Source organism: Nocardia aurantia, assembly GCF_009604425.1.
GTDB lineage: Bacteria > Actinomycetota > Actinomycetes > Mycobacteriales > Mycobacteriaceae > Nocardia > Nocardia aurantia.
Window position 1 is genome coordinate 398,697 of record NZ_WEGI01000009.1, and the last position, 43,747, is coordinate 442,443.

Below are 43,747 nucleotides of genomic sequence, written 5' to 3' on the forward strand. Positions count from 1 at the left end.
ACCGGCGAGGATCTCGATCGGCTGCGCCGCTGGTCGACCGTGCTCCGGGGCCGCGGCGCCTGCGGCACACTGGATGCGGCGACGAATGTCGCGGCGAGCCTGTTCGCCGAATTCCCGGACGAGGTGTCCGCGCACCTCGGCGGCAGGTGCCCCACCTGCGCCGCGCATCCGTACACCGCCGTCCGCCCGTTCGAAGTGGAAGCTGGGGAGCTGGTATGAAAGTCCGTCTGGATCGCACCCTCTGCGACGGGTTCGGGATCTGCGCGAAGCACGCCCCGGAGTATTTCCCGCTGGACGACTGGGGTTACGCCTCGATGGAACGCAACGGTGACGACGTCCCCGCGGCCGACCACGACGCCGTCCAGCGCGCCCTGCTCGACTGCCCGGTGCACGCCATCATCGAAATGAACAACGGCGCACAGTAATTCGCGGACGATCAGCGAGCGGACCGGAGCTCCCGCGGCATGCGGGTGGCGCCGGTCCGCTCGTGTCGCACGCCGGGCGCCGCTGCACTGGCCGAACCCTCCCACCTGCGTGGAGCCCGTGAAATCGGGCGCCGGAACCGGTAAGCTGAACAGGTGTTAAGCGCGCCGAACGGGACAGTCGAGCAGAATGTTCGCATGACCTCGACGCGCCGCATGGGTACCGAGCACTCCAAGACCCGTCACCAGCTGCTCGACATCGTGGAGCGGCTGATGCTGGAGGAGGGGTACGCCGCTGTCGGGATCCGCCGGGTGGCGCGGGAGGCGGGTGTCACCCCGCCGCTGGTGCACTACTATTTCCAGACCCTGGACGACATGTTCATCGCGGCGCTGGACCGCCGCGCCGAGCATCTGCAGGTCCGTCAGACGCAGATCCTGGAATCGGCGGACCATCCGCTGCGGGTGATGTGGGAGCTGGCCAATCAGCCCTCCGGCACCACGCTCACCAACGAGTTCGCGGCACTGGCCGCGCACCGTAAGAAGATTCGCTCGCATCTGGCCGACTACGCGCAGCGTTACCGCACGCTGCAGCTGTCGGTGCTGACCCGCTGCCTGGAGCAGCGCGGCCACAGCATGTACGGCATCGCGCCCGAGGCCGCGATCTTCCTGATGACCGCGATCTGCCAGGTGCGCATCCGGGAAGAGTCACTCGGCGTGACCACCGGCCACGCCGAGGCGCTCGCGCTCGTCGATCAGTTCATCGGGCGGCTCGAGGGCGACGGGCCCACGGCCGCCACCGCACCGGCCGCCGGCGTGGACGGCTGATCCGCCTGTCGAGAGGATGTGCGCGATGCGCGAATTGGCAGCCGAACTGAAGGCGTGGCATGCGGCGGGCCGCAGCTTCGCCGTGGCCACGATCGTGGACGTCACCGGGAGCGCGCCGCGGCCCGCCGGGGCCACCATGGCCGTCGGCGCCGACGGCACCGTGCTCGGCAGCCTGTCCGGCGGCTGCGTCGAGGGCGCGGTGTACGAATTGTGCCGCGAGGTCCTGGAATCCGGGCGGGCGGTGCGCGAGACGTTCGGCTACAGCGAATCCGACCCGTTCGCGGCCGGATTGACCTGTGGCGGTGCGCTGGACGTGTTCGTGCAGCGCATCACCGCCGACGACCACGCGGTGCTCGACGCGGTGCTGTACGGCCCGGAACCCGTTGCGCTGGTGCGTGATCTGGGCACGGGACGGCTGCTGGCGCTGGCCGGGGACGAGGTGATCGGCGGCCCGCTGCCCGCCGAGGTGGTCGCCGAGGCGGCGGCGATGCTGGACACCGGGGCCACCGGGCTGCGCGTGGTCGGCTGCGAACCCGCCGAGGTGACCGTCTTCGTCGAATCGTTCACTCCGCCACCACGAATGATCATCGTCGGCGCCATCGACTTCGCCGCCGCGGTCGCGAGCATCGGCCGCTTCCTCGGCTATCACGTGACCGTCTGCGATGCCCGGCCGGTGTTCGCCACGGCCGCTCGATTCCCGGACGCCGACGAGGTGGTCGTCGAATGGCCGAATCGCTATCTGGCACAGACCCGGATCGACTCCCGCACCGTCGTCTGCGTGCTCACCCACGACCCGAAGTTCGACATCCCGGTGCTGGAACTGGTGTTGCGGCTGCCGATCGCCTACGTCGGCGCGCTCGGCTCCCGCCGGGCCGACCGGGACCGCCGCGAGCATCTGCGCGCGGCGGGCCTCACCGATACCGAACTGGCCCGGCTGCATTCGCCGATCGGCCTGAACCTGGGCGGCCGTACCCCCGCGGAGACGGCGGTCGCGATCGCCGCCGAGATCGTCGCGCACCGCCGCGGCGGCACCACCCGGCCGCTGTCGGCGACCGACGACCCGATCCACGCGGTGCGCCCGGCCGTCTGACTTCAGGTGCGGGCGACGAGCAGATCCTCACCGCTGGACGGCCGCAGCCCGTCCGCGCGATCCGCGAAATAGCGGTCGCCCAGCGACTTTCCGGAGACGTGCCGGACCTCCGCGAACCCGGCCGACCGGGCCAGGTCCAGCATGTCGCCGGGGGCGTAGAAGCTGAGGAACGGGGTGCCCGCGGCCTGCGCGCCGCGCTGGGACATCTCCAGGCCCACGCGGTCGGCCTCGTCCACCAGCTCGGCCGGCAGCAGGAAGGTCATGACGACCGTGGAACCCGCTGCGAGCCCGGCGAGCCGGCCCAAGGTGGCGGCGGTGGCCTCCCGGGTGAGGTACATCGAGACCCCGGCCGAGGCCGCCACGGCCGGCCGGTCTGCGTCGAAACCGTTGGCGCGCAGCTTCTCCCACCAGTCCTCGCCGGCCTCGAAATCGACCGGGACCAAGCGCAGCCACGCCGGGACGCCGTAGCCGAGCTCGATCAGCCGATGCCGCTTCCAGGCCTGGGTGCCGGGCCGCTCGACCTCGAAGATCCGCAGCCGGGAACCGAGATCGGCCCGCCGCTCGGCGAAGGTGTCCAAACCCGCACCGAGCAGCAGATATTGGCCGACACCGGCATCCACCCGCTCGGCCACCAGGTCCTCGATGAACCGGGCCCGCGCCACGATCGACGCGCGGAATCCGGCGGTGCCCTGCGGATGCATGTCGCCGCGCTCGCGCCAGCCCGGCTCGGGATCGACCAGTCGCAGGCCGATGTCGTCGGCCAGGACCGGCGGAGCGGCGTCGACCTCCAGGTGCCGGGCCCGCCACAGGGCGACCCGGACGGCGGTGTTGTCCGGCGGTTCGGGTGGGGCGTCCGCCACGGTCCCCACCTCAGTTCTTCCCGGGAGCCTGGATGCTCCACAGCCGGCCGTCGGGGTCGCGGACCGTCATCTCGCGCGTCCCGAAATGGGTGTCCTCGAATTCGGTGACGACCTCGACCGCCGGGCCGGGCCGGAAGGCGTCCGCGTCGGCCACCTTCAGCACCAACTGTGCCTCGGCCGGCCGATCCTCGGGCACCTCGGCGACGAAGACGTACGGCCCCTCGGCGGCCCGCAGTTGCCCGGAGTTGTGATCGGTCTCGAAGTCGAGCCGGAAACCCAAGGCCTGGAAGAACTTCGCGGCCTTTCCCCAATTGTGCGTGGTGAGGAACACCGCCTCGATTCCGTCGGTGGTCATCCGTTCACTCCTCCTGCGTCGATGGCTGTCCGTGGGCCTCGAGATAGTCCCGCAGCGCCGCGGCGACCAGGGCCGACAGTGACGAGCCCGACTCGATGGCGTGGAACTTGACCTGCTTGATCAGCTCGACCGGCAGGTACACGTTGAACTGTTTGACGTTCTCGCCCACGCACCGATGCTAGCATGCTAGCAATCTAGCCGGGAAGGGTTCAGTTCTCCGGTCGACGGGCGAAGTGCACGGTCCTGGCGGTGAGCAGGTAGACGTCCGGACGCTGATCGATACCGGCCGGATCGGCGGGGTCCAGCAGCCGGTCCAGCGTGGCCAGATCGTCGGCCGCGAGCAGGTCGCCGAGCGAGTCGCGATGGCGTTGCAGATCCTGGCGCGCCCAGTGCCGCGGCGTCCCGGTCAGCGGTGCCGGGCGGTCCACCAGATAGCTGCGGCTGTGCGCGTCGATCAGGCCCGCGGTGCGCAGCATCTCCGGCCAATCCTCTACCACCGCAACAGATTCCGGTAGTTCCGCGCGCATCTGCTCGAATCGCTCGCCGACCAGCGCGTCGAGGCGGACCTGCAAGCCGGGCCGGCCGAAGCCGATGTCGCGCGGCAGGGTGCGCCGGGGCAGCCCGCCCTCGGCGACGGCCAGCACTCCGCCGGGCCGCAGCCGCGCCGCCAGGGCGGCCAGCGCGCCCACCTGATCGCCGACGTGGTGCATCACATGCGAGGTCCAGATCAGATCCGCCTCGGGCAGTTCGGCCAGATCCGCCGGGAAATTCCCCTGCCGGGTGACCAGCCGGACGCCGAGCCGCTCCGCCCGCTGCCGCGCGTACTCGAGCAACTCGGGGGTGCCGTCCACCGCGACGACCTCGGCCTGCGGGAACCGCTGGGCCAGCAGGCACGCCGCCACGCCCGGCCCGCTGCCGATGTCGAGCACGCGCTGCGGTTCGAGGTCGCCGAGATCGGCGAAGGCGCCGTCCAGGAAGGGCTGATACGCCTCGGCCTCGCCGACCAGGATCTCGGCCATCCCGGCCCAGTCGAAGTCGCCCGCGGGCGCGTGCTGATGCTGATGTCCGTGCTGGTGGGTGCCTTGGCTGTGCGTCATGCCACGACTGTGCGTGACGCCGTCGATTCTGGCAAATTTCGTTGCCGAATCGGCAAACCTTTCCCGGATCCGGTCAGGAGCGCAGGAGCGGAATCAACGGCGCGAATTTCGCCATGTTCGGCTCCAGCACGGTCAGATAGTTGATTCCGAACCGTTCCCGGCGCTCCCGCAGCCGATCGGCCATCTCCGCGTGGTCGCCCACCAGCAGCATCGGCACCTCCTCGACCCGCTCGAGCAGATCCGGCGGCAGATGTGCGGCCATCCGCTCGACCAGCTCCGGCCGTTCGCCCGGACCCGCCAGCGCCTGCAACAGCAGATTGAACTCGACCCGGTCCCGGCGTGCGCCCAGCAGGCCGCGCACATACTCCACCCGCCGGTCCAGGGCCTCCGGCCCGGCTCCGGTGAGATGCCCGCTGTCGTCGGTGCCGGCGCCGGTGAAGGCGATGACATCGGCGTGTTCGGCGGCCACCCGCAGCAGCCGGTCACCCCAGCCCGCGATGAGCAGCGGCGGCCCGCCCGGCCGGGTCGGCTGCGGCTCGTAGCCGTTGTCGCCGAACAACTTCCGGAACGTCGACACCGTCTCCGCCAGCTGTTCGACCCGCTGCCGGCCGGTCGGGAACGCGATCCCCGCCGCGTCGAACTCGGCCTTCACGTAACCCGCGCCGAGCCCGATCTCCACCCGCCCGTCGGTGAGCAGATCGACCGTGGCCACCTCGCGGGCCAGCAGGACCGGGTTGTAGAACGGCACGTTGAGCACGAACGAGTTCACCCGCACCCGCTCGGTGACCGCCGCGGCCAGCACCATCGCCGGGAACGGCGCGGGCAGCCCGAGATGGTCGGGCACCCCGATCACATCGAACCCGAGTTCCTCTGCCCGGCGGCACTTTTCGATCCATTCCGCACGCGAGCCGAGAGAGAGCATGTTGACGCCGAACCTGAAGTCGCTCATGGCTCCTGCCTACCACGTCCGGCGGAGCGGCGCCGTCAGGGGGCGATTGCGTGCCCGGTTCGCGCCCGGGCCCGCTCGGCGGCGACATCCCGGTAGCGGGCCGGTGAGAACTTCCCGGCGTATTCGGCGAACGCGGTCCGGCTGCGGCGCACCGGCAGTCGCATATCGGTCATCAGATCGTCGATGTGGTGCAGCAGATGCGGTCCGACGAAGAACCCCTCGCGGCGCGCCGGGAGCTCCCGCTCGACCCAGGCGTGCACCCGCGCGATCTCCGCGCGCATCGCCTCGGCTTCCGGCAGTTCCAGCTCGCCGCGGAAATGCTGCGACAGCCAGTGCGCCGAGATCTCCGAACTGAGCTGGCACGCGACCGACGACGCGTAGCCCACGAATCCGAGCCCGGGCACATCCGGCGGCAGGATGTGCCGGTAGAGGTGGAAACGCCCGTCGCGCAACACCTCCGCCGCCAGCTCCGGCGCCAGGAACGGCAGCTGCGTCCGCCAGCCGGTGCCGAACACCACCACATCCGCGCCGACCCGTTCACCGCCGCCGAGCCGGAGCTCGTGCGGGCCGGTGAACTCCGCGATCACGTCCCGCCGCAACGTGATTCGACCGGTCCGGACCGCCGCGAAGAATTCCGAGGCCATCCCGATGTTCTCGAATCCCACCGGCAGCGGGCGCGCCGGAACCATGATCGCGGGCACCCGCTGGGTGATGCGGAAGACATTCCCCATGGCCCACATCAACGCCGCCGGTAGCCATCGTCCCGGCCCGTGCAGCACGCGCTCGGCCTTCGAGAGCCGGTGGTACCGGAACAGCAGTTCGGTGGGCCGATTGATCAGCACCCGGTCACTGGGAACACCGCCGGGCAGGAACCGCGGCGCCATCCAATGTGGTTGCCGGAACACCAGCGTGCTTTCCCGGGCACGGTCGGCGGCCCAGGCGGCGCAGTCCAGCGCCGACTTCCCGGCGCCGACCACCACGACCCGCTGCCCGGTGAACAACTCCGGTGCGGTCGCCGCGCTCGAGTGCACGGCCGTCCCCTCGAACCGATCGGCTCCCGCGATCTCCGGGGCGTTCGGCACGGAGAACGTGCCCGCGCAGACGACGACGAAATCGCAAGCCACGCTGCCGTTCCCGTCCGGACCCCGGGTCTCCACGGTGAACCCGGTTCCGGCGCGGCCGACCCGCACCACCTCGGTGGACAGTCGTATCGCCGACTCCAGTCCGAATCGGCGGGCATACGAATCCAGGTAGCCGCGAATCTGTTCCGCGTCCGGGTAGTGGTTCGCCGCGGATTCGTACGGGTGGTCGGAGAACGCGTACGTCTCCCGGGAATTGTTGGCCCGCAGGCCCGGATAGGTCCGGGACGCGGCCCAGACGCCTCCGATCGTCTCCGCTCGCTCGAAGACGATCACCTCGAACCCGTCCTCGCGCAGCACCTTCGCGGTCGCCAGTCCCGCGATTCCCGCGCCGACCACGCCGACCCGTCGCCGTGATTCCGATTCGCCGTTTCCCGGCACCGTCATGATTGCCCCCTCCGAGCGATCAGGGCGTGGGCGCCCACAATCCGTCTGCGTCATCCGACCGCGATACACATCGATCCCCGGCGTGATGACCTTCAGATTGTCTTCCAGTTCCGCGATTCTCGTGAGCACTTCGGCGCGCACGTATCACCGCACCGGATCCAGTTCCACTCGCACGATCGCGCTGTCCGGCCACAACGTCTTCGTCCGGGTGCGCCGCAGCTTCTCCGAAAAGCTCAGTGCCCGATGGACGTTCACCACGCCAGGGATCTTGATCATCGGGATGACGTTCCACTGCCAGCCGTAGCGTTCGTGCAGCGCGCGGTTCGCGGTCTCCGCGTCGTCGCCGGTCAGGATCGCCGCGTGCCCGGTCACGGCGGCGGGGTTGCCGGCGACCCGGCCACGATGATCACACGGCCACAACTCGACCCGCGGGGACGCCGCGAGCCGCCGGGTCTTCGGCCCGATCTTGGTGCGGAACACGAGGGTGGTGTTGTCCAGCCGGAACCAGATCGGGGTATCCACGGCGGTGCCGTCGCGCCGATGGCTGCGCAGCAGTGCGTAGCGGGATCGGGCCAGCTCGGGGTAGAGGTTCGACATGCCGGTATTCAACGACTTCGAGCCGACTGGAAGTCAAGCCCGGTATCGGGCGATGATCGGGGGCATGACCGCAGCGTTGTCCATCGGTGAGGTCGCCGGGCTCTCGGGTGTCGCGGCGACCACACTGCGCTACTACGAGGATCGAGGGCTGCTGCGCCCGCCGGAACGGGTCGGCGGGCGCCGGCGCTACGACGAATCCGTGCTGATCCGGTTGCGGGCCATCGAGATCTGCAAGGCGTCCGGATTCGGGCTCGACGAGATCGCCACGCTGCTCGCGGACGAGACCCCCGGCCGCCCCGCGAGCCGGGAACTGGCGGCGGCGAAGCTGGCCGACATCGACGCGCGCATGGCTGTTCTCGCGCAGGCGCGGGCCCTCATCGAGTGGGGTCTGCGCTGTACCTGCCCCTCGCTCGAGGCTTGTACCTGCGGTGTCCATCCGCCGGTGGGAAGCCCGAATCCCCGGATAGTCGACTCCGTCCGTTAGCCTCCGATACCATAAGGGCCGGAACGACTCCCGCTGACGCACCGTTGCGATGTCGTTGGGGGTCCGCCTGGGTGGGTACGGCCGGATCGGGTAGTCCGGCGACGAGAGTCGTTACGCGGGAAGGACATCGACTGATGACGGTGCGGCGCATGGCAGCGGGGGTTGCGGCAGCGGCGGGGATCGCCGCGGCGGTGTGTGGCACGGAGCCGGCTCAGGCCGATCCGCTGCCGCAGTTGCCGCCTTTCGGTACCACCCTTTTCACGTTCGGTGACGCGAATTTCTGTGCGGGAGCGATCAGCGTGGCGCTGGAGGCCGCGCCGCGCGCCCCCGGTCACGTGCTCGCGCACGTGACGCCGACGGGATATCTGAACGGCCCCTGCGGTAATCACGTGTCGCTGGGCTGGCTCGGCTCCCAGGGCCTGCGGTCCGCGGATGTGTACGTGCACTCCGACGGACGGCCCGGCCGGACCGAGACCACGGACCTGTGGGTCGGTATGGGCGTCGCGAAGATCATGGCCGCGAGCTGGCCGATGCAGGGCAACTTCGCGGAGTGGTATCTGTACGTGCCGTAGTCAGCGGTTCGGTGTTGCGGGGAGCCATGATTCGCTCCATACCCGCCATCGATTCGAGGACCGGCAGGCGCGTCAGGGTGTTGCGAATCACGATGCCCGCGCGGGTCTTCGGCACCAGCAGGCGCAGATTGGGTCCGATCTGTTGTTTCCGGCGCACCGAGGGCCGTTGTGCGTGTTCGTATCGCGGGAACGCCCGCTCGTGATCGCCGTCGGCCGCGGCGAGTTCATCCGCGAGCCGGTAGGCGCCGGTCAGCGCGATTTCAGCGCCGCTGCCGGAAACCGGTGAGGCGCAATAGGCGGCGTCGCCGACCAGCACCACCCGCCCACTCGCCCACTCCGGCATATGGACCTGCGCGAGCGCGTCGAAGTACATCTCGTCATCGGCGAGCACGGATTCGAGCAACGACGCGACGTGCCAGGCCGGATCGTCGCCGAACCGCGCCGTGAGCGCGCGGCGCACGGCCGTGGGGTCACGGGGATCGAATTTCCCGCTCGGCCCGCGGAACGCGAGGTACGCCTTGGCCTGTGGATGCGCGCCCGATCGGTAGACACCCGCCATCGCGCCGGGAGTGTTGTATACGGTGACCCAGCGGTCCGGGCCCAGCGCCGCATCGGCGTCGCCGAAGGCGAAATAGTGATCCCGATGCCGCACGAAGCGCTGTTCCGGGCCGAAAGCCAGGCGGCGCACCGCCGAATGCAGCCCGTCGGCGCCGACCAACAGGTCGAACCTCCGCCGCCCGGCCCGCTCGAACTCGACGGTGACGCCGTCCGCGTCCTGCTCGAGCGCCGAGATCGACTCGCCGAACAGGTATTCCACCGTTCCGGCGTTGCGGTCGTGCAGCAGCCGGATCAGGTCGCCGCGCATGATCTCGACCTCGTCGCTGCCGATACGCTCCTTGATCCCCGCCATGTTCACCTCTCCGCGGATGCGGCCGCCGGCATCGACGAACCGCATCCCGAGCACGTCGGCGGCGGCCGCCCGGACCTGTGCCGTCAGCCCCATCCGCTCGATGACCTCGATGGCCCGCTCGCGAATGTCCACACCCTGGCCGCCGAGTCGCAGCCCCGCCGCGCGTTCGACGATCGTGGGCCGGAAGCCGTGCCGTGCAAGCCAATACGCGAGGGTTTGCCCGGCGATCCCGGCCCCCGAGATGAGTATCCGTTCGTTTCGCATGATCGCATCCTGTCTCAAAAAGAGTGACCACTGGTCAGTAGAACCACCATAGGTCGCTGACCAATGGTCAGTCAAGGGGTAGGATCGGCCCGTGATCGATGATTCCCGTGCGCGCATCCTGGCGGTGTCGCTCGAGCTGTTCGCCGAACGCGGCCATCACGCCGTCACCGTCCGGGAGATCGCCGACCGGGTCGGTCTGACGAAAACCGCTGTGCTCTATCACTTTCCGAGCAAGTCCGACATCGTCGCCGCGCTGGTCGAACCATTGCTGACCGAGAGCGAGGCGGTGGTGGCGGCCGCGGCGGACCTCGGTGATCCGGGGGAGCGGGCCTGGGCCGTGGTGGCGGGCCTGCTCGACGTATGGCTGAACCACCGCACGCTGCTGCGGATCCAGATGCGGGACCAGTCACTGGCCGCCGACGAGCGGACCTTCGAGCGCCTGCGCGATTTCGCGGTGTCGGTGCACGAGTCGATCGCCGGGCCGGGTGCGGACCTCACCGCCCGGGTCCGGGCCGCTCAGGTCTACGCGATGCTCAGCGATCCGGTGGTCCTCTTCGGTGATCAGCCCGCCGACCTGCTGCGCGCCGCGATCCTGGACGGTGCCGAGCGGCTGCTCGGCCGGTCCGGGCCGGTGCCGGCGGCACGCCCGGTCGCCGCGCCCGTCCCGCCGCGACCCGCGCGCCGCGGCCGCCCCGGCGTGCTGTCCGCCGAGATGATCGAATCCGCCCGGCGGATGCGCGACGCGGGTGAGGGTTCCGTCGACGAGATCGCGGCCCGGTTCGGGGTCTCCCGTGCCACGCTCTACCGGCATCTCACCGAGTCTCGATAACGCGGCGATTTATGAGACAGATTCCGAGACGTCGCGGGGGAGTGGGCCGAGCGCCCGGCGGGCCAGGTCCAGCCAGCGCAGCTGCTCGGATTCCGGGACGCCGTCGCTGGGGGCGGTGGTCAGCAGCAGGATCACATCGTCCACGGTGACGTCGGCATACAGTGCGCCGTTGCGGTGCGCCGCGGCGACCAGCCGTTCGACCACGGTACGGCCACGCTCCTGGACCCGGCGCAGCGAATCGGCCGCCGGGTCCGCGGCGGTGAAGCGCAGCAACCGCTCCTGGCGCACCTCGAGCACGATGTTCGCCAGCAGCGCGGTGATCTCGTCCTCGGGCCGGCTCGCGCCGTCCTCCACGCGATCTGCTGCGGCGGTGAGGGATTCGTCGATCGAGGTCGACAGGTCGTCCACGATCGCTTCCAGCAGAACGGCTTTCGAGGGGAAGTGCCGGTAGAGCGTGCCGACGGCGACACCGGCAGCCGCGGCGATCTCGTCCATCCCGACCTCAGGGCCCGTGGTGATCACGAGATCGCGCGCCGCCTCGACGATCGCTGTTCGATTGCGCTGCGCGTCCGCGCGGGGGCGCCTGTCGGTCATCCGGTCACCATACTTGCCTAGAACATGAACGGCTGGTTCACTTTTAAGGTGAACTGGGGGTTCATGTTAGGAGGGCACACGATGAGCACCTGGACCGAGGCCCATATTCCCGATCAACACGGCCGCGTCGCGGTCGTCACCGGTGCGAACACCGGGCTCGGATTCGAGACGGCCCGGGCGTTGGCCGAACACGGCGCCACCGTCGTACTGGCCTGCCGGAACGCGGACCGGGCCCGCGCCGCGGCAGCGCGCATCGAGGACAGCGTTCCGTCAGTGCGGGTTGACACCGAATCGCTGAATTTGGCCTCCCTCGAGTCGGTTCGCACGGCCGCCGCCGCGCTGCGCGATCGCTACGACCGCATCGATCTGCTGATCAACAACGCCGGGGTCACCGGCCTGAAGGGCGTCACCGAGGACGGCTTCGAGAATCAGTTCGGCATCAATCATCTCGGTCATTTCGCGTTCACCGGTCTGCTGCTGGATCGGGTGACGGCGGCGCCGGAGGGCCGCGTCGTCACCGTCAGTAGCCTCGGCCACCGCGCCGGTCGCATCGAGGCCGCCGACCCGGCCGCCCCGGGCGGAAACACCTACGGCAAGTCGAAACTCGCGAATCTGCTGTTCACCTACGCGCTGGACCGGCGGCTCGCCGGCACCGCCGCCCGGTCGCTGGCAGCCCATCCCGGCGGCGCGAACACCGAGGTGGCCCGCTACGCGCCCGCCCCGGTGCGCGCGCTCAACCGTGGGCTGACCGTGCTGCTGGGCCGCACACCGGCGATGGGTGCGCTGCCCACCCTGCGCGCGGCCACCGATCCCGGCGCCGCGGGCGGTGAATACTACGGTCCCGCAGGGCTTCTGGAGGTTCGCGGTTATCCGGTGGTGGTCGAGCCCGCCGAGCGGGCCCGCGACCGCGAGCGCCAGGAGCGGTTGTGGGCGGTCTCGGAGGAACTCACCGGCGTCCGCTACCCGGATCCGGCGGTTGCCGAACAGGTCGGCTGAGCGCCGGAAACCCCTGTCGCGCAACGTGAGACACCGGCCGCTCAGCGCGGCCGGTGCGGATCGTCCGCGGGCAGCCAGATTTCGGCGGATCCGAGACCGAGATCGTCCACCTCCCGGCAGATCGCCTGCGCGGCAGCCGAGACGGCGGGCCGATCGCCGTCCTTCCGCGTCACCAGTGACCAGGTCCATACCGGTTCCGGGGCGACGATCGGATGCCGGACGAGATCGGCCGGCAGCGCGGTCGTCTGCCCCTTCGGGCAGTTCAGCACCGGGCGGCGGAGATCGCGGACGTGGTCGAAGAAGGCCGGACCGGTGACGCCGCCGTCCGCGATGCGGACGATCGGCGCACCGGTGTCGCGAGCGAACTGCTCGGCGAACACATTCCACGACAACCAGGCCGTATCGTCGTCGTCGACCAGCACGGTGACCTCCCGGGCCGGGATCGGGCCGCCGCCGGGGGCGGCCGATACGGCGTAGAGCCGGTCCGCGCCGAGCAGCCGCGCGCACAGCCCGGAGCGGGCGAGATCGCCGGTGGGGATCCAGCACACCGCGAGGTCCAGGCTGCCGTCGGCGACCCGCGCGGCCTGCGTGTGGGAGGGTGCGACCCAGGTGTCGAGATGCAGTCGCGCCACCCCGGCCACCCGCTCGGCCAGCTCGGCGGGCAGCCAGTTCACGTAACCGAGCCGCACCGACTCCGAGCCCGCGAATCGTCCGGCGCGCCGGCGCAGTTCGTCGGCCCCGTCGAGCAGGGCCCGCGCGTCCGGCAGCAGGGCGGAACCGGCCGGGGTGAGCGCCACGCTGCGCCGATCCCGCACGAACAACGCCACGCCGAGGTCCCGTTCCAGTGCCTTGATCTGCTGCGACAGCGACGGGCCCGCGATCAGCAACCGCTTGGCCGCCCGGCCGAAATTGAGTTCCTCGGCGACGGCCACGAAATAACCGAGCTGGCGCAGCTCCATACTCCCGATGCTACGTGCGGTGGGAGGTTGCGCCTATCAGACGGGAGCATGCCGGTCGTGGCGGCCGCGCGACCGGCGACCACACGATGAGGCGTGATCCTCGTGAATTCGCCGGTCGAGCAGACGCGGCCGTGGGGGCTGGTCGGCCGGGCCGGCGCGGCCCTCGCCGCCGGTATGGGCGTCGGCCGCTTCGTCTACACGCCCATCCTGCCGCTGATGACCGCACACGCCGGTCTGACCCCGGCGGCGAGCGCCGGCCTGGCCACCGCCAACTACCTCGGCTATCTCCTGGGCGCGCTGATCGGTGTCGCGGCGCCCGGCGTGACCCGTTCGCGGCCGGTTTTCCGGGGTTCGCTGATCCTGCTGGTCGTGACCGTTGCCGCGATGCCGCTGACCCGGACCACCGCGGTGTGGCTGACGCTGCGGCTGCTCGCCGGGGTCGCCAGCGCGGTGATCTTCGTCGTCGCCGCCGGGGTGTTGCTGGATCGGCTGCGCGACCGGCACGCTCACCTGGCCGGCTGGGGGATCGGCGGAGTCGGGGCCGGGATCGCCGGGTCGGGACTGCTGGTGCTGCTGATGCGCTCGATCGGCGACTGGCGGGACGCGTGGTGGGCGGCGGCCGTATTGACCGCGCTGTTCACCGTGGCGGGCTGGTCCCTGCCGCTCGATCGTGGCGACGCGGCAACGCCGTCCAAACTGCGGCCGCCGTCGCATCGCTGGTTCGTGGCCCTGTTCACCAGCTACACGCTGGAGGGCGTCGGGTACATCATCGCGGGCACCTTCCTGGTGGCCGCGATCGATCAAGGCGCGCACGGCCCGCTCGGAACGGCGGCATGGGTGCTCGTCGGGGTGGCGGCGGCGCCGTCGGCGGCCCTGTGGACGTGGCTCGTCCGCCGCTGGTCACGGCCCACGCTGCTGTCGGCCGCGCTGGTGTTGCAGGCGGCGGGCATCGCGCTGCCCGCCGTGATCGGCGGCACCCTTGCCGCGGCCATCGCGGCGATCCTGTTCGGCGCCACGTTCCTCGGTGCCGCCACCCTGTCGCTCGCGGTCGGAGCCCACCTGAACTTCCCGCGTTCGGTGGCGCTGCTGACCGCGGGCTATTCGGTCGGCCAGATCCTCGGACCGCTCGTGGTCACCCCCCTGCTGCACCACGGCTATCAGTCTGCGCTGCTGCTCGGCGCGCTGATCGTCCTCGCCGCCGCGGTCGCCGCCGCGTTGCTGCGCGTCGGCTACCCGGATCATCTCGGTGGACCGAGCCGGTCGGCGCCACGGTGTGATCGCGCCGATACGTGATGCCCGGATCCGTCACCGGGGACTTCGACCCGAACCGAAAGACGTTTCAGGACAATCGGTCCCGCAGTCGGTCGACACCGTCGCCCTCGAGTTCGCCGAGCACGACGGGGCGTCCCACCATCGCCAGCGCGAGTGCCTCACCGGGGCCGCGGATCTCGGGACCGGTGCCCCGCGACCAGGGCACATCGGTCGCCACGAATCGCAGGCCCTCGATGATCCGCCACGGTCGGGCGAACGGATCGGGATGCGACAGGGTGAACAGCAACCGATCGGCGGGGACGGTGCGGGTACGGCCGAGCGGTCGCAGAATATCCTGATGGTGCACAACGGAATCGGCGAGGATCACGCCCGGAATCGTCGCGGACAGCACCCCTCTGCCGACCGTCGACTCCAGTAGTTCGAGGACCCGCTCGACGGGCCACGCTCGCTTCTGCTCCACCAGTGCGTCGTTGAGCCCGTCGAACGAAAAACGCTGCCGCACCAGTACGTTGCCGAACGTCCACGGCGACACCGCATCCGAGCACAGATGGGCCGCGACATCGCGCACCCGCCAGCCCCCGCACAGCGAGGGAGCCTCCCATTCCTCGTCGGAAAGCGTTCGCAGCGTGGCGATCAGATCCCGCCGCTCGTCCGTGATCATCCCCCGCACACTCACGCGGTCAGCATACCGGCGTGCCGGCGACGTTCGACCGCGGCGAAAGGTCACAGAACCGTGCCGGACGGCTCGGGACCGAGCCCGGTACGGCACCATCGGTATGTGGTGATCGAGTCTGGGCCGGTGCACAGCTTCGCGATCGGCGATGGATATGGCGTCTACCGCGGCCCGACGGCGGACTCGGCCTTCCATCGCCACGCCGCCTTTCAGATCGCCGTGGCCGAGCGGGGCGAGATCACGATGATGGCGCCGACCGGCACTCGTCATCACGGCGAGGCTCTGCTGGTCGCGCCGATGATGCGGCACCGCCTGCTCGCCACCGAGGATCTGCACACCTTCTACGTCGAGCCGCAGTGTGTGTCGGCCGACCGGTTGCGCGCCCTCGTCGAGCAGGCGGCCCGATCCGGGCGTGGCGGTAGCGGGATCATCGCCGCACCCGAACTGAGCGGATTCAGGGCGTCGGATCTCGCCGGGCCGAGTCCGTCCGGTGAGCTCGATCCCCGGCTCGTGACCGCGCTGAACCTGCTGCGGGACGGCACGGTCACGCTCCCCGAACTGCCCGCGCTGGTGGGCCTTTCGCCGCAGCGGCTGCGCGCGCTGGCGCGCGAGCAGGTCGGTATGCCGCTGGCCCGGTGGCGCATCTGGGCACAACTGCGCCGGGCCACCGAGGCCCTGGGCGCGGGGGAATCGCTTGCGGCGGCGGCGATCACGGCCGGATTCGCCGATCAAGCGCACTTCACCCGCCGGATGCGCGAGATGATGGGTCTCACACCGGCGGTGGTGCTGGCGGCGCTGAGCGATCAGTCCCGGTGTGCGACATAGATCGAGATCGATCCGGTCACCGTCGGAACCACCTCGGCCTCCCGCACGTCGCGAAAACCGCTCGCCGACAGCAGGTCCGGCAGCACGCCGTCGGCGTTGGGCTGGGTGTCGGACTTGCCGTCGGCCAACTGGACTCCTCGGAAGCCCAAGCGCATCAACGGTGTTCGCTGGAGTCCGTAGTCTGCGACGACCACCTTGCCGCCCGGCCGCAGCACCTCGTACATCGCCGCGAGCACGGACCGCTTCACCGCCATCGGGCATTGGTGCAGAACCAGACTGGAGACGACCGTGTCGGCGGTACCGGCTCCCACCAGCTCCGGCGCCGCGTCACCCATCCCCGTGAGCCACACCACCGGCAGCCCGGCGGCCGCGGCCTTGCGCCGCGCGGTCTCCAGCACCTCGGCGTCCGGGTCGACGCCCACGATCCGGGCCCTCGGCTCCACCCGGGCGAGCAGCAGCGACAACGACCCGGTGCCGCACCCCACGTCGACGATCAGATCGTCCGGGCGTGGCGCGATGTAGGCGACGGTCAGTGCCCGCCACAGTCGTTCGCGGGTCAGCGCGACGACGGCATCGTAGAACCGGGTGGGTGCGAACCGGCCGAGCGCCGGGGTGAAGGTGTTCTCGGTCATGCCGACAGTCTCGATGGTCCGGGCGGCCGCGGTCTCGAGCGGATCGCTCGTCAGGGCACCGGCGCCCAGACGCCCGCGTCGGCCAGTGGCAACTCGCCGGCGGCCACCGCGCTCGCGGTTTCCCAGTCGAGGCGCAACTCCGCGTCGGGAGTGGTGGCGGGTCCGTCGTGGTGGGTGATCCCGTCGTCGCCGACGACGATGTGGAATGTGGTGTCGCCGATGTGGACGGTCACCGCGCCGCGGGTGATGCGCGCGGCGACGGCCCGCCCCAGCGGCAGCGCGAACCAGTGCGCGCGTACCGCGTCGGTCGGCCGGCGTTCACCCAGAAGGGTTGTGCCCCAGACGGACAACGCGTCGAGGACCGGACGCAGCGCGACCCCGGCGGGAGTGAGCTCGTAGACGGCGGTCGTCGCGCGCGGCCCGACGCGGTGCCGGGTGATGATGCCGTCGCCCTCCAGATCCTTCAGCCGGGCCGCGAGCACGTCGGTGCTGATGCCGGGCAGGTCGGCGAACAGGTCGCTGTAGCGGCGCGGGCCCGGGAACAGTTCGCGGATCACCAGCAGACTCCAGCGGTCGCCCACGACGTCGAGGGCTCGGCTGGCGGCGCAGTAGTGGTCGTAGCTTCGGCGTGGCACACCCTCACTGTAGGCCAACGCTTGGAAATTCCAAGTGCGAACTTGGAAAAACCAAGTAGAGTGTCCGTCAACCGCACCGGAAAGAGGATGTTGATGCAGGTCAAACAGTCGAGCAAGCTGACGGGCGTTTCCTACGAGATTCGGGGCCCGGTGGCCGAACAGGCGGCGCGGCTGGAGGCCGAGGGGCACCACGTGGTGAAACTCAACACCGGAAACCCGCTGCTGTTCGGCTTCGAGGCGCCCGCGGAGATCCTGCAGGACATCGTCCGCTCGCTGCCGGCGTCGAGCGGCTACTCCTCCTCGAAGGGCCTGTTGCCCGCGCGGCGCGCGGTGGTGCAGTACTACCAGACCCTCGGCGTGGACGGCCTCGACGTCGAGGAGGTGTTCCTCGGCAACGGGGTCTCCGAACTGATCATGATGGCGATGACCGCGCTGCTGGAGAACGGCGACGAGGTGCTGGTCCCGGCGCCGGACTTTCCGCTGTGGACCGCCGCGACGACGCTCAACGGCGGCCGCCCGGTCCACTACATCTGCGACGAGGGCTCCGACTGGTATCCGGACACCGCCGACATCGAGTCGAAGATCACCGACCGCACCCGCGCGATCGTGATCATCAACCCGAACAACCCCACCGGCGCGGTCTATCCGCCGGAGGTGCTGCGCCAGATCCTGGAGATCGCCCGCCGTCACCACCTCGTGGTGTTCTCGGACGAGATCTACGACAAGATCCGCTACGACGGTTCGGCGCACACCGCGGTGGCCGCGCTCGCGCCGGATCTGTTGTGCCTCACCTTCTCCGGGCTGTCGAAGGCCTATCGGTGCGCCGGGTTCCGCTCCGGCTGGCTGGCCGTATCGGGGCCGATCCAGCACGCGGAGAACTACCTCGAGGGCCTGTCGATGCTCGCGGGTCTCCGGCTGTGTGCGAATGTTCCCGCGCAGCAAGCGATTCAGGCCGCGCTGGGCGGCTATCAGAGCATCGGCGATCTGGTGCTGCCGGGCGGCCGGCTGCGCGAGCAACGGGACCGGGCCTGGGAGGCGCTCAACGCGATCCCGGGTGTGTCCTGTGTGAAACCGGCGGGGGCGCTCTACGCCTTCCCCCGCATCGACCTGGACATGTACCGGATCCACGACGACGAGCGGTTCGTGCTGGATCTGCTGTTGCAGGAGAAGTTGCACATCGTGCAGGGCACCGGATTCAATTGGCCGCGCCCCGACCACTTCCGGATCATCACGCTGCCGTACGCCGACGAACTCGAGGCCTTCATCGAGCGCATCGGCCGGTTCCTGGCCAGCTACAAACAGTAGCGGCGCGGGGTTTCCCGGTTCGCGGCCGTCCCCGGCCGTATCCCGGCTGAGGGCGGCTCGGCCCGGACCGGATTGCGGCGGGTACTCGTCACGAGGGCAGGGTGCCGGCCCGGGGGATCCGATCGACATGGTCGATGGCGGTCAGCGTGGTGGCCCATTCCGCCAGCAATCGCAATCGCTCGGCACTGGGCGTGCCGGGCTCGGCGGTGTAGGCGAACAGCGTGAGCCCCGGATCGGCGGGCAGTTCCAGTGCCTCGTAGGTGAGTTCGAGCTCGCCGACGATCCGGTGGTGCAACCGTTTACGGCCGGTGCGGTGGAATCGGACGTTGTGCGCGGCCCAGCGGGTGCGGAATTCGTCGCTGCGCGTGGCCAATTCGCCGATCAGATCCATCAGGGCCCGATTGTGCGGACTGCGCCCGGCGGAACCGCGCAGCACCGCGACGATATCGGCCGCCACGTCCGCCCATTCCGGATAGTGCTCGCGCGCTGCGGGATCCAGGAACACGAACCGGGCCGTATTGGCCGGCCGGATCGGGCTCGCCAGGATGTCCGAGTACAGGGCGCGGCCGAGTTCGTTGGCGGCGAGGAAATCCATCCGCTCGTTGCGAACCCATGCCGGGGTCGCGATGGCGTCGAGGAAACGCTGCAGGCTCGGCCGGATCTGCACCGCCGCGGGCCGTCGTCGCGGCGCCGGCCGGGCGTTCGCCGCGTGGGCCAGGTCGAACAGGTGCGCGTGCTCGGCCTCGTCGAGCTGCAACGCGCCGGCTATCGAGCTCAGCACCTCGTCGGACACCCCGCTGAGGTTGCCGCGCTCCAGCTTCACGTAATAGTCCACGCTCACTCCCGCCAGCAGCGCCACTTCCTCGCGGCGCAACCCCGGCACCCGCCGATTGGTGCCGTGAATGGGCAAGTTGGCCTGCTCCGGGGTGATTCTGGCCCGTCGAGAACGGAGGAACTCCCGAATCTCCGAGCGATTGTCCATACCTCCACGCTACGGCCGATCCGGCGGCGCAGGGAGGGTCTGCCGGTACCCGGAAGGCGACCGGCAACCCACCGGCTTCCCGATCGTGTCAGTCCATGCCGCGGCGGCCGGGCGTCCAGAACGGCTTGGTGTGGATCGCGCGGCGCGGCCAGTTACGCTCGTGCACAAGGTGTTTGGAGATCATCTGGATGGTGCGGGCCTCGCCGGCCAGGTAGGCCGCGCCGGGTTCGGCAGGCAGGTCCAGGGTGCGGACCGCGGTGAGCAGGATCTCCGAGGCGGCGGCGGATTCGCCGCCGCGCAGCGGCTGGGCCAGCGTGGCGGCGCGGTGCAGGGGCAGCCGGTCGGCCTCGGTGGCGGTCTCGACCGCGCCGTACACCGGCACGTGGGCGGGTACCGTGCGCAGCATCGGGCCGAAGGCGACGGCCGCGGTCTCCTCACCGGCGAACAGGTGGTACGGCGCGTCGTCGCGCAACGTGAACGAACCCTCCGGGCCGCGGAAGCGCACCTCCTGACCGACCTGTGCGGTGCGGCCCCAGCGCGCGCCGGGGCCGTCGCCGTGGTCGAGCACGCACAGATGCAGCTCGCCGGCCTCGGGGTCGTGATGCCACACCGAATAGGTCCGCAGATCGCCCATCCGGGCGAACGCGCTGCCGCTGTCCCCGGTGCCGGTGGCGATCCGGAGTTGTTGTCCGGGAAGCCAACTCAGCTCCCGGACCTCCGGGCCGCCCAGCCGGATGCGGGTGGTGCGGGCGGCGATCCGCTCGGTCTCCAGTACTCGGGCGGTGTGGAAGAACCGGTCGAGCAACCGGTCGCCGAGCCCGCGAGACCTCGGTTGGGCGGCCGGACGGCCGGGGGACTGGGGAGTGTCGGTGTGCGCCATGGATGACCTTCGCTCGGGGATGCGCTCATTCGGTGCGCCGGCCGCGGTGCCGGCGGTGATGCTGGTGGTGTTCGCGGTGCAGCCGCTTGACGTCGGTCTTCAGGTGCTGCAGGTCGCGGGTGGCGGCGGCGAGGACGTCGCGGACCTGGTCGACGACGGCGGGATCACCGTGCGCGTGCACGATGGTGGACACCGCCGTCTTGAACAGGCGCAACGCCGGCCCGATGATCTCGGCGGCATCCGGATCACGGAACATGCCCCACTCGCCGCGCTCGGTGGCCCGGGCCCAGATCCGATCGATCTCCTCGCCGTGCCCGCCGACCTCGGCCAGACCGGCCGCGGTCGGGTGGAAAACCTTACGCCCGCTGTCGATTTCGAGCCGGACCAGACCCTCGTCCTCCAACTGCTGCAAGGTGGGGTAGACCGCTCCCGCGCTGGGCCGGTAGGCGCCTCCACAACGCTTCTCCAGCCGGGCCATCAGGTCGTACCCGTGGCCGGGCTGCTCGGCGACCAGCGCCAGCAGCGCCAGCCGCAGTTCGCCGGGGCCGAAGAATCGACCGGTCCCCGGCCCGATGCCGCCGAAGTCGGCGGGACGTCGCGGGCTCACTGTCCCAAGATATATCTTAAGATATAGCGGAAGCAAGAGATTCGTTGCCGGACGGCGCCGCCTGTTGGCCTGCTGACCCGCCGTCGGCACCGGCAGTCCGAACCGGATGTTCGGTGCCGCTGCGGGATCGGCGCCGGGTCCGGTCGTAGTTCGCGGGCCGGCATCGGTCCGGTCGGTCCGGCGCCGGCGATCACCACTTCGGTCGTTTCCACAGGCCGCTCCGTCTCCCTCTGGTGAACAATGTTCACCAGAGGGAGCGTAGGTGGGGACGCGACGGCCGGTCAATCGCATGACGCGCGGTGGACCGAAAGCCGCGCGTGATGGCCGTGCGGCGGTGCGGTCACCGGTCGCGGAGAGCGTGGACCAGGTCGATACCCCGGCCGAGGTTGTCGAGTCGCTCGGCGAGCGTGTCGCCTGCGGGGTAGAGGCGGACGGTGTCGATGCCCGTCGCCTGCCAGACGCCCAGCCGGTCCCGGATCATCGCCTCGGTGCCGATGAGCGTGGTGGCCAGCACCATGTCGTCGGTGATCAGCGCGGTGGCGCCGGTGCGGTCACCGGCCTGCCACCGCTGCCGCACCGCCGCGGCGACATCCGCCCAGCCCTGCCGGCTGTAGGCGGCGTTGTAGAAATTGGTGGCGCCGGAACCCATGCCGCCCAACGAGAAAGCCAGCTCTTTCTTCCGGCTGTCCACGACCGCGGTGAGCCGATCCTCGTCGACGATATGGATCTCCGCCCCCTGGCAGACGTCCAGATCGGCCCGGGTACGGCCGGAGCGCGCGAGTCCCGCGTCCAGATGGTCGAAATAGGCGGCGGACCCCTCGGGTACGAAACTGGTGCCCAGCCAGCCGTCGGCGATCTCGCCGGTGAGCTCCAGCATCCGGGGCGACAGGGTGGCCAGATAGACGGGGACCGCTACGGGTTCCATGCTCAACCGCATCGGCCGGCCCTCCCCGCCGGGCAGCGGGATGGTGAAATGCTTTCCGCTGTAAGCGATCTTCTCGCCGGTGGCGGCAGCCCGCACGATCTCGACGGTCTCCCGCATCCGAGTCAGCGGATGCGCGAACGGAATTCCGTGCAGACCTTCGACGACCTGGGGGCCCGAGGCGCCGAGTCCGAGCAGGAACCGGCCGCCGGACAGCCGCGCGAGCGTCATGGCGGTCTGGGCGATGGTCACCGGAGAGCGGGTGCCGAGCTGAATCACTCCGGAGCCCAGCAGGATTCGCTCGGTGCGTGCGGCCAGCCAGCCCAGCGGGGTCGCGGCGTCCGCGCCCCACGCCTCGGCGACCCAGCAGATGTCCAGGCCCGATTTCTCCGCCTCGAGCACGAATTCGGCGGTCTCCCGCCAGTCGCCGGACGCCTCGATCGTCGTCGCGGTGCGCATCACGAATCCTGTTCCAGCGCAGCCTTGATGCCGGCGAGATTCGCCTCGATGCCGCGCTCGAATTCGCGCAGCCGCACGAACACGATCTTCTGCTCCTTGTCCGGCATCGCGTCGATCGCGAAACTCAGCCCGGAACGCGCCGGGCCCATCTGCATCCACTGCTCGAGCACGGTGCCGGATCCCTCCGGCCGGAGGGCGAAACGCCAGACGCTGGCGGGGTTTTCGGGATCACCCACCGCCCACGCGAAGATCTCCGGCGGCCGGCATTCCACGATGGTGCTGATTGTCTCCCACTCGCCGAGTGCCTCGTGCGCGCTGCGACCCACGAACCGGCCGCCGACCCGCGGCGCGTCGGCGCCGTCGAGCCAGGACACCTCACGCAGTTCGGTGCTCAGGGCCGGCATGAGCCCGATATCGCTCACCCGCGCCCAGACCCGCTCCGGCGGCGCCTCGATATAGGTCTCCGCCGCCACGGTCGGGGTGTCGGCGTATCGCGCCCCGGTCCACTCCATGACGCACTCCTCTCCCGCATAGTTGCATCATTAGACTATCGCTACCTGGTGAGTCTAGAGAAGAGACTCGTATACTGGCGGCATGAAACGCACGTCTTTCAGCAGCTGGCCCTGCTCGGTCGCGCGGACGATGGACCTGGTCGGCGACGCATGGACCCCGCTGGTGTTGCGCGAGGCGTTCTACGGTATCCGCCGCTTCGACGACTTCCAGCAGGAACTGAGCATCCCCCGAAACACCCTCGCCGACCGCCTGGCCCGCCTGGTCGCCGCGGGCCTGCTGGCGAAACACGCCTACGAGACCACCCCCGCCCGCTACGAATACCTGCTCACCGAATCCGGCCGCGACTTCCACGGCGTGCTGCTCGTCGTCACCGCCTGGGGCGACCGCTGGCTGTCCGGCGAGGCCGGCCCGCCGGTCACCACCCATCACGACACCTGCGGCCACGACACCGGCGCCGAAGTGGTCTGCTCACACTGCGGGCAACCACTCGCCTGGGACGAGGTCACTTCCCGCCCCGGCCCCGGCTATCCCGCGAAACTGTTGAGTCGCCCCGACGTCCGCCGCCGCTTCCACCTCGACCCCGCACCGGCGGAGGGCCGCTGACGGGGGCAGTCGATCTGTGCCACCACCGCCGTGCGGTCCGCCGGGAGTTGCTCCGGTCACCGATCCGAGGTGCGGGCGCTTATTCGGTTGCCACCGTGCGGGTCCGGCGGTTCGATCGGCAGCATGGAACGGTTTCTGGTCACCGGTAGTTCGGGACATCTCGGCGAGGCGCTCGTCCGGACCCTGCGGGCGCGCGGACAGGATGTCGTCGGACTGGACGTGCTCGAGTCCCCGTTCACGACGATCGCCGGGTCGGTGGGTGATCGCGCAGCCGTGCGGCGCGCGCTCGACGGTGTGACACGGGTGCTGCACACCGCGACGCTGCACAAGCCGCATGTCGGATCCCACCGGCGGCAGGACTTCGTCGACACCAATGTGACCGGCACACTGACGGTACTCGAGGAGGCGTCGGCCGCGGGGGTCGCCGGTGTCGTGTTCACCAGCAGCACAAGTGCTTTCGGGCGCGCACTCACCCCGGCGGCGGGGGAGCCCGCGGCCTGGATCACCGAGGATGTCCATCCTGTGGTGCGAAACATCTACGGCGCCACCAAGGTCGCGGCCGAGGATCTCGCCGAACTCGCGGCGCGGGATCTCGGCCTGCCGGTGGTCGTCCTGCGCACCTCGCGGTTCTTTCCGGAACCCGACGACCGGGACGAGGTGCGCACCGTCTACTCCGACGACAATCTGAAGGTCAACGAGTTTCTCTATCGACGGGTGGATCTCGCGGACGTCGTCGAGGCGCATCTCCTGGCCGCGCAACGGGCGCCGGAACTCGGGTTCGGCCGTTTCATCGTCAGCGCGACCACGCCGTTCGGTCCGGGGGATCTCGCTGAGCTGGCCGTCGACGCGCCGGCGGTGGTGGCCCGCCTGTTTCCGGAGATCGCCGCGGACTACGAGCGCTGGGGGTGGCGGATGTTTCCCACGCTGGACCGGGTCTATGTCAATGACCGGGCTCGGGCCGCCCTGGGCTGGGAGCCACGATACGACTTCCGGGCCGTCATCGATTCGGTGCGGTCCGGCGGGCCCGCGCGCAGTCCGCTCGCCGCCACGGTCGGTGCGAAGGGTTACCACTCGGCCCCCACGGGGGTCTACACAGATCGGGTAACCGGTTGACCGCGGTGGCGGCCGACGGGCGGCGGCCGATGGCCGCTGGCTGACTGGCGGCGGCCGTGAGCGGCCGGCCGGAGGGGAGTGGCCCGCATCCGGCCGCGCCGGGATGTGACCTAGTGGTGGGCCATCAGCCGGCCGAAACCCTCGGCCTGGTCCTCGATTCCGTTGCTGCGCAGGGCATACCAGTAGGTGGCGGTGTTGACCGCGAGGACCGGCAGACCCAGCCACTGCTCGGCCTCGGCCGCGATCCTGCCCACCGCCATGTTCGCGCCGAACTGGACGATCGCGCGCGGCCGCTTCTCGGCGAGGGCGCTCAGTTCGCGCCTGATGGTCTCACCGGTGGTGTGCGCGATCTGCACTGCTGTCGGGCAACGCAGGTGCACGGCGGAATGCAGGTCGTAGCCGCAACTTTCGACGAAGGCCCGCAGATGCGGTTCGGAGCCGGGCTGATACGGCGTGAGGACCCCGATGGGCCCGTCGTCGACGCCGACCGCTCGCAGTGCCGCGGGGATCGCGTCGCCGGCGTGGACGAGGCGCAGGCCGGCGCCGAACCGGGCCCGCAGACGTTCCTGAATGCCGTTGCCGGCCTCCGGATCACCCCACACCGCCTCGATCGACACCCCCAGCACGACACAATCCGGCTCGCACGTCAGCACGCGGGCGACGGCGTCGTCCACGCCGCGGTCGATATCTCCCACCAGACCCGCGAAATCGTTGTCGTCGTCGGTGACCCAGTCGGCGATGTGAATACGCGCGATATGGTTCGTGACACCGCGGGGGCGCATGTCGTCGTATTCGGGTTGCACCACGGTATTCACCGACGGTGTCACCACGCCGAGCTTCAGCCGCCATCCCAGCGCATCGGTCATCACATACTCCGTCCTGCTCGCCCCCCGGGGCGACCGAATCGACGGCCGCGCAATCGCCACTACAGTTGTAGCGCAGGCGAAAACTTCCGGCAAGTGGATCCGGATTTCTCCCGATCGGCAATTCCGGCGGCGCGGTCGCCGGGTTGACATGGCCGGTGTGCCGTTACATGATCTCAGTGATCTATTCAGTTGATTCCTTGCCGCACACCGTCGGAAAGCTTTGCTCGCAGCCTGTTCCGGCCGATCTCCCCGATTTCCGTCGAAGCATCGCTCGGCATCCTGTCGTGGCGCGGCAGCGGAAATACCCCAGGAGGGTCGCATGCGTCTACGTGGCAAGGTCGCCGTCATCACCGGAGCGGGTTCTGGAATCGGTAAGGCGATGGCCCACCGATTCGCGGCCGAGGGCGCACAGGTTCTCGGCGTCAGCCTCAGCGACAGCGCGGCCCGCGTCGCAGCCGAAATCGGCGGCAGCGCAACAGGTATCAGGGCAGACGTCAGCGACGAGGACGACGTCCGGCGGATGATCTCGACGGCGGAGGAGAAATTCGGCCGGGTCGACATCCTGGTGAACAACGCCGGATTCGGCGGCGGTCTGAAGCCGTTGCACGAACAGACCACCGAGAACTGGGACCGCGTGCACGGAGTCAATCTCCGAGGCGTCTTCTTCTGTATGAAGTACGGCATCATCTCGATGCGGGAAAACGGTGGCGGTTCCATCGTCAACGTGTCGTCGGCGACGGCGGTGGTCGGTTTCAAACATCATTCGATATACGGTGCGGCGAAAGCCGGTGTCAATCAATTGACGAAGGCCGCCGCGCTCGATTATGCCGACGACAATATCCGAGTGAACGCCGTCTGCCCCGGCACCATCTGGACCGGATTGGTGCCGATGGCCCAGGAATCTCCGGAACCGCCGCCGGGAATATGGCGGCTTCCCGGAATTCCGATGGACCGATGGGGCCTGTCGGACGAAATCGCCGCCGCGGCCCTGTTTCTCGCCAGTGACGAGGCCTCGTACATCACCGGCACCCTGATGCCCGTGGACGGAGGTTATTCGGTCGGGTTCTCCGGTATGGGAGCCGAGAAATCGGGTCTGCCCACTTCGTGAACATCCGCGGCGCGTGGACCGTCCCGGTCGGCCCGGGCGGCCGGCGCCGCTCTCACAGTCTTCTGGCCGTGGTCTCCCCCTCCCAGATGGCGTTGAAGATCCGGCGGGGCGCCTGGGCGTCGCCGATCACATGCACCTGCGGCCCGCTGTCCGCCAGCTCCCGCGCGAGCGCGTCGTCGGCGGCGTTGCCGAGGACGAACACCACGCCGTCGATGTCGGTCAGCTCGGAGGTCTCGCCGGTGTACACGTCGGTGAGGGTGACGATGTCCTCGACGATCGCCGTGACCTCCACGTGCGGGGTGAAAACGACTCCGGCCCGGCGCAATCGGCCGAAGGCGAACGGCAGATCGTGGCCGTCGGCGAACGCGTGCCCGAACTGCGGGAACGACGACACCACCCGCACCGCGTGCCGGCGCCGGGTCAGGTACTCGGCGAGGACGAACGGCTGCCGGTCCCCGGTATCGTCCACCAGCAGAATGCGATACGGCAGTTCGGTGCGTCCACTGAGGACCTCCACCGGCGTCCAGACGTTCCACTGATCGGCCCCCGGCACGGCCGGGACATCCGGCGCCCAGCGATCCGGCCGCCGGGCGGTCCACCCGTGCCGCAGCGGTGTCGACCCGGTGGCGACGACGACCGCGGCGAAGTCGGCGAGATCGGCGGCGGTCGCCCGGTGCCCGAGCCGAACCTCGGCCTTCGTCGCCGCCAATTGCGTAGCGAGCCAGTCGGTCACGCCGGACCACTCCCGGTAGGAGTCCGCCCGGGCGAGGAGATTGACCTGTCCGCCCAGCCGATCGTCCTGTTCGAAGAGGGTGACCTCGTGGCCGAGGTCGGCGGCGCTCAGCGCCGCGCGCAACCCCGCCGGGCCACCGCCGACCACCGCGACCCGCCGTCCACGCCGAGGCCGGGCGCCGTCGAGCCGGAACTCCCGCTCCCGCCCCACTTCCGGATTGTGGATGCACGACACCGGCCCGCGAGCGAAGGACGCCACGCACCAGTTCGCGCCGACGCAGGGCCGGATATCGCCGAGCCGCGCTTCGCGCGCCTTGACCGGCCACTGCGGATCGGCGATGAGTTGCCGTGCCATACCGACGAATTGGGCCTTGCCGGTGACGAGCACATCCTCGGCGAGCTCGGGCGTGGTGATCCGCCCGACCGCCACCACCGGCACCGACACCGCTCGGGTGAGGTTGGCGGTGTCGGCCAGTTCGTATCCGGCCGGTCGTGCCGCGGACGTCCCGTAGATGTGCATCCGGTCGAGATAGGTGCCCTGCGAGGTGGAGAAGTAGTCGAGCAGCCCCCAGTCGTCGATCGCGGCCGCGATGCGCACCCAGTCCGCGTTGCCGAGACCGCCCGTCACCGCACCGTCGTCGCTGTTCACCCGGATTCCCAGGATCCGGTCCGCCGGTACGACTTCGCGCACCGCCGTCACGATCCGATGCACGATCCGCAGCCGGTTCTCGAACGACCCGCCGTACTCGTCCCGGCGATGATTGGTTGCGGGAGAAAGGAATTGGCCGAGCAGATAGCCGTGCGCCAGCCCGTGCACCTCGATACCGTCGACCCCGCCCTCGATCGCGTGCCGCGCCGACAGCACATAGTGCCCGACCAACTCGTCGATCTCCGCCACGGTCATCTCGTGCGGGATTTCGCGATACACGGTGTCGGGCACGGGACTCGGCGCCCAGGTGGGCAGCCGGGAGATGATGCCGTCGGTCTGCCGCCCCCGATGCCACAGCTGGGCGAGCAGCAGCGCCCCGTGCGGCCGCACCGCGGCGGCGACCTTGCGATAACTGGCCACCACGGCCGGATCGTAGGCATGGATCACACCGCGTCGCGGCTGGCTCGACGGGTGAACGGCCATGGCCTCCATGGTGATCGCGGCGACACCGCCACGGGCCCGCTCGGCGTAGTACTCGGCGCTGGCGTCGGCGAATGTCCCGTCGGTGGAGAACTCGGTCGCGTGCGCCACCATCCAGATCCGGTTGCGCGCGGTGCGCGGCCCCAGCCGGATCGGGCTGAACAGCGTGGGATACCCGGTGGGGATCTCGGCTTCGGACACTGTCGAGAGGTTATCGGAACCTCGGCGGTGCCGAAGGCAAAACGGTGAATGTTTATAAGAATAGAGAAGTGCCTGTTCAGGACGGGTTAAGCTCCATTTCCAGCGGACGGTGGCGGCTGCGGGCGATCGCCGCGTGCCCGATCCACGTGGTCGACGGGGGCCGACGCGCTCAGTGACCGAGATGCGCCGCGAGGATCGCATCGAGGAGCGCCGGCAGCCGCCGGCCGGGCCCGTCGCCGGCGAACAGGCCCGCGGTGGTGAAGGTGCCGACGATCCCCAGCTGGAGTTGATCGGCGAACGAATCCGGATCGGGCACGGCGAGACGCCGCCCGAGCTCACGCAAGCGGATACCGAGCTCCCGCTCGTGCCGCAGGCACCGATCCCGAATCTCGTTGTGCCCCGCGGAGAACTCGGCAGCGATGTTCACAAAGGCGCAGCCCCGATAACCGGGCGAGGCCGCCCGATCCGTCATCCAGGCGATCTGGCCACGCAACTCCACCGCCGGGTCACCGGCCGAGTCCGCCGCCACCTCGTCCCACCGAGCCCAGAACAACTCATCCACCCGATCGAGCACCGCGAGGATCAACGCGTCCTTGGTCGGAAACCACCGGTAGAGACTGGCTTTGGCGACCCCGGCGTGGCGTACGACCTCGTCCACCCCGACCGCGTGCACACCGTTGCGGTAGAAAAGCCGGCAGGCGATGTCGAGCAACGCATCCCGAAGCGCCGGCCCGCGCACCTGGGGAGTGCGCGGGCCGCCGGGCCCGGTTCGGCGAACGGTCATTCCGCTCGATCCGGCATCACGAGAACGGCCTTGCCGATACCGGACCGATCCGTGACCCACTGCTGGGCCCGATCCGCCTCCGCGAGTGCGAAAGTCGCACCGACATGCACCCGCAGCGATCCGGCCGCCACGAGTTCGGAAAGCGCCTGCAGCCCTTCGGGATCCGGTTCGACCAGACAGGCAGCCACCTCGATCCCGCGCTTCGCCGCCTCGGCCCGGTAATTCGGCACAGCCCACCCCAGGGCGAGTGCCGCACAACCCCCCTCAGCGATCCGATCGAACAGTCGCAGGGCCAGGCCACCCCCGACCACATCGCACAGCGCGTCGGCCGTACCGATCGCCGCCACCGCCGCATCGTCCCGATAGTCCACGCACTCGTCGGCCCCCCACGAGGCGACCAGCGAATGATGTTCGGACCGGGCGAGCGCGACCACCTCCGCCCCGAGCGCATGCGCGATCTGCACGGCCAGATGCCCGACACCGCCGGAAGCGCCGTCGATCACGACCCGTTGCCCCCGCTCCACCTTCGCCGCCCGCAGCATCTGCCAGGCGGTCAGTCCGCACAGCGGCAACGCGGCCGCCTCGACCGGACCGAGGCCCGCCGGAACGGGCACCACATGATGCGCGGGCACGGTCGCGTACTCCGCGTAAGTCCCTGCCGGATAAGGGAACCAGGCCAACCCGAACACCGGATCACCGACCCGATGCCGGGTCACCCCGTACCCGACCGCGTCGACGACCCCCGCCACATCCCAGCCCGGCACGAACGGAAGCTTCATCGACTGCACATAGCCGTTCCCTCGGCCGGTGTGCGCGTCGATCGGATTGACCCCGCTCGCCGCGACCTTGATCCGCACCTCCCCGGGAAGCGGCACCGGCCTGGGCAATTCGCTCACCACGAGCGGAGCGCCGAACGAAACATGATGAGCGGCCAGCATGGTCGCCGGCGCCTCCGGAGCTGCCCCGATGATCACGCGCCCACCCGCAATTCGCTTGCGGTGCAACCACACCGGCCCACCGTAGATTCGCCGATCATGCTGGATCCCCATCCTCCGAGCCGAAAAAGAGACAGATCTGTCTCGTCGAGAATAGAGACAGATCTGTCTCGTTGGCAACGGCACAGAGGATCGATGCTCGCTACAGCCGAAAGTCCGCCCCGACCGCCGGCCACGTGTTGAAATGCCCGATGCCGCTCAGGCGGCCAGCGCGCGAATCCTCTTCCACAGCAGCGCTTTCGGCACCGTTGTGATCTCCATGGCGCGCATGCACTGATCGAGTCGGCCGGGTCGGTCACGAAGGGCGCGTACCGCTTTCGTCAGGTCGCGTTCGATGGCGTCACCGTATGCGATGCGGGTCTTGTCGATCGCACGCCGCAGCAACTGCCGATCGGGAGTCATCATTGCAAGGTCGATGATGTCACGGCTGAAGACGGCATCGTCCGGCCATCGATCGGAATTGGCAAGCAGTTTGGTGGCAGCCATATCCAACGGGGTGAGTGCGGCCAGACCGCAGACGCGGTCGTCGTCACCGGGCGTTTCGAGAGCGATACGTCCTTCGGCGATGATCTCCAGCTTGATGGTGATGCCGTCGACCCGGACCGCTGTTCGTATGCCATAACGGTCGGCTCGGACCGGCCGATCTGCAGGAAGTTCGGCATTCCTGCGTGTGATGGCGGAGATTCCTGCTGCGCCCGTGACCTTTTCGCGCAGCACCCGGTAGCCGTCGTTGTCGGAGACGAGGAAGTCGACATCCACCGATTCGCGATATTCGCCGTAGCGCAGGGCGATTGCGGTTCCGCCGCCGAACAGGCAGCCGTTGGCCGCCAGCAAGTCCCCGTCGAGTGCCTGGAGGACCGTTGCGATCCTGCGATGGTGTGCGCGGTCAAACAAGAAAAGTCCCTCCTCCCCAGGTGTCGACCAGATGTTGAACGAAGTCACGTTCGTGTGCTTGCATGGCGGATCGATCGACATGCCGCCAGTTGCGCTCGTACAGGTTGAGTGCTTCCTGCGGCGTCACTTCGGTGAATTCACCCAGTTGCCAGGCTATTCGCCGGAGTTGTGGGTAGTCCGCGAGCCGGATCGGTTCGGCTGCGGCGGGTTCGGTGTCGGGGCACTCGCCGGATTCGGGCTCTGTGACATGCAAGCCGAGGCCCAGGGCGGAGATCGCGTTCATGTACGCACCGACGGTGACAGAAGCCTCACCACGTTCGATGCGGTGCCAGGTTGCCCTCGACATGCCCGCCGATTCGGCCGCGACGGTCACGCTCACCCGCAGCGCCTTCCGGCGAGCGCGCAGATGCGCACCGAGCGCGGAGAGATTCTCGCGCGCGGTTTCATCGATACGTGGGTTGGAGGCGGGCATAGTGATGCTCATTCTATCCATATGGACGGTTATGTGCAGAATGAGCAACACTTGCTGTAGATAGGCGAGGGTGCGCCGTCCGACGTGGGGGAGGAGTCTGCCTGCTCGGCGGTGATGCCGTTCAGTCGTCGGCTCGTGTCGCCGATCGGCGCGCAGGTGTATCTCATTCTGTCCTCGGATGCTGAAAAGTTCAGAATGAGACACACTTGCGGGTCGGCCTCGCGCACACGTCCGTCGGCTCGGAAGATCCTCAGTCCTCGACCGTGTGGGCGAAACCGAAGTGGGGGAACAGGTCCGGGTCGAGGAATGCGGTGATGGCGGTGATCCGCTCGGCGCCGACCGCGAGCGCGACCACCGCGAACGGGGTGAAGGGATCGCCGGGGTGTGCGCGGTGGTAGGCGATCGCCGCGGGGCCGCCGTTCGCGCTCGTCGGATATAGCCGGAATCGGCCACCCGCGGCGTGGATCAAATTCTCGAGATGCGCGATGCACCCGTGTTTGCCCGATACTCGGGTGCCCGTCGGTATCGCCTCGATGGTGGCGTCGTCGTGCAGCAGAACGGTGAGGGCGGGAATGTCGGCGTTCTCGAAGGCGTCGATGAATTTGTCCAGGACGGCCCGGGCTCGAGGGGAGTCGGGTTCCGCCAGCACGTCCGGCTCGGGCGCGGCTTCGTCGAGTGTGGCGCGTGCTCGTTGCAAGGCGCTTTTCACGGCGGGAATGCTCATGTCGAGTATGTCGGCGACTTCCGCGGCGGGGTAGGCGAGCACTTCGCGCAGAATGAGCACCGCCCGCTGGCGTGGCGGTAGATGTTGCAGACTCGCCACCACTGCGAGCCGCAGATTCGATCGGGTCGCCGCGATTTCGGCGGGATCGGCTCGGGCGATCTGCGGATCGGTGGGGAACGGCTCGATCCAGCGCGGATCGGCCGGGCTTCCGTTCGGCTCACCGGGGCCGAGCCCGAAGGGCAGAAATCGGCGCTGATTGTGCGACAGCGCCGTCAGGCAGAGATTGGTGGCGATGCGGTAGAGCCAGGACCGCGCCGACGAACGGCCCTCGAACGAATCCCAGCTCCGCCACGCACGCAGAAAGGTTTCCTGGACGAGGTCTTCGGCCTCATGGAGGGAGCCGGTCATCCGATAGCAGTGCGCGATCAATTCCCGGCGATGTTTCTCGGCGTCGCGGAGGAATTCGTCCCGGTCGGTGTCGCCGGAGGTGGTCGGCCGCATGGGTCTCCTTCAGGGATCGCAGGATCAGGAGTATGGACTCGCGCAGCCGCCGAAACTGATCGGTCGGCCGTGGGGCGGTGGCAGCCGCGCCCCACGGCCGCGTCGATCAGCCCGGAGTGACCTGATAGGTCGCCGAGCCGCGGAACACCTCGGCGTGGCGGGCGGCGAATTCCCCGAATGTCGTCGGCGCGATCCCGAACCGCTGATGGGTGGTCCGATCGACATGAGCGGAACCCAGCCGCCGTCGTTCCTCGAACAACTGCACAAAAGCGTCCGCGCGCGGGGGCGGGTAGCCCTTCTCGATCCACTGCCGGCGCTTTTCCGCGGGTGAGACGTCGACATAGCGCACCGGGCGACCGATCGCGGCCGAGATGTCCGCGGCGGCCTCGGTCATCGATATCGCCCGCGGGCCCGTCATGCGATAGGTCGTGTACTCGTGCCCGTCGGTGGTGAGAACCGCGTGGGCGATTTTCGCGATGTCGTCGACGGTGATCGGCGCGAGGGTCGCGTCGCCCAGCGGCAGCCGCAATTCGCCGTGCTCCACGATGTCGGGTATCTCCTCGAAATAGACCTCCATGAACTGGCTGGGCCGCAGTATCGTCCACGGCACGCCCGATGCCAGCAGATAGCGCTGGATCTGTTCGTGGCTGCGGGTCGAGCGGAACTTCTCCGAATCCCAGCGCGGTCCCTCGTCGCCGCCCAATTTCACGATGTGCCCGATTCCCGCCTTCCTGGCCGCGTCGATGAAGGTGACCTGTGTCTCCAGCATCAGCGGGCCCGCGCCGGAGATCATCAGCACACGATCGACGCCATCGAGCGCGTTCTCGAGCGATTCGGGCCACAACATGTCGCCCACCGCGATCCGGACGCCCGGCAATTCCGCCAATTCACCCGCTCGGGCCGGGTCGCGCACCAATGCCCGGACCGGATCGCCGCGCCGGGCGAATTCCCGGATCACCGCCGCGCCCGGCCGGCCGTTCGCTCCCGTGACCAGTACCGTCATGTCATTCACCGTGGGCGAGGCCGAGTTTCGGGCGGGCCCAGGTCGCGAATCGCTCGATCGCGTCGGTGGATTCGGCCGAGTTGCCGGCCGCCATCTGGAAGGTGTGCAGTTGCCCGGGGAAGATGTCGAGCCGCACGTCCACACCGGCTGCTCGCGCTTTCTCGGCGAACCGCGCACTCTCGCCGAGCAGCGTCTCGTCCCCACCCACCTGAATGTAGGTCGGCGGCAAGGCATTCAGCTCGGCGTGCAGTGGGCTCGCGAACGGATCCGTGGGGTCGGCGCCGCTCAGGTACGTGCTCGCCAGCGCCAGGACGACGTCCCGATAGAAGAACTCCTCGGTCTCGCGATTCGTCTCGAAGGTCTTGTCGCCGACCGTCATATCCACCCACGGCGACATCAGGAACAGGGCGGCCGGGGTGGGCAGGCCCGCCTCACGAGCGCGCAGGATCGCCGATATCGACAGATTGCCGCCGAGGGAATCGCCGGCGATCGCGATGCGGCCGGGATCGATCTCCCTGCCGAGCAGCCAGCGGTACGCCGTGAGGGCGTCGTCGAGCGGGGCCGGATACCCCCGTCGGCTGTACTCGACGATCAACGCACGCACCCCGGTGGCTTCCGCCATGTGGGCGAACAGCTTTCGGTGTGTGTAGATCGATCCGCTGACCCCGCCCCCGCCGTGCACGCCGAGGATCACATGCTCCTCGGAGCTGCCCTTCGGGATCGCCCACAGCGCGGGCAGGCCGTGCACGTCGACCGCGAGGTAGTCGACCCCGCCGGGTTCCGACGTCAGTCCGGGCCAATATCTTTCGACCCGATCGCGAACCCGGTCGGGCGCCTGATCCGGATCGGCCACGGCGGCCGCCATCATCGCGCGCCAATGATCTCTGACGATTTCCGACTTCACGGTCGTTCTTCTCCCTGCCGTCCATACCCGGGTGTTCATCCGGTCGGGATGTAGACCAGCGGCAGGCGCGGAAGGAATCGGCCGCGGGCCCGATTCCTCTGCGGGGGTTCGCGAGTCCATTCATCGACCAGCCGCTGCCCACCGCAGCGGACCCGTTCGCTGTTCCAGGAGGAATTCACCATGCAGATCGCCGTCATCGGAACCGGCTTCGCCGGACGCACTCTCGCCGCGGGCCTGGCCGATCGGGGCCACGATGTCGTCATGGGCACCCGCGACGTGGCGGAGACCTCGGCGCGCACCGAACCGGATCGGATGGGCAACATAGGTTTCGCCGCCTGGGCCGAGAACCGGCCGCCGATCCGGTTGACCACCTTCGCCGAGGCCGCGGCCGGCGCGGAACTGGTCGTCAACGCGACGGCGGGGCACGGATCCGTCGACGCGCTCACCGCCGTCGGTGCGTCCAACCTCGCCGGAAAGGTCCTGTGGGACATCGCGAATCCGCTCGACTTCGGCCACGGATTCCCGCCGGTGTTGTTCGTGAAGGACACCGATTCGCTGGCCGAGCAGATTCAGCGAAAGTTCCCCGCCGCCAACGTCGTCAAGGCCCTCAACACCATGTTCGGTGATCTGTTCGTCCACCCGGAGGCGGTCGCGGACGGTGACCACTCCGTCTTCGTCTCGGGCGATTCCGCCGAGGCGAAGCGGACGGTCACCGACCTGCTGGCGTCCTTCGGCTGGACCGACATCATCGACCTCGGCGGCCTCGACAGCGCCCGCGCGACCGAGATGCTGGTCCAGATCCGGCTGCGCCTGATGAACGCGCTCGGCACGCCGCTCACCAACTTGAAGGCGGTGCGGTGAGGACGAAATGAAAGTCGATCAGCAGGACTGACTGGCGCGGGAGTCCGGCGGGAGGGCCGAACGCCGGATACTCCGTCTGCCGACGGCCGGTGGTTTCGTGTAGCGGCGCTCGGCCGCGCCGGCCGACCGGTCGAGCCCCGCCGCGGCCAGTGCCCGCGCCTTGAACGCCCGCGCCGCCAGGCTCGGCACAAAGTCACGTTGCGCGAGGACAGCGCCGAGTTCGGCCGGTCGGCCCGGTCCCCAGAATGTGAGGTCCGATCGCCCGCTGGTGAGCGTCGCCAGAGCGCTCTTGTGGACCCGAGGGTCGATCTCGAAGAGCTCGGTCGCGACCGCCACCGCGTGCGGCCGGGCCTCCGGCGCCGGCGGCGGCGCGTCGCACGGCAGTTCGGCCAGCTCCGCCCCGAGAATGCTCAGCGGCCGCGGGTCGGCGGCCGTGGGAACGAAGACGGTGGTGTCCCAGCCCGCCAGCACCTGGTCGAACACCCACCCGCCGAGATACTCGACCACCGCCGCCGGGGTGGGCGCGACGATCGCCAGCCGGTATCGCAACTCCGATACGCGTGCAGCCATTGGACGAGTTCCTGTCAGTCCGAGGCCGGGAGGGCTTTCGCCACCTTGAGCGCCATGGGTTCCCCGTCACATGACAGAGTCCCGGAACCCGAAGCGACACACAGCAATTCGATGTCTCCGGAGGAGTCGACATAGCGCTTGCCGACCACGGTCGCAGTCGCGCCCGGTCCCGCCGGCGCCGGCTTGCCGGGCCCCGCAGGCGTCATCGGCACGCCACCGCACTCGATCACCGGCTGCCGATCGGCCGGAACCCGGACCACGACCACCCGCGCCGAACAGGCGGCACTGGCGAGCTGGTCGCCGGCACGCAACGAAATCGCCATCGTGTCGAATCTCCTTTTCGCCCTGTCGATCTCGACAAACGGGCGGTTCGAGCGGAAGAATGTAGTCAATTGATGACTTCGACGTTACGAAGATCACGAGCCATAAGTCAACGATCGACTACCACACATACTGTGATACCGATCACACGGCGCCGCTGATCTATATTCGAGGTTCGCCGAGACACGGCCCGAGCCGGATGGGATGCCATGACAGACACCGACGCCGCCGCCGACGGGCGCCCGATGCGGCGCCGCGACGCGGTCGCGACCCGGCAGTCCCTGCTCTCGGCGGCCCGCACCCTGATGGCCGAGCGCGGCGTGGCCGGTGTCAGCACCCGTGAGGTCGCCGCGACCGCCGGCGTCAACCAGGCCCTGGTCTACCGCTACTTCGGATCCAAGGACGAACTGTTCGCCGAGGCCGCCCGCGATTCCGCGATGCACTCCTCGGACTTCTTCCACAACACCCCGCTGCCGGACATAGCCCCCGCCCTGCTCGGCTCCACCCGCGACGACGAGGCCCACGCCACGGTCGCCCGCTACCTGCTCGCCGCCAACGACGACGTCGTCCGCGAGATCCTCCGCGGCCGCATCCAGGAATATTTCGGCGCCATCCTGGCCGCCCGCATGCCTGCCCCCGACGCCGCCCTGCGCGCGGAACTCCTGGCCGCCCTGGTAGCGGGCATCGGCTTCCTCCGGGACCGGATCCAAACCGGCGAACTAGCCGCCGTCGACGACACCACCCTGCACGCCTACGTACGCCGGATGATCGCACCGCTGCTGGAACCGGAGTAACCGGCCCGACCTCGCCTCGACAATCGTGACCGTATCCGGAGAACTCGATCGACAGAAAGGTAGGGAGCAACTGATGAACCTGGCCATTTCCACCACACTGCACACCGACCTCGACGACGCCCTCGAACGGACTCGCCGCGCCCTGGCCGAACAGGGATTCGGCGTATTGACGGAGATCGACATGGCCGCCACGTTGAAGGCGAAACTGGGCGCGGACATGGAGCCCTATCGAATCCTCGGCGCCTGCAACCCGGCACTGGCCCACCAGGCGGTCGACGTCGACCGCCGAATCGGACTGTTGTTGCCCTGCAACGTGATCGTCCGCCGCGACCCCTCCGACAGCGCCGCCGTCATCGTGGAAGCGATGGACCCGGACGTGATGGTTCAGGTCACCGGCGAGTCCGGCCTCGAACCGATCGCGGCGGAGGCTGCCTCCAGACTCCGCGCCGCCATCGATACCCTGGATGCCGCCCGCTGACGCCGCCGCAAGGACTTTCAGTCACTCGTACTCCCGCCGGGTAGAGTCGTAAGGTCCGAAAAGCAGGCCACTTGTTTCGGGATCGCTCGCGCGGCACTGTTTTCTCGTTGCGGCTACCGCGTACGAATCGAAATACCGGCCGCAATGTCAGGAGCGAATCGGCCGATCGTGAAGGGCGGCGAAACGAGATCGGAGGGATGCGATGAATGTCGATGATTGGGCCGGTCGGCTGTCGGAACTGGCGTTGTCCGAAGGCTTCACCGTCGCGGTTGCGGAGTCCCTGACCGCGGGCCGGCTGTCCGCGGCGCTCGGGGCCGCCCAGGAATCGTCGAGGTGGTTCCGTGGCGGTATCGTCGCTTACAGCGCCGATGTGAAACATCGCCTGTTGCGTGTCCCCGATGTTCCGGTTGTCTCGCGCACTGCGGCACAGGTGATGGCCGAAGGCGTTCGCGATCTGCTGGAGGTCGACTTCGCGGCCGCGGTGACCGGAGTCGGAGGGCCCGGCAGCGAGGACGGCGAACCCGCCGGGTCGGTGTGGTTCGCGATCGCAGCCGAGCATCGAACCGCGGTGTGGCACCGCCATTTTCACGGCGACCCCGCGTCCGTGCTGGAGCAGACGATCGAATTCGCGGGGTGCCGGCTGGTGTCCGTCGCCTCTGCGGCGGACGACGCATAGTCCCGCGTCCGCCCCGTCTTTGGCCGAGCTACAGGTTCACGGCCGGAATACGCTCCGGATGCGGCCGCCGTGCTTGTGCTTGATGATTCGAGCATGCCGATCACGCTCTCGTGGTCAGCAGTACCCCCGGCTGGAAGTTGACCGGCAGATCGTTCAGTGCCGCGGTTTTCCGAGCCGAAACACGCTCTTACGCGATCCTAACGGCTGAGGTCACCCGGCGAAACACGCCGGCTCGATGCTCGATCCGTCGCGGACGGGAGACTTCCCGGACCGCTGGAATCGCGAGAGTGGAGGCGTCCATGGTGAGTCTCGAGGCCGGGGCGAGAGCTTCCGAGAATGACGCGGACGAAGCGGCGCTGGCCGCACTGGGATACCGACAGGAATTGACCAGGTCCTGGTCAGGATTTTCCAATTTCGCAATCTCGTTCTCGATGATCTCGATCCTGTCGGGTTGTTTCACCAGCTTCGGGCTGGGCTGGAACAACGGGGGCTCCGTGGCCATCGCGTGGGGCTGGCCGATGGTCTCCATTCTGATCCTGGTGATCGGGCTCTGTATGTCGGAGTTGGTATCGGCGTTCCCGACCTCCGGTGGGATCTACTGGTGGGCCAGTAAACTCGGCGGGCCGCGGGCCGGGTACTACACCGGCTGGCTGAACATGATCGGCCTGCTCGCGGTCACTGCGTCGGTCGCGTACGGCTGCGCGTCGTTCTTCGACACCGTGGTGGGGACCTTCAGCCAGAGCTGGGCCGACGGCTACAGCCTGACTCGCGTCTTCATCGAGTTCATCGTGATTCTGGCGCTGGCCGCGACCGTCAACATCTTCTCCTCGCACCTGCTGGCCATCCTCAACAACCTCTCGGTGTGGTGGCACGTGGCCGGCGCGGCGGCGGTCGTGGTGATCCTGCTCGCCTTGCCCGACCACCACGCGAGCCTCGGTGCGGTGTTCACCCACACCGTGAACAACACCGGATTCTTCGGCGGCTCCACCGGTGGCGCCGGCTTCCTGCTGTTCGTGCTGCCGATCTCGATGATTCTGACCCAGTACACGATCACCGGCTACGACGCCTCCGCTCACCTGTCCGAGGAGACCAAATCGGCCTCCCATGCGGCGGCCAAGGGCATCTGGCGATCCATCCTGTACTCGGGGATCGGCGGCTGGATCCTGCTGCTGGCCTTTCTGTTCGCCGTGCAGGACGAGAACGGGCTGACCAAATCCAACGGTGCCATCCCGGCTCTGCTGAAACAGTCCCTGAGCCCCAACTGGACCGGCGCGGTGTTGATCATTTCCACTGTCGGCCAGTTCTTCTGCGTCTTCGCCTGCACGACCTCGACCTCGCGCATGATGTACGCATTCAGCCGGGACCGGGCGATTCCCGCCGCCGGTACCCTGTCCAAGCTGAGCGGCAAGCACGTGCCGGTGGCGACGGTCCTCGTCACCGCAGTGATCAGCGTCATCCTGACGCTGCCGGCACTGGTCAAGGTGGACATCAACGGATCGCCGACTCCGGTCGCCTTCTACGCCGTCGTGTCCATCGGCGTGGTCGGCCTCTACCTGTCCTTCGCGATCCCGATCTTCCTGCGCTGGAAAGCCGGCGACTCGTTTCCGGCCGGGAAGTGGACCCTGGGCTCGAAATACAAATGGATGGCGCCACTGGCGGTGGTCGAGATCCTGGTCACCTCGGTGATCGCCATGTTCCCGACCGCGGAAGCGGGCGCACCCTGGTCGCCGGACTTCGCCTGGAAGTTCGTGAACTACACCCCGATCGTCGTGCTCGGCGCCCTGGTCCTGTTGTGGGCCGCCTGGCATCTGTCGGTCAAGAAGTGGTTCACCGGGCCCAGGACCACGATCGACGCCTGACGGAGTGCCGACCCCCGCGGCCCGGCCGTTCCCGGCACCCCACTTCGAGGCCGCTTTGCGGATTTCCATGCATCGATGAGGTGAATGCTTACGGTCTCCATACGCGACTCGATGGCAGCATGAGCCTTCGGATTTCCATATCGGTGGGATGCGCGGGGGGATGCCAATGCGGGCGGCAGCCGAGTTCGATTTCGCGGCGCTCCGTCTGCGCGGCGGTCTGCCGGCCCGGGACGACACACCGGGCTGGATCAGGTTTCTCGCGATACCGGCGGTCGTGCTCGCGGTGGTCACCGCCATCGTGACGGCGGCCGACGCCCGGTCCGCCCGCGGCGGTATCGAGGTGATCGGTGGCCACACCGCACCCACCGTCGCCGCGACCGAGGACCTGTCGTTCGCGATCGCCGACATGGACGCGCAACTGGCTTATATCGTTCTGGCGGGCAGTGATCCAGCGTTGGCTGCCGTGCGCGACACGGCGGTGCGCGGCTACGAGCAGCGCCGCATCCAAGCCGATGCCGACCTACAGCAGGCGATGACCATCGCCGACACCGACGGCGCCGTCCAGCAGATCCGCGAGATACTCGACCGCTTCGGCACATACGAGGCCCGCGCCGCCGACACCCGCCAACTCGACGAGATCGACCAGGGTGGCGCCGGGAGCCCGTCTGCCCGCACACTGGCGGATTTCCGGACGGCCACCGACCTGATCCCCGACTTGCTTTCGCGCGCACAACAACTCGCCGACACCAACAGTGCGGTGCTGGAACGTTCCTACCACGGCAGCGTGCACGCCGCGACGACCGCGCGAATCCATCTCGCGCTGCTCGCGGCGGCGCTGCTGGCCACCCTGATCGGCCTCCAGATTCTGTTGCGAGTGCGGACCCGCCGCCGTATCAACCCGGCACTACTGGCCGCCACCCTGCTCGCCGCGGTGGGAACGGCCGGTGGAATCCTCACGAATTCCATTGCCGTACAACAACTCACCGTCGCCAAGCCGCAGGCATTCGACTCCCTGCTGGCCCTGCGGCAGGCCCGCGCGGTCGGCTACGACGCCAATGCCGACGAGAGCCGATACCTGCTCGACCCGCAGCGCCGCGCCGGATATGAGACCGCATTCTTCGCCGAATCACAGCAGTTGGCCGCCCTGCCCGTATCCGGCATCGACGACTACGACGCCGCCCTGAACACTGCCATTGCGTCCCAGACCCATTCCGGCGCAGCCGATCCCGCTAACGCCCCCTCGATCGGCGCCGACTCCTTCCTCGGAAAGGAACTGCGCAACATCACCTTCGAGGGTGAACGCGCGGCCGTGACGCGGACGCTGCTCGCCTACCAGACGTACCAACTCGACGATCGCCGGTTGCGTGCCACGACCGACCCGGCCGCCGCGATCGCCTACTGCACCGGCCCGTCCGATCAGCACTTCACCGCCTACGACCAGGCACTGGTCGCCACCATCGACATCAACCAGCATGCTTTCGCCGCGGCCGTCGCGGAAGCCGAGAGGGCCTACTCCGGCTGGACAGGAGCGCTACCCGCCGGCGGCGCCGTCGTCCTGGTCCTGCTCGTTCTCCTCGGCGTCCGCCCCCGATTGGCCGAATATCGTTGAGGCAGTTCGACGCCCGGAACTGTATGTGTCGTACGGCTGTTTGCCCACAGCCGCCGGCCTGAGCCGAGCAGGGCGGGCCTACCGTAAGGGCCACTACGGATTCGAGCCGGTCAGGCCGCCCCATTTCTCGCGCGCACGCTCGCCCGTCGACCACCGTCCTCGTGGCACCGCCGGAGACCGTGTGCACGCGCAAGGGTGCGCGCAGTCACAGTGCGCCTTTCCGCAATGCAGTGTGCGTTCGCACCGGTAGGCTCGGCTGCGGAGCCGGGCCCTACGTGGAAGGCCCGAATGTGTTCCGCCCCAAGCATTCCGGCAGCCAACCGGTGTTCGCCGGCCTCGAGGGTGAGGCCGCTTCGTCGGCGGTAGTAAAGTCATGTCAAGCCATTGCTTGGGTAGCGTCGCCGCCGCGGCGTTGATGCCGCCGATCCGAAATGGTTATCCGTCACTTAGATCACGTCTCACATGGGTGTGATTCGTCTGCGGTGCGTCGGGTTCGGTTGTGCTGCATGATGTTCTGTCGTGGTGGATGCGTTGTCGCTGCGGTTGGTGCCGGATGAGTTGTGGGAGTTGGCCGAGCCGCTGCTGCCGGAGTTCCGCCGGCGCCCGCAGGGTGGTGGGGTGTCGCCGGTGGATCAGCGGGCGGTGTTCACGGCGGTCGTCTATGTGCTGACCAGTGGTTGTGCGTGGCGGATGTTGCCGCCGACGGCGCATCGCCGGTTAACGGTGTGGACGAAGGCGGGGTGTGGCGGCGGTTGCATCGGGCGGTCCTCGACGAGCTGGGTGCAGCCGGGTTGGTCGACTGGTCGAGGGCGGTGGTCGACGGGGCGAGTGTGCGGGCGAAAAAGGGGGCGGCCTGACCGGTCCGAATCCGACGGATCGGGGCAAGCCCGGTTCCAAACTGCATGTCCTCACCGATCGAGCGGGAATCCCTCTCGCGGTAGCGGTTTCGGGCGCCAACGGTGCACGACTCGCAAGCATTGAAGCCACTGGTGAAAACGATCCCGGCAGTCCGATCGCGACGCGGTCCACGCAGACGCCGACCGGACAAACTGCACGCCGACAAAGCCTACGACCAGCCCGAACTACGGCGATGGCTGCGGCGGCGCGGGATCGCAGTCCGTATCGCCCGCAGAGGAATCGAGTCCACCGAACGCCTGGGCCGCCATCGGTGGGTGGTCGAACGGACGATCTCGTGGCTGACCGGGTATCACCGGCCGGCAATCCGCTACGACCGCAAGGGAACTCACTACCTGGGATTCCTGACACTCGCCGCCGCGCTCACCGGCTTCAAGAAGCTGGCCAAAGCGAAAACCACAACCATGTGAGACATGGTCTAAGACCGTATCTCACGTGGATGATTTCGCGAGCTTCTTGAAGCCGGTGAGCGCGGCGGCGAGGGTGAGGAAGGCGAGGAAGTGGGTGGCCTTGCGGTCGTAGCGGATGTTGAGCCGGTGGTAGCTGGTCAGCCAGGAGATCGTGCGTTCGATGACCCAGCGGTGCCGGCCGAGTCGGTCGG

Annotated in this window: 50 protein-coding genes and 1 pseudogene (1 of these 51 running past the window's edge); 21 read left to right on the forward strand and 30 right to left on the reverse strand. The window is 68.8% G+C overall.

What is annotated here, in order from left to right:
- From NRB56_RS22005 to NRB56_RS22020, 4 genes are all read left to right on the forward strand, one after another.
- Positions 1–219: the 3' portion of an NADH-ubiquinone oxidoreductase-F iron-sulfur binding region domain-containing protein gene (locus tag NRB56_RS22005; RefSeq protein ID WP_153345053.1), read on the forward strand. Its footprint begins 1,071 nt before the window's first position; 219 of the gene's 1,290 nt are visible here — the last part of the coding sequence; its start codon lies off the left edge, out of view; its stop codon occupies positions 217–219.
- Positions 216–425, forward strand: a complete 210-nt coding sequence (locus NRB56_RS22010; RefSeq protein ID WP_153345055.1) for a ferredoxin — start codon at positions 216–218, stop codon at positions 423–425. The genes NRB56_RS22005 and NRB56_RS22010 overlap by 4 nt, the downstream gene beginning before the upstream one ends.
- 195 nt (positions 426–620) lie before the next feature.
- Entirely contained in the window at positions 621–1,247 is a 627-nt protein-coding gene (locus NRB56_RS22015) for a TetR/AcrR family transcriptional regulator (RefSeq protein ID WP_227838114.1), read from the forward strand.
- Between the two features lie 25 nt (positions 1,248–1,272).
- Positions 1,273–2,337 (forward strand): XdhC family protein, encoded by a 1,065-nt coding sequence (locus NRB56_RS22020; RefSeq protein ID WP_153345057.1) that lies wholly within the window; start codon positions 1,273–1,275, stop codon positions 2,335–2,337.
- Between the two features lie 2 nt (positions 2,338–2,339).
- On the opposite strand, the gene NRB56_RS22025 is transcribed toward NRB56_RS22020, so the two are convergent.
- The 7 genes from NRB56_RS22025 to NRB56_RS22055 all read right to left on the reverse strand — a co-directional run bounded on the left by NRB56_RS22025 (position 2,340) and on the right by NRB56_RS22055 (position 7,721).
- Positions 2,340–3,206 carry a class I SAM-dependent methyltransferase gene (locus NRB56_RS22025; RefSeq protein WP_406603515.1) on the reverse strand — a complete coding sequence of 289 codons (867 nt, stop codon included), beginning with the start codon at positions 3,204–3,206 and terminating at the stop codon, positions 2,340–2,342.
- A gap of 1 nt (position 3,207) precedes the next feature.
- The gene (locus tag NRB56_RS22030; RefSeq protein ID WP_153345059.1) at positions 3,208–3,552 is read right to left on the reverse strand and encodes a VOC family protein; all 345 of its coding nucleotides are present in this window, start codon (positions 3,550–3,552) and stop codon (positions 3,208–3,210) included.
- A gap of 4 nt (positions 3,553–3,556) precedes the next feature.
- Positions 3,557–3,721, reverse strand: coding sequence for a ribbon-helix-helix domain-containing protein (locus NRB56_RS22035; RefSeq protein ID WP_319943338.1), 165 nt, complete (start codon positions 3,719–3,721; stop codon positions 3,557–3,559).
- 40 nt (positions 3,722–3,761) lie between these two features.
- Complete coding sequence (locus NRB56_RS22040; RefSeq protein WP_153345061.1) at positions 3,762–4,649, reverse strand: class I SAM-dependent methyltransferase; 888 nt, start codon at positions 4,647–4,649, stop codon at positions 3,762–3,764.
- Positions 4,650–4,722: 73 nt separating this feature from the next.
- The gene (locus NRB56_RS22045) at positions 4,723–5,598 is read right to left on the reverse strand and encodes a TIGR03621 family F420-dependent LLM class oxidoreductase (protein ID WP_153345063.1); all 876 of its coding nucleotides are present in this window, start codon (positions 5,596–5,598) and stop codon (positions 4,723–4,725) included.
- A gap of 35 nt (positions 5,599–5,633) precedes the next feature.
- Complete coding sequence (locus tag NRB56_RS22050) at positions 5,634–7,124, reverse strand: flavin-containing monooxygenase (RefSeq protein ID WP_194290932.1); 1,491 nt, start codon at positions 7,122–7,124, stop codon at positions 5,634–5,636.
- A 144-nt stretch (positions 7,125–7,268) separates the two neighbouring features.
- On the reverse strand, positions 7,269–7,721 hold the full coding sequence (locus tag NRB56_RS22055; RefSeq protein WP_153345067.1) for a PPOX class F420-dependent oxidoreductase: 453 nt from the start codon (positions 7,719–7,721) through the stop codon (positions 7,269–7,271).
- A gap of 64 nt (positions 7,722–7,785) precedes the next feature.
- On the opposite strand from NRB56_RS22055, the gene NRB56_RS22060 reads away from it, so the two are divergent.
- Both NRB56_RS22060 and NRB56_RS22065 read left to right on the forward strand, forming a co-directional pair.
- Positions 7,786–8,205 (forward strand): MerR family transcriptional regulator, encoded by a 420-nt coding sequence (locus NRB56_RS22060; RefSeq protein ID WP_153345069.1) that lies wholly within the window; start codon positions 7,786–7,788, stop codon positions 8,203–8,205.
- A 149-nt stretch (positions 8,206–8,354) separates the two neighbouring features.
- Positions 8,355–8,777, forward strand: coding sequence for a hypothetical protein (locus NRB56_RS22065; RefSeq protein WP_153345071.1), 423 nt, complete (start codon positions 8,355–8,357; stop codon positions 8,775–8,777).
- Here the strand turns inward: NRB56_RS22065 and NRB56_RS22070 are convergent.
- Positions 8,716–9,951, reverse strand: a complete 1,236-nt coding sequence (locus tag NRB56_RS22070; RefSeq protein ID WP_194290933.1) for an FAD-dependent monooxygenase — start codon at positions 9,949–9,951, stop codon at positions 8,716–8,718. The two genes, NRB56_RS22065 and NRB56_RS22070, sit on opposite strands and share 62 nt — an antisense overlap.
- Positions 9,952–10,042: 91 nt before the next feature.
- On the opposite strand from NRB56_RS22070, the gene NRB56_RS22075 reads away from it, so the two are divergent.
- Positions 10,043–10,780: a TetR family transcriptional regulator gene (locus tag NRB56_RS22075; RefSeq protein WP_319943339.1), complete on the forward strand. Its 738-nt coding sequence runs from the start codon at positions 10,043–10,045 to the stop codon at positions 10,778–10,780.
- A gap of 9 nt (positions 10,781–10,789) precedes the next feature.
- Here the strand turns inward: NRB56_RS22075 and NRB56_RS22080 are convergent, their stop codons facing one another.
- A complete protein-coding gene (locus NRB56_RS22080) occupies positions 10,790–11,374 on the reverse strand; it encodes a TetR/AcrR family transcriptional regulator (protein ID WP_153345075.1) in 585 nt (194 codons plus the stop codon).
- A gap of 81 nt (positions 11,375–11,455) precedes the next feature.
- On the opposite strand from NRB56_RS22080, the gene NRB56_RS22085 reads away from it, so the two are divergent.
- The gene (locus tag NRB56_RS22085) at positions 11,456–12,370 is read left to right on the forward strand and encodes an oxidoreductase (protein WP_153345077.1); all 915 of its coding nucleotides are present in this window, start codon (positions 11,456–11,458) and stop codon (positions 12,368–12,370) included.
- A 41-nt stretch (positions 12,371–12,411) separates the two neighbouring features.
- On the opposite strand, the gene NRB56_RS22090 is transcribed toward NRB56_RS22085, so the two are convergent.
- Positions 12,412–13,329 carry a LysR family transcriptional regulator gene (locus NRB56_RS22090; protein WP_153345079.1) on the reverse strand — a complete coding sequence of 306 codons (918 nt, stop codon included), beginning with the start codon at positions 13,327–13,329 and terminating at the stop codon, positions 12,412–12,414.
- A 93-nt stretch (positions 13,330–13,422) separates the two neighbouring features.
- Here NRB56_RS22090 and NRB56_RS22095 point away from each other — a divergent pair, with 93 nt between their 5' ends.
- On the forward strand, positions 13,423–14,622 hold the full coding sequence (locus NRB56_RS22095) for a YbfB/YjiJ family MFS transporter (protein WP_319943340.1): 1,200 nt from the start codon (positions 13,423–13,425) through the stop codon (positions 14,620–14,622).
- A gap of 46 nt (positions 14,623–14,668) precedes the next feature.
- Here the strand turns inward: NRB56_RS22095 and NRB56_RS22100 are convergent, their stop codons facing one another.
- The gene (locus tag NRB56_RS22100; RefSeq protein WP_319943341.1) at positions 14,669–15,277 is read right to left on the reverse strand and encodes a maleylpyruvate isomerase family mycothiol-dependent enzyme; all 609 of its coding nucleotides are present in this window, start codon (positions 15,275–15,277) and stop codon (positions 14,669–14,671) included.
- Positions 15,278–15,379: 102 nt separating this feature from the next.
- Here NRB56_RS22100 and NRB56_RS22105 point away from each other — a divergent pair, with 102 nt between their 5' ends.
- Positions 15,380–16,099 carry a helix-turn-helix domain-containing protein gene (locus NRB56_RS22105; RefSeq protein ID WP_319943342.1) on the forward strand — a complete coding sequence of 240 codons (720 nt, stop codon included), beginning with the start codon at positions 15,380–15,382 and terminating at the stop codon, positions 16,097–16,099.
- Here the strand turns inward: NRB56_RS22105 and NRB56_RS22110 are convergent.
- Both NRB56_RS22110 and NRB56_RS22115 read right to left on the reverse strand, forming a co-directional pair.
- The gene (locus NRB56_RS22110; RefSeq protein WP_153345081.1) at positions 16,078–16,731 is read right to left on the reverse strand and encodes a class I SAM-dependent methyltransferase; all 654 of its coding nucleotides are present in this window, start codon (positions 16,729–16,731) and stop codon (positions 16,078–16,080) included. The genes NRB56_RS22105 and NRB56_RS22110 overlap by 22 nt on opposite strands.
- A 50-nt stretch (positions 16,732–16,781) precedes the next feature.
- A complete protein-coding gene (locus NRB56_RS22115; protein WP_319943343.1) occupies positions 16,782–17,366 on the reverse strand; it encodes a helix-turn-helix domain-containing protein in 585 nt (194 codons plus the stop codon).
- 93 nt (positions 17,367–17,459) lie between these two features.
- Here NRB56_RS22115 and NRB56_RS22120 point away from each other — a divergent pair, with 93 nt between their 5' ends.
- On the forward strand, positions 17,460–18,671 hold the full coding sequence (locus tag NRB56_RS22120) for a pyridoxal phosphate-dependent aminotransferase (RefSeq protein ID WP_153345085.1): 1,212 nt from the start codon (positions 17,460–17,462) through the stop codon (positions 18,669–18,671).
- An 88-nt stretch (positions 18,672–18,759) separates the two neighbouring features.
- On the opposite strand, the gene NRB56_RS22125 is transcribed toward NRB56_RS22120, so the two are convergent.
- The 5 genes from NRB56_RS22125 to NRB56_RS22145 all read right to left on the reverse strand — a co-directional run bounded on the left by NRB56_RS22125 (position 18,760) and on the right by NRB56_RS22145 (position 23,033).
- Complete coding sequence (locus tag NRB56_RS22125; protein ID WP_153345087.1) at positions 18,760–19,653, reverse strand: helix-turn-helix domain-containing protein; 894 nt, start codon at positions 19,651–19,653, stop codon at positions 18,760–18,762.
- 88 nt (positions 19,654–19,741) lie between these two features.
- On the reverse strand, positions 19,742–20,533 hold the full coding sequence (locus NRB56_RS22130; RefSeq protein WP_153345089.1) for a siderophore-interacting protein: 792 nt from the start codon (positions 20,531–20,533) through the stop codon (positions 19,742–19,744).
- 25 nt (positions 20,534–20,558) lie between these two features.
- On the reverse strand, positions 20,559–21,140 hold the full coding sequence (locus tag NRB56_RS22135; RefSeq protein ID WP_319943344.1) for a PadR family transcriptional regulator: 582 nt from the start codon (positions 21,138–21,140) through the stop codon (positions 20,559–20,561).
- A 340-nt stretch (positions 21,141–21,480) separates the two neighbouring features.
- Positions 21,481–22,521: an LLM class flavin-dependent oxidoreductase gene (locus NRB56_RS22140; protein ID WP_153345093.1), complete on the reverse strand. Its 1,041-nt coding sequence runs from the start codon at positions 22,519–22,521 to the stop codon at positions 21,481–21,483.
- On the reverse strand, positions 22,521–23,033 hold the full coding sequence (locus tag NRB56_RS22145) for an SRPBCC family protein (RefSeq protein ID WP_153345095.1): 513 nt from the start codon (positions 23,031–23,033) through the stop codon (positions 22,521–22,523). The genes NRB56_RS22140 and NRB56_RS22145 overlap by 1 nt, the downstream gene beginning before the upstream one ends.
- Positions 23,034–23,115: 82 nt before the next feature.
- Between NRB56_RS22145 and NRB56_RS22150 the strand changes: the two genes are divergently transcribed.
- Both NRB56_RS22150 and NRB56_RS22155 read left to right on the forward strand, forming a co-directional pair.
- The gene (locus NRB56_RS22150; RefSeq protein WP_153345097.1) at positions 23,116–23,637 is read left to right on the forward strand and encodes a winged helix-turn-helix transcriptional regulator; all 522 of its coding nucleotides are present in this window, start codon (positions 23,116–23,118) and stop codon (positions 23,635–23,637) included.
- A gap of 123 nt (positions 23,638–23,760) precedes the next feature.
- Positions 23,761–24,750 (forward strand): NAD-dependent epimerase/dehydratase family protein, encoded by a 990-nt coding sequence (locus NRB56_RS22155; RefSeq protein WP_153345099.1) that lies wholly within the window; start codon positions 23,761–23,763, stop codon positions 24,748–24,750.
- 110 nt (positions 24,751–24,860) lie between these two features.
- Here NRB56_RS22155 and NRB56_RS22160 read toward each other — a convergent pair whose 3' ends face one another.
- A complete protein-coding gene (locus NRB56_RS22160; RefSeq protein ID WP_153345101.1) occupies positions 24,861–25,616 on the reverse strand; it encodes a maleate cis-trans isomerase family protein in 756 nt (251 codons plus the stop codon).
- 319 nt (positions 25,617–25,935) lie between these two features.
- On the opposite strand from NRB56_RS22160, the gene NRB56_RS22165 reads away from it, so the two are divergent.
- Positions 25,936–26,724: an SDR family NAD(P)-dependent oxidoreductase gene (locus NRB56_RS22165; protein WP_153345103.1), complete on the forward strand. Its 789-nt coding sequence runs from the start codon at positions 25,936–25,938 to the stop codon at positions 26,722–26,724.
- A 52-nt stretch (positions 26,725–26,776) separates the two neighbouring features.
- On the opposite strand, the gene NRB56_RS22170 is transcribed toward NRB56_RS22165, so the two are convergent.
- The 8 genes from NRB56_RS22170 to NRB56_RS22205 form a co-directional block, all read right to left on the reverse strand.
- Positions 26,777–28,786 carry an oxidoreductase gene (locus tag NRB56_RS22170; protein WP_319943345.1) on the reverse strand — a complete coding sequence of 670 codons (2,010 nt, stop codon included), beginning with the start codon at positions 28,784–28,786 and terminating at the stop codon, positions 26,777–26,779.
- Positions 28,787–28,955: 169 nt separating this feature from the next.
- A complete protein-coding gene (locus tag NRB56_RS22175; RefSeq protein WP_153345105.1) occupies positions 28,956–29,570 on the reverse strand; it encodes a TetR/AcrR family transcriptional regulator in 615 nt (204 codons plus the stop codon).
- Positions 29,567–30,544, reverse strand: coding sequence for an NADP-dependent oxidoreductase (locus NRB56_RS22180; protein WP_319943346.1), 978 nt, complete (start codon positions 30,542–30,544; stop codon positions 29,567–29,569). The genes NRB56_RS22175 and NRB56_RS22180 overlap by 4 nt, the downstream gene beginning before the upstream one ends.
- 219 nt (positions 30,545–30,763) lie before the next feature.
- On the reverse strand, positions 30,764–31,507 hold the full coding sequence (locus NRB56_RS22185) for a nucleotidyl transferase AbiEii/AbiGii toxin family protein (protein WP_319943347.1): 744 nt from the start codon (positions 31,505–31,507) through the stop codon (positions 30,764–30,766).
- The gene (locus NRB56_RS22190; RefSeq protein WP_153345109.1) at positions 31,452–31,931 is read right to left on the reverse strand and encodes a helix-turn-helix domain-containing protein; all 480 of its coding nucleotides are present in this window, start codon (positions 31,929–31,931) and stop codon (positions 31,452–31,454) included. The genes NRB56_RS22185 and NRB56_RS22190 overlap by 56 nt, the downstream gene beginning before the upstream one ends.
- Before the next feature lie 250 nt (positions 31,932–32,181).
- Positions 32,182–33,156: a sigma-70 family RNA polymerase sigma factor gene (locus NRB56_RS22195; RefSeq protein WP_153345111.1), complete on the reverse strand. Its 975-nt coding sequence runs from the start codon at positions 33,154–33,156 to the stop codon at positions 32,182–32,184.
- A 106-nt stretch (positions 33,157–33,262) separates the two neighbouring features.
- Entirely contained in the window at positions 33,263–34,159 is an 897-nt protein-coding gene (locus tag NRB56_RS22200) for an SDR family oxidoreductase (protein ID WP_153345112.1), read from the reverse strand.
- Between the two features lies 1 nt (position 34,160).
- On the reverse strand, positions 34,161–35,063 hold the full coding sequence (locus tag NRB56_RS22205) for an alpha/beta hydrolase (RefSeq protein WP_194290934.1): 903 nt from the start codon (positions 35,061–35,063) through the stop codon (positions 34,161–34,163).
- A gap of 180 nt (positions 35,064–35,243) precedes the next feature.
- Here NRB56_RS22205 and NRB56_RS22210 point away from each other — a divergent pair, with 180 nt between their 5' ends.
- Positions 35,244–35,924: an NADPH-dependent F420 reductase gene (locus NRB56_RS22210; protein WP_153345114.1), complete on the forward strand. Its 681-nt coding sequence runs from the start codon at positions 35,244–35,246 to the stop codon at positions 35,922–35,924.
- An 18-nt stretch (positions 35,925–35,942) separates the two neighbouring features.
- Here NRB56_RS22210 and NRB56_RS22215 read toward each other — a convergent pair whose 3' ends face one another.
- Both NRB56_RS22215 and NRB56_RS22220 read right to left on the reverse strand, forming a co-directional pair.
- Positions 35,943–36,494 carry a hypothetical protein gene (locus NRB56_RS22215; protein WP_153345115.1) on the reverse strand — a complete coding sequence of 184 codons (552 nt, stop codon included), beginning with the start codon at positions 36,492–36,494 and terminating at the stop codon, positions 35,943–35,945.
- Positions 36,495–36,508: 14 nt separating this feature from the next.
- On the reverse strand, positions 36,509–36,817 hold the full coding sequence (locus NRB56_RS22220; protein WP_194290935.1) for a hypothetical protein: 309 nt from the start codon (positions 36,815–36,817) through the stop codon (positions 36,509–36,511).
- A gap of 207 nt (positions 36,818–37,024) precedes the next feature.
- Here NRB56_RS22220 and NRB56_RS22225 point away from each other — a divergent pair, with 207 nt between their 5' ends.
- The 6 genes and pseudogenes from NRB56_RS22225 (at position 37,025) to NRB56_RS22250 (ending at position 43,556) form a co-directional block, all read left to right on the forward strand.
- On the forward strand, positions 37,025–37,609 hold the full coding sequence (locus NRB56_RS22225; RefSeq protein WP_153345116.1) for a TetR/AcrR family transcriptional regulator: 585 nt from the start codon (positions 37,025–37,027) through the stop codon (positions 37,607–37,609).
- A 73-nt stretch (positions 37,610–37,682) separates the two neighbouring features.
- Complete coding sequence (locus tag NRB56_RS22230; RefSeq protein ID WP_153345118.1) at positions 37,683–38,087, forward strand: DUF302 domain-containing protein; 405 nt, start codon at positions 37,683–37,685, stop codon at positions 38,085–38,087.
- Positions 38,088–38,289: 202 nt separating this feature from the next.
- The gene (locus NRB56_RS22235) at positions 38,290–38,763 is read left to right on the forward strand and encodes a CinA family protein (RefSeq protein ID WP_153345120.1); all 474 of its coding nucleotides are present in this window, start codon (positions 38,290–38,292) and stop codon (positions 38,761–38,763) included.
- Between the two features lie 299 nt (positions 38,764–39,062).
- Positions 39,063–40,622, forward strand: a complete 1,560-nt coding sequence (locus NRB56_RS22240; protein WP_153345122.1) for an amino acid permease — start codon at positions 39,063–39,065, stop codon at positions 40,620–40,622.
- A 166-nt stretch (positions 40,623–40,788) separates the two neighbouring features.
- Positions 40,789–42,231: a hypothetical protein gene (locus NRB56_RS22245; protein WP_153345124.1), complete on the forward strand. Its 1,443-nt coding sequence runs from the start codon at positions 40,789–40,791 to the stop codon at positions 42,229–42,231.
- A 531-nt stretch (positions 42,232–42,762) separates the two neighbouring features.
- Positions 42,763–43,556, forward strand: a pseudogene (locus NRB56_RS22250) (IS5 family transposase).
- Positions 43,557–43,577: 21 nt separating this feature from the next.
- Here NRB56_RS22250 and NRB56_RS22255 read toward each other — a convergent pair.
- On the reverse strand, positions 43,578–43,747 hold a 170-nt coding region (locus NRB56_RS22255; protein WP_153345125.1), incomplete at its 5' end, for a transposase.

Coding starts and splice junctions, on each gene's coding strand:
- NRB56_RS22010 (WP_153345055.1), top strand. CDS start 216: ATGAAAGTCCGTCTGGATCGCACCCTCTGCGACGGGTTCGGGATCTGC.
- NRB56_RS22015 (WP_227838114.1), top strand. CDS start 621: ATGACCTCGACGCGCCGCATGGGTACCGAGCACTCCAAGACCCGTCAC.
- NRB56_RS22020 (WP_153345057.1), top strand. CDS start 1,273: ATGCGCGAATTGGCAGCCGAACTGAAGGCGTGGCATGCGGCGGGCCGC.
- NRB56_RS22030 (WP_153345059.1), bottom strand. CDS start 3,552: ATGACCACCGACGGAATCGAGGCGGTGTTCCTCACCACGCACAATTGG.
- NRB56_RS22040 (WP_153345061.1), bottom strand. CDS start 4,649: ATGACGCACAGCCAAGGCACCCACCAGCACGGACATCAGCATCAGCAC.
- NRB56_RS22045 (WP_153345063.1), bottom strand. CDS start 5,598: ATGAGCGACTTCAGGTTCGGCGTCAACATGCTCTCTCTCGGCTCGCGT.
- NRB56_RS22050 (WP_194290932.1), bottom strand. CDS start 7,124: ATGACGGTGCCGGGAAACGGCGAATCGGAATCACGGCGACGGGTCGGC.
- NRB56_RS22055 (WP_153345067.1), bottom strand. CDS start 7,721: ATGTCGAACCTCTACCCCGAGCTGGCCCGATCCCGCTACGCACTGCTG.
- NRB56_RS22060 (WP_153345069.1), top strand. CDS start 7,786: ATGACCGCAGCGTTGTCCATCGGTGAGGTCGCCGGGCTCTCGGGTGTC.
- NRB56_RS22065 (WP_153345071.1), top strand. CDS start 8,355: ATGGCAGCGGGGGTTGCGGCAGCGGCGGGGATCGCCGCGGCGGTGTGT.
- NRB56_RS22070 (WP_194290933.1), bottom strand. CDS start 9,951: ATGCGAAACGAACGGATACTCATCTCGGGGGCCGGGATCGCCGGGCAA.
- NRB56_RS22080 (WP_153345075.1), bottom strand. CDS start 11,374: ATGACCGACAGGCGCCCCCGCGCGGACGCGCAGCGCAATCGAACAGCG.
- NRB56_RS22085 (WP_153345077.1), top strand. CDS start 11,456: ATGAGCACCTGGACCGAGGCCCATATTCCCGATCAACACGGCCGCGTC.
- NRB56_RS22090 (WP_153345079.1), bottom strand. CDS start 13,329: ATGGAGCTGCGCCAGCTCGGTTATTTCGTGGCCGTCGCCGAGGAACTC.
- NRB56_RS22110 (WP_153345081.1), bottom strand. CDS start 16,731: ATGACCGAGAACACCTTCACCCCGGCGCTCGGCCGGTTCGCACCCACC.
- NRB56_RS22120 (WP_153345085.1), top strand. CDS start 17,460: ATGCAGGTCAAACAGTCGAGCAAGCTGACGGGCGTTTCCTACGAGATT.
- NRB56_RS22125 (WP_153345087.1), bottom strand. CDS start 19,653: ATGGACAATCGCTCGGAGATTCGGGAGTTCCTCCGTTCTCGACGGGCC.
- NRB56_RS22130 (WP_153345089.1), bottom strand. CDS start 20,533: ATGGCGCACACCGACACTCCCCAGTCCCCCGGCCGTCCGGCCGCCCAA.
- NRB56_RS22140 (WP_153345093.1), bottom strand. CDS start 22,521: ATGCGCACCGCGACGACGATCGAGGCGTCCGGCGACTGGCGGGAGACC.
- NRB56_RS22145 (WP_153345095.1), bottom strand. CDS start 23,033: ATGGAGTGGACCGGGGCGCGATACGCCGACACCCCGACCGTGGCGGCG.
- NRB56_RS22150 (WP_153345097.1), top strand. CDS start 23,116: ATGAAACGCACGTCTTTCAGCAGCTGGCCCTGCTCGGTCGCGCGGACG.
- NRB56_RS22155 (WP_153345099.1), top strand. CDS start 23,761: ATGGAACGGTTTCTGGTCACCGGTAGTTCGGGACATCTCGGCGAGGCG.
- NRB56_RS22160 (WP_153345101.1), bottom strand. CDS start 25,616: ATGACCGATGCGCTGGGATGGCGGCTGAAGCTCGGCGTGGTGACACCG.
- NRB56_RS22165 (WP_153345103.1), top strand. CDS start 25,936: ATGCGTCTACGTGGCAAGGTCGCCGTCATCACCGGAGCGGGTTCTGGA.
- NRB56_RS22175 (WP_153345105.1), bottom strand. CDS start 29,570: ATGACCGTTCGCCGAACCGGGCCCGGCGGCCCGCGCACTCCCCAGGTG.
- NRB56_RS22190 (WP_153345109.1), bottom strand. CDS start 31,931: ATGCCCGCCTCCAACCCACGTATCGATGAAACCGCGCGCGAGAATCTC.
- NRB56_RS22195 (WP_153345111.1), bottom strand. CDS start 33,156: ATGCGGCCGACCACCTCCGGCGACACCGACCGGGACGAATTCCTCCGC.
- NRB56_RS22200 (WP_153345112.1), bottom strand. CDS start 34,159: ATGACGGTACTGGTCACGGGAGCGAACGGCCGGCCGGGCGCGGCGGTG.
- NRB56_RS22210 (WP_153345114.1), top strand. CDS start 35,244: ATGCAGATCGCCGTCATCGGAACCGGCTTCGCCGGACGCACTCTCGCC.
- NRB56_RS22215 (WP_153345115.1), bottom strand. CDS start 36,494: ATGGCTGCACGCGTATCGGAGTTGCGATACCGGCTGGCGATCGTCGCG.
- NRB56_RS22220 (WP_194290935.1), bottom strand. CDS start 36,817: ATGGCGATTTCGTTGCGTGCCGGCGACCAGCTCGCCAGTGCCGCCTGT.
- NRB56_RS22225 (WP_153345116.1), top strand. CDS start 37,025: ATGACAGACACCGACGCCGCCGCCGACGGGCGCCCGATGCGGCGCCGC.
- NRB56_RS22230 (WP_153345118.1), top strand. CDS start 37,683: ATGAACCTGGCCATTTCCACCACACTGCACACCGACCTCGACGACGCC.
- NRB56_RS22235 (WP_153345120.1), top strand. CDS start 38,290: ATGAATGTCGATGATTGGGCCGGTCGGCTGTCGGAACTGGCGTTGTCC.
- NRB56_RS22240 (WP_153345122.1), top strand. CDS start 39,063: ATGGTGAGTCTCGAGGCCGGGGCGAGAGCTTCCGAGAATGACGCGGAC.
- NRB56_RS22245 (WP_153345124.1), top strand. CDS start 40,789: ATGCGGGCGGCAGCCGAGTTCGATTTCGCGGCGCTCCGTCTGCGCGGC.